The organism is Collinsella sp. AM41-2BH (assembly GCF_003468085.1).
In the GTDB taxonomy this organism is placed as follows: domain Bacteria; phylum Actinomycetota; class Coriobacteriia; order Coriobacteriales; family Coriobacteriaceae; genus Collinsella.
Map to the genome: position 1 here is coordinate 1 of NZ_QSGH01000009.1, position 49,646 is coordinate 49,646.

The window sequence follows — 49,646 nt, forward strand, 5'->3', positions numbered from 1 at the left end:
CCATCAGCTCAATGTGTTCGGTTGAGATCGGAAATCAACCACCGACATACGCCAGCGCTGCGAGGTCGGTTGATAGCAACAAATAGGCACCGAAATCGGTGCTATCAATCAGGCGTCGCAGCAAAAGAGCACCGAAGTCCACGTTAGCTCCGGTGCTCAAACGCGTCATCGGCGGTGCCGCATCGCGATATTAAGCAATGCTCGAACAGGCAGCTGCTCAGGAAGGCAGCCTCCGTCTAGTCATTCGCAACATGCCAGCGAACAAACCAGTTGGAATCACTCGAGAGCTCACCAAGTAACTTCTGCTCGAGAGTAGCATCATCGAATTTCCCCTCCTTGCATAAGCGCACAAGCTTAAATGCAACATTAGGGGAAACATCGTGTAACGATTGAAACGCCAAATCGCTAAAAGAGCTCGCTTCCCATCTACGATAGCCTGCAGCAACGCTATCAAGCAATAGTTCACGCACAGCAGAGTCCTCACTAAGCATAACGCTCGAACAGATTGCAGAAACGACGCCACGGTATTGATCGCAGATAGCATTACAAACAATCAGCTGCTCAAGTACTTCTAAAAACGCACGCTGACCGGGGGCTGTAAGGGCATCAAATTTAATACCAAATGTCAGGAACTCTATGTCTGTTGCAAAGCCGGTAGCAACTTTTAGAGCTAAGCATCTTACAGACCATGCACATGAGTCCATTGATATAGGCTCTCTAAATACCGGGTCTTCGGGCCACTCATCCGGAAGTTCAGAAATTAAATCCGTCCAACCGACGGGAAGTGCCTTTCCATCGCGCACGCAACAACATACAAACTTATTTAATACGGACATAGCCTCTCCTGCAGAGCAGGGTGATCCTTGATATGTCGGAAGCCCTTTAAGACAATGCTCCAGCACGCCAGCCAAGGATGCGTTAAATGACTCAGAAGGGACATCATCGAGTGAGCGACATAGCAAAGAAGAGGGACGAATGGAAAACCCTGCGTGAAAATCAGAACGATTATTCGAGTCGAATTGCCTGCGCAATTCATCGATACAAGCCGTTTCCGCATTGCATGCTGGAGATTTGTTGTCTAAATAACAACCCCGCTCAACAGTGGAAAGATGCCCCACTTGTTCTTCGCTCAAAATAGAAAAGCCACAACGCTTCTCAACGCATCCGAAAACGCCAGCAGAGAAATTGTATTTAAGCAGTTCATCAGAATTCGATTTAAGGCTACTGCCCAGTTGATCAACGAGCTCTTTGTCGATTTTGTCTAAATCCATTCCGCCAATAACGTTCGAAACATCAGAAGCGACTGTATATAAATGTTGATCGACAACCTGACAAAGTAGGCTTACAAGCGACTTCTCATCAACCCGCATCTTGATCATGCCGATCGCCTTAATCCATTTTGATTCACATTGCCGAAAATCATCTGCAACGTTTAACGTGTTCCAAGCATCGCAAATAGTATCATCCGAAAAATAAGGCGCACACTCCTTAATGACGACGGAAATCATACTCGGACGATATGCCTGGGCCGTTAAAGTAGTCAGATGCCACAGTTCCTCGGCACACGAGGGGAGATATGACCTTAAACCATCGCTCTTATAAGCAAACCTATTCTCGAAGCCCTTAGCATCCCCCTGAAGAACAAGCAGCTTAATTCCCTCGAGCTCGAGTTCGGGCCGATTGTAAATAGAGGAGTAGTCGATAAGCGAATTAGCAAGCAGGCTGCGAGAATATAAGGCGCTCGATATGCTCCCGCATAATATTGAACTAAATAACAAACACGATATATTCGACATGACGGAAGCAAGGCTAGCGTCATGTCGAATCGTTGTGTAAGGATTAACCGCCCTCGCCTCTCTCGAAGCGTTTAAGACAGCAGTCCCCACCTCCTCTTCGAACTTAAGCGCAAGGGGAATATAGGCTGGAGCGGAGAGCGAATCAATTTGTTTCTGAATTGACCACTAGGTGCCGAATCCATATTCGGAAAGCATGCCAGCGACAGTCCGCTTGTCAATTAAACAATTACCATAAGCCCAACAATCTTTCGATTCTATTGAATCACAAGCAAGTTGAAGTAATTCATAGCACCTGGAATAGCGACCTTCAATAGAAGCATCGAGGGCGTCAAGCCTTAGTGAAAGAGTGTCTCTGGGAATGCCGCTGTCTTTCATAATCTCTAGAATGCCAGCCTTGAATGCACCGACCGAAAAGGGGGTGCCATAAAGTAGCCACTCAACCGCCTTCTCACCAAGAAAGAACAGGTGAGGATTGTCAGACTTTCTCTCAAGCCATTCAGCATGGTAGTTAAATTTTTTTGAAATCAAGGCGACAGAAGCGCCAAAAGCATCAAGAACATCTTCGGGAATAGAGATCGGAGCAATGTCTGCAAAAACTGCCGGCTTACCATCTTCAATTTCAAATCGTCGATTGTGAAACAAATCTACCATCACATTATTAAGCTGATCCATCAGATAAGAAACGAGACCTGAATCACTCGGCAATTCGACATATGTGCACGCATCCATTTCCCTAACATAACGAAACAGAGACTCGATATCCGACGATGTCTCGCCTTCAAGCTTAACGAGAATGAGTGGCTTTCTGAGCTGGATAGCCCGATATAGCTCTTTACTAGTTCCTGGCCTCAATTCTGACCGTATGATTCCAATCACTATATCGCTCTGTACTAAGCGATTAAGATAATAAGACGATGATGGCTCAATGCTCGCATGGGACTCGATTGCGAAGGGTTTAAAGATATCCGATTTCAACAAAGCGCGATTAAGCTCATCCCTCAGCTGCTGCCAGCTAAAATCGCCTTCATCGCTCATCGAAGAGCTAACAAACACCTCAATACGGTCACGATCAATGACCTCGGCGTCCATCTCATTTGCATCCATAGAACCTCCTAATGATTGAGTAGATCCATAGAATAACAAGCGGCGCGGACCAATTGTGCGGACGAGAAATCGGTCGCTACAGCGCTCGATTCAATAGTTTATATCGCCAACGTCTTACAACTGAACTGGCCTGGACCGTTCGATGCGCGCGAAACAGCAAGTCGCCCATTCTCGACCTATTCTCAGTCGCTACTCGCGGAGGGTTGCACCTCATCGCCACTCCCCTTCTTCTTGCGCAGCACCTGCATCGCGTGTTCGCCCAAGATTGCTGTGCACAGCTTCAGCGCCGCAGCCTTAACGGTGTTGAAGAAGTTCTCAAGAAACGGTGCGTTCATGTCGTAGTAGTTCATGTTCCTAAACAGTGCATAAATCGCGAGGAACGTTTGGGCAATGACCGCTACGACAGTCATTGCAAGAGCGTTATACGGAGACTGGGAAATCCAGATCAAGGGCCTTAAGCATAGTTGAGCAAACCATTCTCCGACGAACAGCGATCCATCTTGGGCAGTCTCGATAAACCCATAGGGCAAATAGTTGCGCATGAGGAATTCGATAACAGATAGGTAAAAATCAGAACAGACAAGCGAGGCGACCAATGCAACGCACTCAAGAATAATCAAAACAATTGAAACAGTGAAAACCATGCTAAGAACACCCTTGTTGGGCACACAATCAGCCAAAGCAAACAATACAACACTTAATCCCAAGGAGAAAAATGAATAATAGCAGGGAAGAAGCCAAATGGAGAACCAGTGCAAAAGAAGGACCGCAAGCAATGCTGTCCAGTTCCAAGGCTCAATCAAGCTCCACCGCACCCGCAGCGGGTAAAGGTCACACGCTCTCAAACCTAGCCGATAGCCCAGATACGCGATATGGGGCTTTTTGAATTCAACTACATGAGGTTGCTTGATAGATGGCGAAATAACCCCCTTAGCATCTTTCTTTAATTGCAGCCAGCTCATAGCAGAAGCCCTCTTGGCCGCAGACGCCTCATAGCTCCAGGTAATATAAACAAAGGCACAACCATACAAGACGCAGGCAACAATCAAGAGAAGCAGCATGCCTACCCTATAAGGAAACTCCGAAATTCCACCGGACACGAGTCCGAATAAATACGGATCAAAAGCAAGAAGACCGACACAAAAACGTAGCGGATATCCATAAAGAACAATCCTAAGAGTCTCAAAACACATCTTAAAGACGTCATGCGAGCGCGACTCCTCTCTAGAATCAATGTATCCGAAGTATTTCGCAGATTTGAATAGGTTCATCCCACGCAAAACCGGCGACCCATCATGGCGCCGGACATACTCACTCCAATGTCGCTCAGCTTTAGCCCTAGCGCTCTCATAAAAGCAGGCAATAATGAAGACCAAAACGTATGCAAAGCCCAGAATAAAGGCAAGGTAATGGTCACCGAGAACCGGCTCGCCATTTAACGTGGCACCGTCTGCCCATATAGTCGCACAAACCAAGAAAGCGGCAATTGCCTTGGCAACGACAACAAGCATTGCAACAATTATTGTATGTCGCTCATTACCGCCGCCAAGCAATGGAAGCCTATTTCTGCCTGCACTCTGCGGGTTTGTCTTATCCTCCGCAATGCCCCTAATATCATTGATGAGATAACGCGCTTGGTAGCCACAGATGTCAACGACAAACACAAGCAAGAAGAACCGGAAGAACCACTCTCCAAGAGAATAGCCTCCTCCCAGGGAAGTACCCAACAAAGCCCCACCTAAATAAAAGAAGCTTTTCATTGAATCGCGAGGACGCGTGTACAACAGACGAAGGAATTTACCTCTAAATTGCGAGAAATAGTGACCCGGCCTATTATCCTCAGACACCCCACCACTACTCGCTCGATATTCCTTAGGGACACCATTTACATTAAGGCTTAATATCTCATTAAACGTCAGCCGACTAAAGTCAGTAGCTATGAAATAGCAGTACAAAAGATATATAAGAGCGGACATAACAACCAGCGGCAGTAGAAGCCTGACCCATTTATTATGCACGGTAAGCAGCAATAGCAAAGAAAGCAAAACGCACCCGATGACAAGCGATACAAGCGCAAGTGCAAAATGCACATAGTGCCTACGCGCACCCCTATTAGTTAGGTGATGAATGTTGGCAGTGATTAAGCGAGAGGAAAACCGGTTCCAGCCCAGCGCAATAGTCCTATTGCCTGTTGGCACTATCTCAGAAATCCTCTCTTCAATCATTTCCATATAGTGATAGCGAAACATGCGTTCCTGGCCAATGCTAGAGCCGTAAAATCCCGCTACAAGAATCACACAGGCCGCAATCGTAGCGATTCCCTCATTCTTCCAGGGAATCGTATTTTCATTACCGCCAAATCCGGCCGCAACAGAATACAAAATGGCAAGTGCAGCAATACAGGCAACAAGGACCTGAACAATATGATCCAAAGATACTCTTTGGTCTTCGCGGGCTTCATCAAGCTCAAATAGAAGCCATTCGAGCTCTTCCTGATTGCTGTCTTCTATGGAATCACTCATTATTAACATCCTTATAAGAGAAGAACAACCCATTCGTACTAATACGGTGTGCTAAAGCAAAAAGAGCCCAAATGCTCGGCCCCTACAGGTGAATAATACTGGGGACATTGGTCCTTCACTCAGCAACAATTTAAGAACGTTATTTATCGTTTGCACCCAAAGATCGGTTAACCGGCATGGCAACCCCCAATAAACAATCGACCAAATTGAAAGGTCAACAAGCGGATGTTAACGTCATGCACCAGGCAGTGAACGCCCGAGGTAATAGTACTCCCTGACACTTTTGAGGAGCGCAGAAGTCTAATAATTTTCGTCAAACGGAAGCCTAGTGAGCATGCAGTCAGAGCACACAACTTGTGGTCTATCTAAGTAGTGCTCAAGCTCTGGGAGCGAGTGCGTTGAGCCGGAACAGGACGAACAACGGGATCGAGCGAATCAGGCGCGAGATCAGGAAGAGGACGAGGGTCGTCGGGACCTTCCCGGACGGCAACTGTGCCCTCATACTGGTGACGGCGATGCTGAAGTACATAACGGGGCACGAATGGGGCAAGAGGAGGTGCCTGGACATGTCCAAACTAGAGGAGATGGACGAGCTGAGGGGAAAGGCAGAGGGCTAGAAGAGGTCGGCGCTGAGGCCGGTTAAATCAATTTGCGAAAGATTCTTGACGGTACCGACCTCGCCGCCGAACCTTGGGTGGCATCCATTCTTCTAGAACGAAAGCTATTATCTCGATAAGCGGACGCCAGGGGGCCGTCCTTACTCAACATTTTCGACGTGAACGCGCAAATCATCTAAGCGTCTCTTCGAGACAATCAATAAAGTCTTCATAAGAATCGAATTCAGGTTCAAGTTGCATGAACCTCGAAAAGCTAAGCTCGCGCGTACCACGCAATTCCATTACGGACTCGAACGAAGAGTCGCTCAAATTGCCCTCTGTCCGTGACTCGAAAAGCCAAAAGAATTCGGAGAAAATCTCCTTCGGAGGTACCCCCCCCCGTTTGCCATCTGGTGAGTTCCTTTTCCAACAACCATAAAGGTCCGCAGCCTCAGTGACCTGTGCCGCACGCCGTTTTTCAAGGTAAGAATCAATATCACAAACGATACGTTGAGGATTGCCTACGACAACAGAATTGTCAGGAACATTCTTATTAATAAGAGAGTTCGCGCCGATCACAACGTTGTTGCCAATGGTTACACCCTTTAGGATAGTCGAGTTCATGCCGATAAAAACATTGTTTCCAATCTTTACGCGACCAGCGCTACCAAGAACATCCCCATATATCCCTTTGAAAACGCTCCAGTCGTAGCCATGCGTCAGAATGGTTACTCCGGTAGTAATAGAAACATTGTCCCCAATCTCAATCATCCAAGGTCGGGTCTGATCAATAACACAATTATTCGGTGAGTAAATAACGGTGTTGTTGCCGATGACCATACCATTAGATCGGAGATAATTGACATAATCCTGAGATGAAGCCTTTGGTCCCATCACAATTTTTTTTATCGCTTGTTTAATCCCCATTGTTGGAACTCCTTCCACCTCTATTGCCCCTATGGATTACTTACAATTCGAAGTATTCCTCAGCCTCTTCTTGAACCTGCAAACACTAAGGCATTTACCACAGCGCACACAAGCATCTTCTTCGATCTTGGGATACAGAAACCCGTAACGGTTCGGAACCATGCTAATGGCCCCTTTTGGGCACACGGCAACGCAAGCGCCACAACCACAGCATTCGGAGTCGTCCGCGAACAAAACAGGAATACTCTTTTCCATCATCTGCCGAGCACTCCTTTCAAGAATTTCTTAACAGATCTCTTTGCGAGCCACTTTTTAGATGAAAATTTAACTGAGCGTTGATACTCGCTCTCAAGTACGTCGACACCCTCCTCTAGCCAACGATCCAGTATGATGTCGCGCGCCTTCGGTCGCGACGTAGGGTGCATAAGCTGATCGTTGCCTAGAATAGCCTCCTCGAGTGGGCGTTCCGCCCAAGCAGTCTCTTCCTTTATATAAGGAATGAGCATTTCGGCCTTTTCAGTATTGGCGATAATGACGGAAATCCCGTGCCTAGGATCAAGGCCCGAGGCGTCAACGTCAATCCCCCAGAAGTCACCGATAGTAAAGTCTCCGGGACGTTCTCCACCGGCATAAGGACACCGGTAGCAGCTCTCGCGATAAACGTCGCCAGAAAGAAAACGTCTGTAATAGAACGAAATCTCGGGAGAAAACGGCCTATCCCTCGTAACAAGCCTATGAAAAACAGGGGTAGTAGTAGTAGTAGTACCGCCTCCGCAACCCCAACCTTCTCGCTTGTCGCGAAATCTGACACTATCCAACCGACTGCCAGCGAACTCCCACTTCAGACAATCGCTAAAAAACGATTGGCTCGGAACTCCATGGCAGACGATGTCTACCGTAAGTAGCCCATCCTGTGTCCCGCCTAAAAACGCAAGCAACCCATCCACCTGGCAGGGCGTTCCGCTAAAGAGAACCTCGCGCCCAGCCTTCAGATCATCTCTAACGAGCGACATAGAATCGCCCATGTCGCTCTGAACGTATTTTGATCCTCGAAGGGCTGCGAGACCGTCGAGGCTGTCGACGCGCACGCAGCCAACATGCATACCCTCGTCGAAAGCATGTCCGTACACGGTGCCCCCGTGGGAAAGCGTCATTCTCGCCAGAACGGAAAAAGCCCCACCAGATGAAGAGAGCATGAGTTCGTCCTTGTCCGCATCAACCGCAGCAAGACAGGTCTTATCTAGATTCGTCATACATCAGCCCTCTTGGAAACTCCGAAAACACCGTCAAGGAAAGCCTTGGCCTCGCCGGAGAATTCTTCCTTTTTAGTCCTGACAGAATCCCAATTAATCGGCTCTGCGGCTAAATGCATAGGATCGCAGTCCTCGGAAACGCGCCTGTCGGCAAGGCCGAAGTCAGCTAGCACATCTTTAAGGCGGACCGAGAATTTTGGCGGGTCGAACACAATCATAGGATGCTCAAATAGGAGTGAGAAACAAGTACCATGGAAAGAGTCTGTCACCACATACGACGCATCGCGGAATAAAGCTACCCATTCCTCCGGCTTAGGAAGACAGACACCCTCCAAGCCCTCTGGAGCACGCTTCAAAGGATTGAATGTCACAATACGGGCCCGCATCCCCTCACGTTCAGCAAGCTTACGAGCGAAAGAGCACATCTCCGAATTCTGGTTAAGCATATAGACGAGCACATAGCTCTCAGTCGAGGCTGGGACATGGGTAGCAAGCTCATGCCACAGTTCCGGTCGACAAAGCAACACAGGGTCCTTTAGGGCAATTCCGCGAAGTCCCATATTCTCAAGAATAGAAACACTTGAGCTTTCGCGAACAGAAATTGCACTAAATGGCTCAAGCAGGGACTTGGTGAGAGCGCTCTCCGCTTCATCTAAAGCGGGGCGCCCAAAACTTGCTGAAAAGGATATTTTTTTGCAATCGTCCGGAACGTTCTGAAGGAAATATACTGGATCAATGCCGTTATTACATTCAATATTCCAAGTCTGATCACTACCGACGCAATACACCGCCTTTTTATCAAAGTGTCCACCATTAATAAACGGTGCAGAATCAATCAATCTCAAGTGCTTTTCCACGAAAGAGCGAAAAACCCCTTCAGACTTAATCCATACTGGATATTTAGCAACCAGCATGCAAAGACCTTTAAGAAAGTTCGGATTTCGAAGCTGGCCCCTCCTCCATCCTTTTCTCGTCCACTGGGGACGGCAGTAATCTACAAAGCAAGGGTCACCATAAGGCATCAAAGCATCATTTGTTGCCACCGCTTGTAAAACCGTTCCATAATTGTGAGAATCAATAATTGTCGAAACGATAATCTTAGGACGCATCAGAAAAACTCCTTCAACCTTACCAAGATGAGATCACGATATTTAACAGCGATTATCAGAAGCGCCAGAACCACTGCATATCTCAGAAACGCCAAGTGGTAAAAATAAGAAATCAGAAGTGATGAGACGCAAAAGATAGCGGCGATCGACCAAATCTGAACTCCGTTGAAAACACATGTGTCGTTATTCTTTTTCACTACTCTCTGCGCAAAGAAATAATGGAATAGTGCCAAAGAAATGTAGCAAATCAACGTTGTGTATCCGGCAGCACGATATCCAAATACCGGTATCAATAGATAATTCAAAATTAGATTTAGACCAGCCGCAGAGACAGAGGCAATCGTTGCAAGCCTGGTTTGTTCATAAAAGAACTCAATATTTGAGCAATAACTGTAAATAAACATAAAGAAGACACTTGCAGCAATAACTGGGACTAGACCCATGGCATCAGAATACTCTTTTGGGGCCAAAATGGTGACAATATCAGGAGCCAGAATATCGATTCCTAAGATTACCGCAGCAATAATCAACAGCAGCTTGTAACTCATCGAAGAGATCCGTTTAAAATCGCTTTCATTCAATCTGCGATATAGCCAGGGAACCACGGTTGCAATCAGAGAGTTAGTAAATATGGTCATCAACATTCCTGCTGAGTAAGCAATGCTGTAGATACCCGCATCCCCCGCGCTGCACATTTGTCCAATCATCATCCGATCAGAAGCGCTTAATACCACTTGTGATAAATAATGCGGAAGTAGCGGAATATTGAAGATGAGCGTGAATTTCCAATAAGCCTTGTTAAAGAAGACTTTACCTTTTTTAAGAAGCGAAATTCCAAGTACTACTGCATACAATAGCTCAACAAGAATAAAGCCGCCGATACGCCCCACAACTTTGTTAGGCACCAGAATAAGCAGTGAGACAGCAGCAATCGGACATAACAACCCCATTAAAAGAGAAGCTTTGACCATCTTCCTGTACTCGTAATCAAATTTCATTCGAGATACCCAGATGTCATAAACTGATCTCGAAATAACTTCGATAAAAAGGAAAGCAATCAGATAGACTGGCAAGCCAACCAAGTTTACAACTGATGTTGAAAATGTGACACAAACAAGCAGCCAAATCAAACCAATGACCAAAATAAGACCAAGCAGAGATGAGGTATAGCCCTCCTTATCATCACGAAACTTGATCATTGCATTATTAAAACCACCGTATGTAACGCCGAACGTTACAAGATACGTCGCAACGGACTCCCAGCCCGAATAAATGCTGACAGTGCCATAGTCAGCAACAGACAGAAGGCGTGTAAAGATAGGTAACGTTATGAAGGAAATACCTTTCTGCAGAAAGCTGCAGAAAGTAATCCAAAAAGTTGCGCGTTTAGCCTTTGAAAGGGTTGAATATGACTTACGGAATTGGTCTATTTGCTTAAAACCAATACATCCATTAAATGCCATAAAGAATTCCACCTCCATTTACTTCACCCGGATTTCCATCACGTTCGTTATCGACTGTTAGCGAATTTAAGAAGGCGAGAAATGCAAAAAAATACATATTAATTGTTATTTCAGCAGATCCAAGTATCAAAAAAACATAAATCGCTATTATAAAAGGAAAGCTCCCATAGCGGCACGAATCAGACGATCGCTTGGCTGACGAAAATACTAAGGCAATCAATGTCAGAAGAAACAATAGGCCCACAATGCCAAAATACAGCAGATATTCGAGTAATGCATCCTGCGCATCAGCGGCAAACCAATCAGAACTAATCGCAATAGACTGGCCCAATAAAGCGTAAACGGAATTGTAGCCGTAGCCGAATAAGAAACCCCCTCTAACATATCGAAGAACACGACTATAGACCAACGTGCGTCCGCTTAAAGAAGGGTCCCTATTAAGTGCGTCGGTAATAAAAGATCGAACTGCTTCATTCGAAGTAATAATTTCCGAAAATAGAAGAAGCGAAAGCGCTGAAACCAACGCGACAGTAAGAACCACCGAAGGCTTGTAGACAATCCTGGAAATAGAAGCCCTGAGACAGCAAAACAATCCAAACAGCGTCAATCCGATTGAACCAGTATTGCAGTGAACAAAGCTAGTCATAAAGAGGGAGAACGCGAATCCAGCAAGCATTATTAGCTTGGAAAGGAAGCTCGTGCTTAAACACTCTTGTCGGCAAATAAACATGAGCATTCCGCATGCAAAAATCGATAAATAGCTGACAGAAAACTTCGATCCAACAAGATAATTTAGGCCGTTTTTATAAGCAATCAGGCTGTCTTGGCAGACAGATAGGTACACTAAAATCAAATACAAATAAGAGAGTGCGCAAAAAATCAGGGCCGTCTCAAAGAGACGGTTCTTTGAGCACTGACATTCTAAAAATAAAAACAGAAGTAGCACCTTTAATGCGAACAAAAATGCACCACGAAAGTTATAACCAGAGTTAACCAACGAAGAGAACAGCATCAAGCAGCACATACCCACTACGAACAAGTTAAATCGAAAGAATCGATTGGGAATTGATCGATAGTTAATCAATAGATAAGCGATAACAGGAAGACACATTGCTAACGCGTACGAATTATAGTTAGCGATATACACAACCCTGAGGATGCACGCATGGAATACAATGACAGCAATCACGGGCTCTAACGTTAATTTACGATTTAGAAAACTCACTTCGCTTTCCTCCGAAATACAAACGAATAAGCACTTGGAAACATCGAAGCGATGGCGAACTGCAGCCTTTTGATCGTTGGAATGGACTTGCAATGCTGAATGGATGAATTGAATTTTCTTAATTCTGAACACACTTTTTTAATTTCATTGCAATCAGCATCATATTTAATTAGACAATTCAACTTAGTAAGATATGCAAAACCACAGTAGCCAAAAGCAACATCAACAAGCTCTGGATGATGACGTTTAAAGTAATCAAGTTGAATTAGAGCTGCCTCAATAAATTCCTCATGAAAAGGCACAGCATGAGTGATGCTTCCATCTCTCATGCGATAGTGATAAAAGGAATGTGGCAATGTAACTATGGAACTAGCTAAATCAATAATGCGAAAGGTTGTGTAGCAGTCTTCACAATACTTGCCCACTGGATAGACAATATCGTTAAAGAGGGTTTTCCTATATATTTTATTGCACGCACTAACATCTATACCTCCAAAGCAATTCAACTGCTCTAATGCTTGAGCATTTGAAAGAGAGGCGGTAGTTCTCGGCTTGAGTTCTTTAACGACCACGCCACCGATCTCTTTCACAATTCCAAACACGACGATGTCAGAATCATTCAAATAAGGAACACAACATGCAAATGCATTCAAACTCAGCCAATCATCGCTATCAATGAACGACAAGTACTCGCCTGTCGCGAATCGAATGCCCGTGTTACGGGCATCAGAAAGACCGCCGTTTTCCTTATGAATGACTCGAATTCTCTCATCGGATTTTTCAAGGTCATCACACATCGTAGAAGAGCCATCGGTTGACCCATCATCGACAAGAATGATTTCAATGTCTCCAAATGATTGGTTCGTTAGGCTGCTAACGCATTCTTCTAGATATTCAACAACGTTATAAACTGGGACAACAACACTAATTAAGGGCCTAGAATCCATATAGAGCTCCGTTCAATTATCCAACAGAGAAAATGATGTGCAGACGCAAACAGCTGGCAACAAACGCAGAAACATCACGATGTCGCGCGATTGAGCGATTGTTAAATAAGAGCGAAAAATCACCGTAAATCAACTGCTCGAATAGTTAACGCAATTAGCGCCCAGGGTCGAGCACTATTAGCGATACTTCAAAAGAAGATTTGATAAGCTAGGTCATAGTCCGCACAGAAGCCCCTCGTAAAACTCCATTAAATTTTCTGCATTGGTTTCTGCAGAGTACCCAGCCAAAGCCAATTTATTAGCCGCCCGGTCATCACGCCCCTGGGCAAGAGTGTCGACAAGAGCGGATACCCATTCAGCAGAAGGCCTATCAAGTCCAACGAACCTGCCACTGCCCGTAATATCGCTTTCCTCAGGAACGCCAGTCGATAATACGCACCGAAGCCCTGAAGCCTGCGCCTCAACAGCAGAGACAGGAAGCCCCTCGTACAGCGAAGGCATAAAGAAAGCATCGAACAGTGAGTAGAAACGAGCGACATCAACGCGTACACCCGGCATGATGATGGAATCCCCTACGCCGAGTTCATCCGCGAGGGCCCTGACTCTACCTGTGCCGTCACCAGTCCCCAAAATCACCCACTTTGCAGATGGCAAACAACGCTTCAGCTCGGCAAAAACCCTGACGCCGAACTCAAAGTTCTTTTGCTTAACAAAACGACCGACACTTCCAATAACGGGGTCACTATTGCCAATGCAGAACTCAGCACGCAATGAAGCATTGGATCTATCGTCATATGCAAAATTGCTGAGTACGATTCCATTTTTCATTACAGTAAACGGCTTGTTTCCAAACAGGTATTTACCAGCTTCATCAGAGCACGCCACCCCATCAGTTGCATACCTTTTGCCCCACGCAATCAACGGAGCATTTCGAACACGATGAAGAACGTTGTCAGATGAACTATTCAGATGACTATGTAGGACACGATGTTCGATACCGGCACGCTTAGCCTCCCTGAGAACGCAAAAAGCCGAGTTGGGCATATGACAATGCACGATGTCGTACTCGCGTCCATGCTTAACGAAAAACTCTTCGACTTCTTTAATGAACCGGCCAAGCCCCGCAGAAGCATAAGACACCGTATAGACACGAGAACCGTGTGCAATAAGTTCCTGATCATAAGTGCAGTCACGCAAGGGTTTACCATTCAATGTTGCATGGTGTAGATAATCAAAAACAACACGATGTTCATCAATGCCCAAAGACATGTTATGAACAAATTGAGAAACACCGGCAGAACGGCTTAATGAGGGAACCACTTGGAGAACATGAATTGGAGATGAGGTAATCAAGCTAGTCAACCACCGTAACAATTGCGTCGGCATGAAAACGAGTAGAAACGCATGATTGGGCATTCTTTGAATAATTCCCTATGGAAATCAGCATGATCAATTCCTCCCAATAGGGTAGTTTCAATAGACCTCGAATCGCTTTTTCAGGACCTTGCCTTAGCATTGTATTGAGCGGACAAGAAGCCAAACCTTGCTCTTCAAGAGCCAGCAATAACGCCATTGCAAAAATGCCGCCATCAACAAAACCCTCGTTGCGTTCTTGTGGTCCAAAGTAAACCCGATTATCAACCGTCAACACGACGAGCATTGGAGGCATCGCGTAGCCTCTGAATCCACTTGTAATTCCTAATGTCTTATTGATGAGTTCCTGGTTATTGATAATCCGAACTCTTGTTGGTTGTCGATTGCATGCAGACGGAGCTTTGGTGGCCGTCTCGATAGCATTAATGACCTTTGTCAACGAAACAGGTGTATCAGAATACTCCCTAACAGAATGACGGTTACTTAATAGCTCGTCAACAGAACCTGGAATAATGCCTGCCCCAGCAAAATCATGAGCGATTTTGCAGCTTCCACCGGGATATAAAGGTTTTGAATCCAGTTTAGAAAACAGCTGGTCGCCAATTGCTTGCTTAAACATATGCGTGTATTCAGAACTATACTTATGTCTGTCACGATATTCGATTAGTGCACCCAAGGCGGATTGATAGACCAGGCTATCCGTACTTCCACCCATATCTTCAAAGACATGCATGTAGCGAGAGAGTTCGGCGAGGACCTTCACTCCAAATCCCGCACGAAAGCCCTCGTGGCTCAAACCTTTTTCAAGCTGATGGGTGCAATAAATTATATGAGCTTCTGCTTGCTCTACATATTTGATCTTGTTTCGAGAATAAGACTTCCCGAACCGTACCGCCTGCCGCATTGAAGCAGCGAGCAAACTTGGATAGCCATTAAAAATGGCCCTCGCAACCCCCATGACAGGATCAGGCAAATGATCCTTTAAAGCAGAAACCGATATATTTCCCATCATATTTCCTAAATATCCAAGGCCTTTTCAATAAAAGAAAAGGCTTCATTTCGTTTGAAATTAAGCTGTGCCTGAACCGAATTGGAGTCGTAATCAAGTTCAGAAATCGTCAAATTTCCAAAGTCATCCAACAAATGATTGTCAAGATTAGTCATATTTAATAGGTTTGATATTCTTCCGTTAAAACGACCAGGGCTGATGGCGACAAACTTCTTTCCAAGATTTACGGAATAGGCAGTTCCATGGAACGAGTCCGTAATGACAATTTCGGCGCCAAGGAACAGCGAAAGGAACCTTCCCACGGAAGGACATATAACAGCATTCTCGCCAGAACGCTTCTCATGCACACCGTATGCAATTCGCATAACCTTGAGACCAGTCTTCTTGGCGACCTTTTGCACATAAGAATCGAACTCAGCATTACGGTTCAGCTGATAAACCAGAATATAGGGTTCCGGAGAAAACCAACCATCCGCAATTGCTTCCCAATCATCACGATTCAACATGAGCGTGGGATCGATAACAGGCACGGCTCCATGGACACCGATAGAATCAAGAAGGTCAGCCGCCTCTTGCTCACGAACAGAGATACAAGAGTAAGAGGAGAGGGCCTTTCTCATCAGCTCAGCTTCCCAATCCTCGAGCACGGCCTTGCCGATGCTCGCAGCATAGGCAATCTTCTTTTTCCCCTCGGGAGCAAAGGAAAGATAAAAAGCACGGTCAAAACCATTATTCCAAATGCTATTCCAGACTTGGTCACTACCAGTGCAGTAGATATCTGCTGCCGGAGGATTCGCGTCCAACTCATCTGCGGAATAGTATGAACACTTAGTCAACGCAAGCTTAGAATGCCTAAACTCATCAAGGGGGGCGCGCCTCCTTGCAACCATGCGAGAAACAGGTATTTTTGCAATCTGCTTGACGCCAGGGACCTTAAATATAGGCATCTTCTTTACGAGCTGACCGTTAAGCGCACGATCCACTTCGTTTTCGGGAATTGCATCCTTACGGTAGTAATCAATTATTTCGGCATCCGCTCCCACACGAGCCAAAACAACCTGAGTTGCATAGGTCTGCAGGCAGGAACCATAGTTCGGCGAGTTATGGAGTGTTATAACTCCGACTTTTCGAGACATGCACAAACCTACTTTCTGAGTAATTTCTTATAAACAAATGAGCGAAGTCCGTTAGGCATGGCGCAAACAACGGCATGCGGAACAAATGAGGCAATAAAATCAACAGGGCTAAACCAGCCAGTACGCAATTGGGCAAACTTGAACTTCCAAATATGCGGTAGATACGAAGGGCCGCCTCTGCGAGCATAGAAATCGGAGCTCACGCGCATCGCCACAAGTGGTTCAGGTAAGTTATCTGCACGGCAGCCACTGGCTAGCATCCTGTTAAATAAATCCCAATCTTCGAAATAAAGATATTCAGAGCTGTAATTCCCAGCCTCCAGCACCTTAGATTTTTTAAACGTCATAGGTGGGTGGCGGAAAGGATTTCGACGCTTGGAGCAAGCGAGAATATTGTCTAGTCCCTTGGGCAAATTCGTTGAAGCGATTGGCGTCTCAGGAGAGTCAATAAACTCGACGACATCGCTACCAACCATATCGAGCCCACTTTCAATAGCGGCAAGCTGCTTCTCCATACGGTCATGACGCGCCACGTCATCGGTGTCCATACGCGCAACAATTTCATTAGAACAGGAGAGCACGCCCTTATGGAGAGCATATCCTAGTCCATGGTTCTCGCTGTAGGAGACAAATTTGAACAGATCGGGCCACTGCGAGTTATATTCGAAAAGTACCGACTCGAGTTCAGTGGTCAAGGGACCGTCCTTAACCATCACAATCTCGGTCGGAGGCACGGTCTGGGCGAGCATACTGTCGAGGGCCTGACGTAGAAACGTAGGGTTTTCTTTTTTGTAAATACTCATTAATACGCTATAAGCGGTCGTGGCGACTGAAGTGGTCATCTATCGCCCCGTCCTCTTCTTGCCGAACATGGCGCCAAAGGTGCCAGTAAAGCACTTCCAATCCATGCGAAAGCAGCGGTTGCGCACGTAATGAAGTTCAATTTTTTGACGCAGACCGCTCTCGAACGTCGCAGCATTGCGGTCGGTTGCCTGCCATAAACCCGTGATGCCGGGCTGGACAGAAAGCAACTCAGCCTTTTCCTCGTCCGAAAAGTGCTGCTCAAGTTCGTCTCTTGTAATGGGACGCGGTCCGATGACGGAAAGGTCACCGTTCAGCACGTTCAGGAACTGCGGCATCTCGTCAATTGAGCACTTACGGATGAATTGACCGACCTTGGTAATACGGGGATCATCGTCGACCTTACGCTCGACTTCCCACTGATGCAGCTGCTCGGGGCTCAAGTACTTATGAACATCGCCAGCATCTGTAACCATACTGCGAAGCTTGAAGATCTTGATTGTCTTTCCACCCTTGCCAATGCGCTCTTGTGCATACATAGGGCTACCGGACGATTCAAGCCTAATGAGTGCACACACCGCAGCAACAGGAATTAGCAGCAGAACACTCATCAAAAGACTGAACACAAGGTCAAACAGCCTCTTAACAATGCGATACCCAAGCGTGCCGCTCGGCTTTATCTGATCGAAAAGCAGTGCGTCCCCCATAGATGCACGGCTCTCTGTCATTTCTTTATTAGCAGTCACGATAAAACTTACGTCCCTGTCCCCAGGAACCCCCCCCCATCCACGAATTCAAAAAACGAATGAATTGCCGGTGCAACGTCTCCCTTACGTTTTGATGGGAACGTCGAGCGGAAGCACTTCCCTAAAGCTGGAATCGCCTTCGCCTACGTCCACCAAGCACCAGCGTTTACGACGGTCGATCTTGTGCACACGGGCCTCTTGCCCCACCAAGGGCCCCTGTTCTATGTGCAGCACACCGTCTTCTATGCGCGCCACGCTGTTGCGCACCACGTCGTCGTCGTCGAGCACGCTGCGGTACCAGTCCTGTGCATCGTCCGGCATGGGCGCATAGGCCCGCTCCCTGCTGCCAGCAATGCGGCAGCCAAAACTCAACTGGGCCAAAGCCCTATCGAGCGCAGCGGCATCGTGCGTGGCGACGAAGAAGTATTCCTTGTACATGGGTTTGGTTTGGAGCGACCATGCGCCGTCCCGCTTAAACCAGAACTCCTTTTGCATCACAAAAGCGTTCTGCATCAGCTCGTGTGGGATAATACGGCGCACCTTTTCGCAGGTCTCGCGCTCTTTGCCGTTGGGGGTGTGGACCAGATACCAGCGGACGCGGCCGTGCTGGCTGTTGGTGGTGGCGCCGTTAAATGCGCCCGGCAGCTTCTCTTGGCGCCGTGCCGTCTGTTCCATGTTCTCGCCCCCTCTTTTGGATTTGCGATGCACGCAAATGCAAGGGCGTTTAGAACAGGCTTCTCGCTCGCAGCTAGGCGCAGTCGCAAAAGTACAGGTTTTTGTATCTTTCGGCATTGCTCATTATACGAGCAAACTGCTCACGTTTTCCCAGATTACACAAATTGCAGCGCGAACGGACACATCTCCATGCGCCTCTACAAAAACCTGTACCTTTTTGCACAACAAAAAAAGCCGCCCTAACCAGCGGCTTTTCTTCTATAGATAACAAAAAAGGCGACCGCCCGCGAGGACGATCGCCTTTGTTAATTCTTGTATGGTTTGTGCTAGGCGCGAGTCTTGATCTCCTCGGTCACCTTGGCAACAAACTCGTCGACGCTCATCTGAACGGTCTCGTTGGAGCGATCGCGAACGGAGATGTTGCCGGCCTCGACCTCCTTCTCGCCCAGGATGAGCATGTAGGGCACGCGGTCGATGCTGCGGGCCTCGCGGATCTTGTAGCCGATCTTCTCGTCGCGGTCGTCGCAGACCACGCGAATACCGGCCTCCTCCAGCTTGGCGCACACCTCGTGAGCGTAGTCGCGGCTCTTCTCGGAGACAGGAAGTGCCTTGACCTGCACGGGAGCCAGCCAAGTGGGGAACTTGCCCGCAAAGTGCTCGATCAGAATACCAATGAAGCGCTCGATGGAGCCAAAGCACACGCGGTGCAGCATGATGGGGCGCTTCTTGGTGCCGTCGGCGTCCACGTACTCAAGATCAAAGTTGAGCGGCATCTGGAAGTCGAGCTGCACGGTACCGCACTGCCAGGTACGTCCGAGCGAGTCCTCCAGGTGGAAGTCGATCTTGGGGCCGTAGAAGGCGCCGTCGCCCTCGTTGACCTCGTAGTCCATACCCAGCTTCTCCAGAGCGGTGCGCAGGCCCTCCTCAGCGCGCGCCCAGTCCTCGTCCGAACCCATGGAGTCCTCGGGGCGGGTGGAAAGCTCGACATGATACTTAAAGCCAAACTTCTGGTACACGGAGTCGATGAGGTTGACAACGCCCACGATCTCGTCGGTCAGCTGGTCGGGACGCACAAACAAGTGGGCGTCGTCCTGGTTAAAGCAGCGCACGCGGAACAGGCCGTGCAGGGCGCCGCGAAGCTCGTGACGGTGCACCAGGCCAATCTCGCCGGCGCGAATGGGCAGCTCGCGATAGGAGTGCGGCTTGGAGGCGTACACCAGCACGCCGCCCGGGCAGTTCATGGGCTTAATGCAATACTCTTCGTCGTCGATGACGGTGGAGTACATGTTGTCCTTGTAGTGGTCCCAGTGGCCCGAGGTCTTCCACAGCTGTTTGTTCATGATGAGCGGCGTGGAGATCTCCACGTAGCCGGCCTTGTGGTGGATCTCGCGCCAGTAGTCCAGCAGCGTGTTCTTAAGGATCATGCCGTTGGGCAGGAAGAACGGGAAGCCGGGGGCCTCGTCGCGCATCATAAAGAGGTCCATCTCGCGACCGATCTTGCGGTGGTCGCGCTTCTTGGCCTCCTCCAGCATGTGCATGTGCTCGTCGAGCTCTTCCTTGGTGGCAAAGGCGACACCGTTGATGCGGGTGAGCATCTTGTTGTCCTTGTCGCCCTTCCAGTAAGCGCCCGAGACGCCGGTGAGCTTAAAGGCCTTCAGCGCCTTGGTGTAGCAGATGTGGGGGCCGACGCACATGTCGATGTAGTCGCCCTGCTGGTAGAAGGTGATACGGGCGTCATCGTCCAGGTCGCCGATGTGCTCGACCTTGTACTTCTCGCCGCGCTCCTCCATAAGGGCGATGGCCTCGGCGCGGGGCTTCTCGTACACGGAGAACTTGAGGTTCTCCTTGACGATCTTCTTCATCTCGGCCTCGATCGCGGGGAAGTCGTCCTCGCTGATCTTGACGCCCTCGGGCAGGTCGACGTCGTAGTAGAAGCCGTTGTCGGTCGCGGGACCGTAGGCAAAGTCGGCCTCGGGGTACAGGCGCTTGATGGCCTGCGCCATGATGTGCGCGGCGGAGTGGCGGATGACGTGCGTGACCTCGTCCTGCGGGAGCTCGGCCACCGAACCGTCATTGTAGAGTGCCTTCATGGGTATGTTTTCTCCTCTCGGATGCCTGATGCAAGTGCGTGCGATGCGCTCGGCGTTTTAACTTGCATCATTATAGGCAGGTTGCCTTGGTATACAAGCGCCCGCCGCACCTTAATGGCACGGCGGGCGATTTTCTACGCATGCTTCATCGTGTGGGGGCGGAGTGTGGGGCGCGCGTGGCTTGCGGCGCCCGTGGCTTGCGGCCGACCCGACGATGGATGCGTTACTGGATGCGAGTTCGGCAGTAGGGGCAGACCTTCCAGTGCGCATCGAGCGGGCGATGGCAGCTGGGGCATACGTTGCGAACCTGGGTGTCGCACACCGGGCAGACGACGAAGTCCTTCTCGATGGGCGCGCCGCACTGCGGGCAGGTGCCATACTGGGCAAGCTGGCGCTCACGCAGGGCCATGTCCAGCTCCTGCTCCTCGCGGTCGGACGCGTAGGAGTGCGGGCGCAGGACCAGGTAGGCAATGAGGCCCACAAACGGGATGAGGGCGATGATGCCCCATGCCACGTAGGCGCTGGCGCCGCGGCGGCGAGCGTCGATGAACACATAGACGACCGACAGCACATACAGGGCGATGATAAAGCCAACGAAGGCATAGACGACACCCATAAGCTGCGGCGACATGAGCTCGGAGATGTACTTGGACATTACGGATACCTTTCGGAATATTAACCGTCCGGTCAAGTTTACCACGAGGTTTGTTTATATGGGACCACGGCTAGGGGCGGGGCTGGCGCGGACACAAACATCTCAATCTGTAACAGGTGGGAGCGGAATCCGGGTCTAGGTGTTACAGATCGAGACACAGGGGTCCCTCCCCGACTTCAATCTCGATCTGTAACATCTTGGGCCCCAAAACCCCTCTTACTGTTACAGATCAAGACAAATGAAAACGTCCTGGCCGAATGTCTCAATCTGTAACAGATACTCGGCAAAAACAGGTCTAACTGTTACAGATTAAGACATTCGAAATCGACTGATAGGTTCATCTAAATCTGTAACATCTAGACCCCAAAACAGTCCCCAGATATTACAGATCGAGACAGAAGAATCTCTCCCTGACTTTGAATCTCAATCTGTAACACATAGGACCGATTTCCCCCTTTTACTGTTACAAATCAAGACGAACGGAGGGTCCGTCTGGCAAACGTCTCGATCTGTAACATCTGGAACCCAAATCCTCGTCTAACTGTTACAGATCGAGACGAACGGTTGCCGTAGTTGTCGGCGGACGAGATTGTCGACGTTGCCGAGTCTCCCCTCGCCTACCGTTGGCGGGTATTGCGGGGCTGTTCGCCGCATTGCCGCCGCACTGGGAGTGTGCAGACCGTAGGATAGTCCTATTGACAGCCTGTCAACTTGTCTGGGAGGCACTGTGACGGAAACGTTTGATATCGCGATTGTGGGCGCGGGCATCACCGGATGCGCCATCGCGCGGCAGCTCGCGCGCTATGACCTGTCCATCTGCGTGGTCGAGGCGGCTAACGATATTGCGCTGGGCGCGTCGAAGGCCAACGGCGGCCTGGTGCACGCCGGCTACGATCCGGCGCCGGGCACAGTTAAGGCGCAGGTCAACACCCGTGGCTGCGAGTTGTACGGTACGTGGGCGCAGGAGCTGGGCTTCCTGTTCCGACGCACCGGGTCGATGGTGTTGGGCTTTAACGACGAGGACCGCGCGCATCTGGAGCAGCTGCGCAGCAACGGCCTTGTCAACGGTGTTCCCGAGCTGTCGATCGTCGGACCCGACCGCATCCACGAATTAGAGCCGCGTGCCAGTGCCGATGCAACGTGCGCGTTGTGGTGCCCCTCGACTGGGTTTGTCGACCCGTTTGAGGTTGCCATCGCCGCGCTGGAGAACGCCGTGGCCAACGGGGTAACATTTATGCGGTCTGCGCCGGTGGAAGCGATTGAGGTTGCTGGCGGCGAGGCTACCGACGGGACTGTGCGCTTTACGCTGGCAACGCCCGCTGGAGACGTGCACTGCCGTTACCTGATCAACGCCGCAGGCAACGGAGCCGCGGACATCTCGCATATGGCCGGTGCCGAGGAGTTTCAGATGGTCTGGCGCCAGGGCAACATCGTGGTGCTGGACAAGGAACCGCGTGCACTCATGCCGCTCTACCCCGTTCCCACGCCGGTGTCCAAGGGCGTTATCGTCACGGGTACCGTACACGGCAACACCGTGATTACCGCGACGGCTGCCGTGCGCGAGCCAGGCGACACGCAGACCTACGCGACCGATGTCAACGCGCTCCTGACCGGTGCGCACAAGCTGGTGCCCGATCTGGACACGCGTCGCGTGGTGCGCGCGTTTGCCGGCGGTCGACCGGTCATTAAGGGAACGAACGACTTCTTTATTGGGCAGTCGGCCGTGGTGCCGGGGCTGTTCCAGGCGGCAGGTATTCAGTCGCCGGGCGTGGCGAGCGCGCCGGCCATTGCCGAGCGCATGGAGCGCGTGATGCGCGAGGCGGGCGTTGCTTTGCGCGAAAGGGCCGATTGGGACCCGATTCGCCGCGCGCCGGACGACTTTGACCGCGTGCCGCTTGCGCGCAAGGAAGAGCTCATTGAATCCGACCCCGCTTGGGGGCAAATCGTCTGCCGCTGCGAAACGGTGCCCGAGGCCGAGATTGTTGCCGCGATCCGACGCCACCCGGGCGCGGTTTCGGTCGAGGGCGTCAAGCGCCGCTGCCGCGCCGGCATGGGTCGGTGCCAGAGCGGCTTTTGCCAGAGCCGCGTGGTAGCGATCCTGGCGCGCGAACTGGGCTGCGACCCCAGCGAGGTGTTGTTGGAGGATGCCGGATCTTGGCTGGTCCAGGGACCGCTGAAGGGGGTACGCTAGGATGGCGACGTTTGATATGCGCGACGAACGCGCGGAGGCTCGAACCGCAGAGGTCGGAGCCTCAGCGCCCGTGCAAACGCAGGCCTTCGACGTGGTCGTCATCGGTGGCGGCCCCGCCGGCATGGCGGCCGCGCTTGCCGCACATAAGGCCGGAGCGCGCGTGGCCATCGTGGAGCGCGAGCAGCATCTGGGCGGCATCCTGCGCCAGTGCATCCACCCCGGCTTTGGCCTGTCGCACTTTAAACAGGAACTCACCGGTCCCGAGTACGCGCAGCGCTTTATCGACCAGGTGCGGGCAACCGATATTGCGCTGTTCCTGAACAGCATGGTGATTGGGATTGATTCAGGCGAGGGCGCGGGCGCAGCCGTGAGCGCGTCGGGCGTGGACGAGGCCCCGGGAGCCACCGCAGTCCATGCCGTCACGCTCATGAGCCGCGCCGGCATGCTGCAGCTCACCGGACGCGCGGTCGTCCTTGCCATGGGGTGCCGTGAGCGCACTCGCAGCGAGATCAAGATCCCCGGCAGCCGTCCCGCCGGCGTGTTTACGGCCGGCCTGGCGCAGCGATACATCAATATCGAAAACCTCAAACCCGGCTCGCGCGCCGTCATTTTGGGTTCGGGCGATATCGGGCTGATCATGGCACGTCGCTGCACGCTCGAGGGGATTTCGGTCGAGGGCGTGTACGAGCTCATGCCGTACGCCAACGGTCTGCGCCGCAACGTCAAGAACTGCCTGGACGACTTTGGCGTTCCGCTACATCTGTCCACCACGGTAACGCGCGTGATCGGGCACGACCGTGTGGAAGCTGTCGAGGTGAGCCAGGTCGATGAGCACTTGGCGCCCATTCCGGGGACCGAGCGCGTTGTTCCGTGTGACACACTGCTGCTTTCGGTGGGCTTAATTCCCGAGAACGAGCTTTCGGTTGCCGCAGGCGTAGAGCTTGACCCGCGCACGCGCGGTGCCGTAGTTGACCAGAGCCTCCAGACAGGCGTGCCGGGCATCTTTGCCTGTGGAAACGTGTTGCACGTGCACGACCTGGCCGACAACGTGACGTGTGAGTCCGAGAGGGCTGGCGCAGCTGCAGCGGCATGGGCATTGGGCGGCGACGCCGGGGCGAGCGCTGCGGGCCCGGGTTGCGAGCTCACCGTCTCCCCTGCCGGCATTGCGGGATACGCACTGCCGGGACGCATTACGGCTGTGGCGCTCACCAAGCTGAACTTCCGCGTGCGCCGGCCGGTCGATGCCGCCCGCGTGCGCATCTTAGCCAACGGCGAAGAACTGTTTGCGGGCAAAGTCCGCCCGTTTAAACCGAGCGTCATGGAAAGCTTCCCGCTGCCGGCAAAGGTCATCAAGCAGGCGTTCGACCTGGGTGCCAGCGAGATTGTCCTATCCGTCGACCCCATCGAGGAGGCATAAACTATGAGCGATAACGTGATCGAAACGCTGCAGTTCAACTGCACCACCTGCCCATCCGAGTGCCTCCTGACCGTAGAGGTGGAGCGCGATGCCAACGGCGCCGTGGCAGAGGTGCGCTCCGTGACCGGCAACAGCTGCCCACGCGGTGATAAATTCGCGCATCAGGAACTCACCTGCCCCATGCGCGTGCTCACCACCACCGTGGCGGTATCCGGCGGCGATGAGGCGCTGCTGCCCGTGCGCACGGCCGAAGCCATCCCGCTGGCACTCCACGCCCAAGCCATGGACCTCATCCGAGGTCTAGTCGTCAACGCCCCCATCCGCATGGGCGACGTCGTGCTGGAGAACCTCCTCAACACCAACATCGACCTCATCGCCAGCATGGACATCGACCCCGCCTAAGCAGCTAATTTGGGACGGGGCTCTTTTTAGCTACCCCGTTCCCTTCCTTTCGGTTGCAAAAGCGCTCTCTTGGCTGCTATCGGATTTGCACCATTTCAAAACTATGCCGGATTACGGGGCTGATTCGGAGACCCCCATCCATACCGGCATTTTTCGATTTTTGATAAGCCGTCTACCTGCGGTTTTAATTTCGCGATTTTTCCCATGGTCAAGTAATACAGGTCCAGCCCCGTAATCCGCCATAGTTTTGAAAGCATCTAATTCGGGACGGGCCTCTAATGACTACTTTTACCTATCATTCCGCATGTTTGATGCAGCTAAAATAGCCCCGTCCCAAATTGACTACGCCGGCATTGGGGATACCATGGTGGCAACCTAGCGAAAGGACGATGTATGGCACATGTCGATGACCAGCGTGTGGCGCGCGTGCTCGATGCGCTCGAGGCTCAGCACCCCGGTGCGCAGCTGCTCGTAAACGACCCGTGGTCGATTTACTATCTGACCGGCTTTTATGCCGATATGTTCGAGCGTTTTTGCGGTGTGCTGCTCGCGCGCGATGACGAGCCCGTGATCTTGGTCAACGCGCTGCATCAGTTGCCGGAGTACGACAATGCCCGCGTCGCCTATCACACCGACACCGAAGTCGTGACAGACGCTATCGCTCGCGAGGTCGATCCGACCAAGCCGCTTGGCATCGACACCGTCATGCGTTCCGGCTTTTTGATGCCCCTTATGGAGCGCCATACCGCGAGCGAGTTTTTCCTAGGCGATTTTGCCGTCACCGCTTCACGCACCCACAAGGATGCCGCCGAGCAGGAGCTCATGCGCATGTCCTCGGCCGCCAACGACGCCGTGATGGTCGACGCCATCAAGCTCGTTCACGAGGGCGTAACGGGGCGCGAAATTGCCGACCAGATGCTCGGCCTGTACCGCAAGCACGACTGCGAGGGCTTTAGCTTTCCGCCCATCGTGAGCTTTGGCGCCAACGCCGGCGATCCGCATCACGAGCCCGACGACACCGTACTCAAGCGTGGCGACGTGGTGCTGTTCGACATTGGCGGACGCCGCTGCAACTACTGCTCGGACATGACGCGTACATTCTTTTGGGGCGAGCCGGACGAGGAGACGGAGCGCATCTACGATATCGTGCGCCGCGCCAACGAGGCCGCCGAGGCGCTCATCGCGCCGGGCGTGCGCATGTGCGATCTGGACCGTGCCGCGCGCGACGTGATTGAGGACGCTGGCTACGGCAAGTACTTCACGCATCGCCTGGGCCACTCGATCGGCCTGCAGGACCACGAGCCGGGCGACGTTTCCCTTGTCAACGAGCAGGTCGTAGAGCCGGGCATGACGTTCTCTATCGAGCCGGGCATCTACCTCCCCGGCCGCACCGGCGTCCGCATCGAGGACCTGTGCCTGGTTACCGAGTCCGGCGTCGAGATCCTCAACGCCTACCCCCACGACCCAGTCAGCCTAGACTAGCCTGGTCCCCAAGCCCCCAAACTAAGTTGCGGTGGAATAGTTCCTGGATGGGCTGCTAGAACCCAAAAACAGGAACTATTTCACCGCAACTGATGAGGGGATGGGTTAACGGAGCAGCCCCGCTACTTCGCCGGCTAGGGTGATGGTACCGGCTGCTACGAAAGGCTCGCCCGCGGCATCGAAAGCCGCGAGGGCCTCGGATACGCTGGGGTACACGCCCGCGAGCTTGTCGGCGTCCACCAGGGAGGCAAGCTCCTGTGCGGGCAAGGCGCGATCGGAATCGGTCTGGGTTACGACCACGCGGGGGAACGCCGGAACCAGAACGTCAACGATACCCGCCACGTCCTTATCGGCCAGCGCGGCGCACAGCAGCGTGGGGCGATTCTCTACGCACGAATCGATCTCGTCCAGTGCGCTCACAAAGTTCTCGCAGCTCTGAGGGTTATGACAGGCGTCGATCAGCTTGAGCGGATTGGTTCCCAGCACATCAAAGCGACCCGGCGTGGGGCAGCCCATAAGCGACGCATCGAGCTTGTCATGATCGAGCTCGCGACCCAGATACCCCTCGCACAGCATAATCGCGCACGCGGCATTCTGCGGCTGATAGGCCGGCTTGACCATGCTCGACGTATAAATCGCGCGCGGCGTGGTGCAGCTAAACTCAACCGTATCGCCCACATGCGCCGGCACCTTGGTCGTGGCGTGGCACACCACGAGCGGCACGACGCCGCACTCGCGACAACGGGCATCCATCACGCGCTGAACGCTCGACTCGTGCGTACCCTCACCCAGCACAACCAAACGTCCGGGCTTGATGACCGCAGCCTTCTCCCCCGCAATGGCCTCGAGCGTGTCACCCAGGATGCGGGTGTGGTCGAGCCCGATGCCGGTGATGGCAACGGCGACGGGATCGGTCGCACTCGTGGCGTCCCAACGGCCGCCCATGCCAACCTCGAGCACGGCAACGTCCACCGCGGCCTCGGCAAACACGACCAGCGCGGCAGCCGTCAGCAGGTCAAACGGCGTGATGGTATAGGCGCGCTCCCCCGCCGCCACACGGCGCGCATTCACGCGATGTCCCGCCTCGACGGCGGCGGAAACACCACGGGCAAACGCCTCATCACTCACGACGCGCCCATCGACCTCCATGCGCTCGGGATAGCGCACCAGCTGCGGCGACGTATACAGCGCGGTCTTGAGCCCCTCGCCCCGAAGGATGGCAGCCGAAAAACGCGTGGTCGAAGTCTTGCCATTGGTACCGGCAACCTGAATGCAATCGAAATACTCGTCCGGACGTCCCAGCTCATCGAGCATATCGACAACGGTCTCAAGCAGAGGCCCAGCATCCCCAGAAATCCGCCCCGTATCAGCAGCAAGCCCCACAGCCTCACCAAACGAAAGCAAATCAAACTCAAAAGGAACGGTATACAAGCCGGAACGCTTAGGCATTTTTAGAACCGCCATTCATAGAAAAATAAAACAGTATAGGTTGAGGATAGTCAGCGAAAACGCCTCTGATGAGCCAAGGTGCCGTGAAACAAGGGCGCATAGGGCTTATGCCCATGCGCCCGAAGTTGAACGGCACCTTGGCCATCAGAGGCGTTTGCAGCGTCGAGTCAGCCGCCGTTCGTAGAACGGCGGAATAGGTGTCCGCAGTAGCGAGCAAAGCGTCGGGACGCGCCCCCGAGTAAACCTTACGAGAAGTCAGCAACCTGAGCAGTCAGCGCCGCCAGGATCTCCTTGAGCTCAGCTGCACGGTCCCTCTTCTTCTGGACCACCGCGGGCGCGGCCTTGGCCACAAAGCCCTCGTTGGCGAGCGTCTTCTCGCAGCCAGCGAGCTCCTTCTGAGCCGCGGCGATCTCCTTCTCCAGGCGCGCCTTCTCGGCCGAAAGGTCAACCTTGCCTTCGAGCACCACAAAGACCTCAACGCCGCTGTCGACCACGGCAATGCTCGCAGCCGGCTTCTCAACGTCGGTACCCATAACCAGCGAAGCAGTGTTCGCCAGCGGTTCAATGGTCGAGCGCAGGCTCTCGAGCTTCTCGATGTCCTCGGCGCCGGCGCGCACGACAACGTCGAGCTCCGCCTTGGGGCTCAAGCGATAGCGCGAACGGGTGGCACGGGCGGCAGACACGACGGCACGGCACAGCTCAAACGCGCGCTCGGCGGGCTCGTCGACGTACTTGGCGTAGTCGGCGGGCTCGGGCCACTTGGCGATCATGAGCGCCTCGGCGCGGTTCACGTTGCCCTCGGCGTCCAGATCGAGCACGCTCGCCGGCATGTTGTCCCAAATCTCCTCGGTGACAAACGGCATGAGCGGGTGCATCAGGCGAATGGACGTGTCGAGCACAAAGATCAGGTTGCGCTGAGCCTGCAGACGGCCCTCGCCCTTCAGGCGGGCCTTGGTGACCTCGACGTACCAGTCGCAGACCTCGTTCCAGAAGAACTGCTGCACGCCGCGGGCCATGTCGCCAAAGGTGTAATTCTCAATACCCTCGGTGACCATCTTCACGGCCTTGGCCAGGCGGCTGAACATCCAGGCGTCGGCCGGCGTCTCCACGACGGGCTCGCCGGGCGTGTAGCCCTCCATGTTCATGAGGAGGAAGCGGCTGGCGTTCCAGATCTTGGTCACAAAGCTCTTGGCCTGGTCGGTACGCGGGCTGTCGATGAGCTTCTTGGTCTTCTTGTCGATGTTCGCGTCAAACTTGACGTCCTGGTTGTTGGTGCACAGCGTGAGCAGGTTGAAGCGCATGGCGTCGGCGCCGTACATGCCAATGAGGTCCATGGGATCGACACCGTTGCCCTTGGACTTGGACATGCGGCTGCCGTCCTTGGCCAGAATCGTCGGGTAGATGACGACGTCCTTAAACGGCACCTCGTCCAAGAAATACAGCGAACTCATGACCATGCGGGCGACCCACAGCGCGATGATGTCGCGTGCGGTGACGAGCGCCGTCGTGGGGTGATGGCCCTCGAGCAGCTCCGGCTTTTGCGGCCAGCCCTGCGTGGCGAAGGTCCACAGCTGCGAGCTGAACCAAGTGTCCAGCACGTTCTCGTCCTGATGCACGTGATGGCCGCCACACTTGGGGCACACGTCGGTGTCCTCGGTGAGGGCGTCCTCCCAGCCACAGTCCTCGCAGTAGAACACGGGGATGCGGTGGCCCCACCACAGCTGACGGCTGATGCACCAGTCCTTAAGGTTCTCCATCCAGGTGGTGTAGGTCTGCGTCCAGCGCGCGGGGTGGAAGGTGACCTTGCCGGAGTTGACGGCGTCGAGCGCCGGCCCCTTGAGCTTGTCGACGGCCACAAACCACTGCTCGGACAGCCACGGCTCCAGGGCGGAGTCGCAACGGTAGCAGTGCATGACGGAGTGGTCGAGCTCTTCGACGTGGTCGAGCAGACCGTGCTCGTCGAACCACTTGACGACAGCCTCGCGGCACTCATCGCGGTTCATGCCGGTAAACTCGCCGTAGCCCTCGACGACCACCGCGTGCTCGTCGAAGATGTTGATCTGCGGCAGGTCGTGAGCCTGACCCATGGCGTAGTCGTTGGGGTCGTGGGCAGGGGTGACCTTGACGAAGCCGGAGCCAAAGTTGGCGTCGACATGCCAATCCTCAAAGATGGGAATCTCGCGGTCGACGATGGGGAGCTTGACGGTCTTACCCACGAAGGCGGCCTTCTCGGGATCCTTCGGGGAGACGGCGACGCCCGTGTCGCCGAGCATGGTCTCGGGGCGCGTGGTGGCGACGACGATGTAGTCCTGGCCGTTGACCGGCTCGGTCAGCGGGTAGCGCAGGTGCCACAGGTGGCCCTTCTCGTCCTTGTACTCGGCCTCGTCGTCCGAGATAGCAGTGGTGCAGTTGGGGCACCAGTTGACGATGCGCTTGCCGCGGTAGATCAGGCCGTCGTGGTACCAGTCGCAGAACACCTTGCGCACGGCCTGGGCGTAGTCCTCGTCCATGGTAAAGCGCTCGTTGTCAAAGTCGACGGAGCAGCCCATACGCTTGATCTGCTCGACAATGATGCCGCCGTACTCGTGGGTCCAGTCCCAGCAGGCGTCGACAAACTTGTCGCGACCGATCTCCAGGCGGCTGATGCCCTCGCTCTTGAGCTTTTTGTCGACCTTGGTCTGCGTGGCGATACCGGCGTGATCGGTACCGAGCACCCAGCGCGTAGACTTGCCGCGCATGCGAGCCATACGGATGATGGCGTCCTGGATGGAGTCGTCGGTGGCGTGACCCATGTGGAGCTTGCCGGTCACGTTGGGAGGCGGAATGGTGACGGTGCAGTCGCCCACGCCCTCACGGCGCTTATAGTAGCCGCCGTCGAGCCACTTCTGCAGGATCGCCGGCTCGTTGGTCGACGGATCGTAGTTCTTGGGCATTTCTTCCATATATCTCTCCCTGTCCCACCGGGGAGGAATGTAGGCCCGATTTTTGCTCGGTCAGGTCCTGGGCTCGCTCGAAGACCACATTACGTGGTCTTCGGCTCGTGCGGAATCTACGAAAATCGGGCCTACATTCCTCCCCTTAGGTATCGATTACTTCAGTCTGAATGACTTCGCTGAGGCTTAAACAAACACACAGAATAACACAGGTAGTTGGGGTTATTGCGTATATATAAAATAGCCTCCGACCGTGGATGGTCGGAGGCTATTTAGAAACACGTTTTAGGCTGGTTTACCCGTAGATGCGTTGGGGCTGTTCGGTGCCTTTTACGGAGGCTTCGGTTACGACGACCTTGGTGACGCCTTCCTCACTGGGCAGGTCGAACATCGTCTGCTGCAGCACGTCCTCGCAGATGGCGCGCAGGCCGCGGGCGCCGGTCTTGCGGGCGAGCGCCATGCGGGCGATCTCGTGCAGGGCCGCGTCCTCAAACTCAAGATCGACATCCTCGAGCTGGAACATCTTGCGGTACTGGCGCACCACGGCGTTCTTGGGCTCGGTCAGGATCGACACCAGGTCGTCCTCATCGAGCGCCTGCGTCTGGGTGACGACGGGCGTACGGCCCACGAACTCGGGGATCATGCCAAAGGCGTTGAGGTCCTGCGGGAGCACCTGGCGCAGCAGGTCGTTCTCGTCGACCGAGGTGGGGCCGGCGATCTCGGAGTTAAAGCCCACGCCCTTGTTGCCCACGCGATCGGCAATGATCTTGTCCAGACCCACAAAGGCACCGCCGCAGATGAACAGGATGTTCGTCGTGTCGATCTGCAGCAGCTCCTGCTGGGGATGCTTGCGGCCGCCGGTGGGCGGAACGCTTGCCACCGTGCCCTCAAGAATCTTCAGCAGTGCCTGCTGAACGCCCTCGCCCGAAACATCGCGGGTGATGGAGAGGTTCTCTGCCTTGCGAGCGATCTTGTCGATCTCGTCCACATAGATAATACCGACCTGCGCACGCTCAATGTCGCCATCAGCGGCGTTGATGAGCTTGAGCAGGATGTTCTCCACGTCCTCGCCCACGTAACCAGCCTCGGTAAGCGCGGTGGCGTCGGCGATAGCAAACGGCACCTCGAGGATACGCGCGAGCGTCTGGGCCAGCAGCGTCTTACCGGTACCGGTGGGACCGAGCAGCAAAATGTTGGACTTGGCGAGCTCCACCTCGTCCATATCATCGTCGAGCTGCGAGTCCAAGCCATCGTCAAAGGCCGAAAGCGCAGCGCCGCCCTCGATCACGCGACGGTAGTGGTTGTACACGGCCACCGACATGGCGCGCTTGGCGTCCTCCTGGCCCATAACATAGGCCGAAAGCTCGTCATAGATCTCGTGCGGCGTCGGCACGTGCGTGATGACCTGACGGTCGTCCTCGAGCTCAAAGCCCTCGGCCTCGGGGTCAACGGCAGGCTGGGACGCAGCCTGGCCGTGATCGTTGAGGAAACCCGGCAGCTTGCCGTTGCGGGCGGCGTCCATAAAGTCCGAAGCCAGCGACTCCTCAAGGATTTCGGAGCAGGCGGCGACGCACTCGTCACAGATAAAGATGTTGGTCGGGCCCTTAACAAGGCGGCGAACCTGACCCTGCTCTTTTCCGCAGAAGGAACAGCGGATGGGGTTGCCGTTCTCGTCAAAGTTGTCCTGCATATTACCGGCCATCCTAGGCGTCCTTCGCGGCAAGATCGCGCGAGGTGACGATACGGTCGATCAGACCGTAGTCGAGGGCCTCGGCAGCGGTCAGGTAGTTGTCACGCTCGGTATCGGCCTGGACCTTCTCGATAGGCTGGCCCGAGGCGTCGGACAGAATCTGGTTGAGCTCGCGGCGGGTCTTCTTGATCTCCTCGGCCACGATCTCGATCTCGGTCTGCTGACCCTGGGCACCGCCGCTGGGCTGGTGAATCATGACCTTGGAGTGCGGCAGGCAGAAGCGCTTGCCCTTGGCGCCGGCCGAAAGCAGCACGGCGGCCATAGACGCGGCCATACCGACGCAAATGGTGGAGACCTGCGGCTTGATAAAGTTCATGGTGTCCAGAATCGCCAGGCCGGAGTAGACCTCGCCACCGGGCGAATTGATATAGAGCGAGATATCCTTCTCGGCATCCTGGCTCTCAAGATGCAGCAGCTGGGCAACGACCAGGTTGGCGCTGACGGAGTTGATTTCCTCGCCCAAGAAGATAATGCGGTCGTTGAGCAGGCGCGAATAGATATCGTAGCTGCGCTCGCCGCGCGGCGTCTGCTCGATAACGTATGGCACGAGGGCGGAATCGAACTTAGCGATCATACGCATCTCCATTTCTCTTACGGACCAATAGTGGTTCTAGACAAACGTACGGTGCCCGCATGCTATGCATTGGCTGGCACCGTACGAAGCAACCGGATAACCGGCTTATAACTTTACCCCATCACGGGCGCACGCAAGCGCTCGTGGGCAAGGTGGCGAGAATTACTCGGCGTCCTTGGCGGTCTCGTCAACCTCGGTCACCTTGGCGTTCTCGACCAGGTGATCGACGGCCTTGGAGCGACGGATGGACTCACGGACGGCAGGCATGCGGCCATCGGCGATGAACTCGGCCTTGGAAGCCTCGACGTCCTTGACGCCGGCCTTCTCGAACTCGGCGTTGATGTCGTCCTCGGTGACCTCGATCTTGAGCTCACGGGCGAGGGCGTCGAGAGCCAGGGACTCACGGGCAACGTCGTTAGCCTGCTTGTGCAGGTCGCCGATGAACTGCTCCATGGTCAGGCCGGAAGCGGGCAGCCAGGTGTCGAGCGTCATGCCGCGGGCGGCGAGGTTGGACAGGAAGTTCTGGCCAAGCTCCTCAAAGACGGACTGCTCGTAATCGGCGTCCATCTCGTCGAGCTGCAGGCGCTCGGCGAGAGCGGAGACGCAACGGTTCTCCTTCTCGGCCGGCAGGCGGGAAGCCTTGTCCTGCTCGATCTCGATCTTGATGGCGTCGCGCATGGCCTCGATGCTGTCGAAGCCAAAGTCGGACTTGACGAGCTCATCGGTGAGCTCGGGGGTGTTGCGGACCTTGATGCCCTTGACGGTGACCTCGACGGTGTGGGTCTCGGCCTCCTCGCCCTCCTCGACCTCGTCGGTCCAGGTGACGGTCTTGACGTCGTCGACGTTAGCGCCGATCAGGGCCTCGTTGAACTCGGCGGGGTTGCTGTCGCTACCGGCGATGAGCATGCGGCCCTCAGCAGCGAAGTTGTCGGCGTTCTCGACGGCCTTGAGGTCGACGGTGACGTAGTCCTCGGCCTCGACGGCGCGACCCTCAACGTCCTCGAAGGTGGCACGGTAGTTGAGGAGCATCTCGACCTGGTTGTTGATCTCGGACTCGGTGACCTCCGCAGGGGGCATCTCGATCTCGACAGCGTCGAAGGAGGAGAGCTCAGCGGCGGGACGCAGGGAGAACTCGACGGTGTAGGTGTAGTCCTCGTGATCCTTGGCGAGGTCGAGGTCCTTGTAGTCACCGTTCTTGGTGGGGACGATGTCCAGCTCGTTGAGGACGGCGGGCTCGTTGGCGGCGATCAGGTCGTTGGTGGCCTGAGCGAGGGTAGCCTCGGCGCCAAGAGCAGAGTCGATAACCGGACGGGGAGCCTTACCGGCGCGGAAGCCCGGGAAGCGGTACTTCTTGGCGGTGTCCTTGTAAGCCTTCTTGATCGCGGCGTCGACGTCGGCGGCCGGGATGGTGACCGTAGCGGTGAGCTTGGCGTCCTTGACGTCAGAAGCGGTGATGTTCAACACGTTCCTCCTCATACTGCCCAGCTTATCTGAGGTGCTGGTACCTTTATGCAACAAAGAGTCGCGACGGCCAGGGCCGACGCAGATGCGTTGGTGCGGGCGAAAGGACTCGAACCTTCACGGGAATCCCACCAGAACCTAAATCTGGCGCGTCTACCAATTCCGCCACGCCCGCATGAGCGCACAGACTAGGAATGATAGCAGATACGAACGACAAGCGCACGCACACGTTTTACAGGCTCACGACCTCACCACGAGTGCAAAAGGCGGGTCGAGTTGCCCCGCCCCGCCAATTACGACTTGTTCGCCGACCCGCTACTCCCCCAGCAGGGCCTTCTCGGGCGTGATCGGCAGCGAGCGGACCTGGTGGCCGGTGGCGTGCGCCACGGCCGAGGCCACGGCGGCGAGCGGCGTGTTGATGACGACCTCGCCGATCGACTTGGCGCCAAACGGGCCCGTCGGCTCGTAGCTCGGCTCAAAGGCCACGCGAATGCTGCCGATATCCAGGCGCGTAGGCAGCTTGTAGCTCATAAAGTTGCCGGTGCGCAGGCGACCGCGGTCGTCATGCTCGACGATCTCGTAGAGCGCGTGACCGATGCCCTGGGCAATGCCGCCCTCGGCCTGGACACGCGCGAGCGCCTCGTTGATCACGGTGCCGCAATCGACGGCAGCGGCGTAATCCACCACGGTCACCTTGCCGGTGGCCTTGTCAACCTCGACCTCGGCAATGCCGGCCATAAACGGCGGGGGCGAAACGGGCAGGCAGGCAGAGGCATGCGAGGTCAGCGCGTCGCCGCCCGCGATGTTCTTGACGCACAGGTTGGCAAAGTCGCGCAGCGTGAGGTAGCGGTTCTGCTCGCGCGCGGCACGCTCGTCGGACAGGCGCACGTACTGGCCGTCGAAGACCACGTCGGCGGCGTCCACGTCCCACATCTGGGCGGCCTTGGCGCAAATCTTCTGGCGCAGCTCGGTCGCGGCGTTCTTGGCTGCCAGGCCCGTCACGTACGTACCCGAGCTCGCGTACGAGCCGGCGTCGAACGGCGACACGTCGGTGTCCACGCCGCGCACCACAATGAGCGAGCTCTCCACGCCCAGCTCCTCGGCGGCAATCTGCGCCAAGATCGTGTCGACGCCCATACCGTTATCGGTGGCGCCGGTGCCGATGGTAATGAAGCCGTCCTCTTCCAGGCGCATGTCGATGCCGGCGATGTCCACGTTGGAGATGCCCGAGCCCTGCATGGTGAGCGCGCAGCCCAGGGCGCGCACGCGGTCGCCCAGGTCGACGGCCAGCGGCTTGTCGCGCCAGCCGATCATGTCCATCGCGCGCAGCAGGCAGCGGTCGAGCGCACAGGCGTTGAGCTTTTCGTTGTAGTACTGCGGCATGACCTCGCCCTCGTGCACCATGTTCTTAAGGCGCAGGTCGGCGGGGTCCATGTGCAGCATGTCGGCGAGCTCGTTGACGGCGCTCTCCACGGCAAATTGGCCCTGGGTGGCACCGTAGCCGCGATACGCGCCGCCGCGGTTGGTGTTGGTGTAGACGGCATCCCAGCTAAAGCGGCTCGCCTTCACGTGGTTGTAGATGGGCAGGCTCTTGTGACCCGAGAGGCCGATCGTCGTGGTGGCGTGCTCGCCGTAAGCGCCGGCGTTGGACAGCGTGTGCAGATCGATTGCCGTGATGGTGCCGTCGTTCATGGCGCCCAGCTTAACGGTCATCTGCATCTGGTGGCGCGAGTTGCCCGCAGTGATGGTCTCCTCGCGGGTGTAGCAGCAGTAGCTCGGACGGCCGGTCTGCTGGGTGACGAACGCCACGAAGATCTCGCAGCAGCCCGTCTGCTTGGAGCCAAAGCCGCCGCCGATGCGCGGCTTAATGACCTGCACCTGCGACTGCGGAATGTCGAGCGACTGCGCGACCATGCGGCGCACGTGGAAGGGCACCTGCGTGGAGGTGGTCACCGAGATGCGCCCGAACGCGTCGGTCGTCGCAAAGGCGCGGAAGGTCTCCATGGGCGCGGTCTGCGTGGCCTGGCTGGTGTAGGTGCGCTCAAAGACGATGTCGCTCTGGGCGAAGGCCTCGTCCAGATCGCCATAATCGCTGGTACCGCTGCACACCAGGTTGCGCGGAACATCACCGCCCTGCGGGAACATAAAGGTCACGTCGCTCTCGGGGTGGACCACGATGTCGTTATCGAGTGCCTGGGTAAAGTCGAGCAGGGGCTCGAGCACCTCGTAGTCGACCTTGATGAGCTTGAGCGCCTTGTCGGCGGCCTCCTCGGTCTCGGCGGCGACGATCGCCACCTCTTCGTTTTGATAACGGACGAGGTTCTCGAGAATCAGACGGTCGTAGGGACTCGGCTGCGGATAGCTCTGGCCGGCAATGGTAAAACGGCGCTTGGGAACGTCCTCGTAGGTGTAGACGCCCACCACGCCGGGCACCTTCAGGGCGCGCGACGTATCGATGGAGCGGATCTTGGCGCGGGCATACGGGCTGCGCTTGAGTTTGACGATGAGCGCACCGGCGGGCACCATATCGCCCGTGTAGACGGGACGGCCCTCGAGCAGGGCCTTCGAGTCCTTCTTGGGCTGCTTGTGGGTAATCTGCTTGTAGGTGACGCCGTCAGAGCTCGTGTCGTTGACCGGCAGCTCGGGCATCTCGAAGCCCACCTGCACGCCGGACTCGTTAAGGAAGCGGACGATGGCGCGCAGCTGGCTCTCGTAGCCGCTGCAGCGGCAGAGGTTGCCGGCGAGCTGGCGCGAGAGCTCCTCGCGCGTGGCGACGAGGCTCGGGTCCTCCTTGGCGGCGCGGGCAAGCGCCAGCACGTTCATGATGAGGCCGGGGGCGCAAAAACCGCACTGCTCGGCACCTTCGGCAGCCATCGCGCGGGCAAGCGCCTCGGACTCAGCCTTGAGGCCCTCGAGCGTGGTGATGGTATGGCCCTCGACGCGCGCGGCGGGAACCGAGCAGCTCAGCACCGGGTCGCCGTCGAGCCACACCGTGCACAGGCCGCAGTTGGTGGTCTCGCAGGCGCAGCGCACCGACGCACAGCCCTGCTCGCGCAGCAGCGCAAAGAGCATGGTGTCGGGGGCAATCTGAACCTTGACCTTACGGCCGTTGAGCGTAAAGGAAAGATCGATGAGTTTGGCAGCCATTAGCGCACCTCGCTAGAATCGACGCCGGGCACGCGGCGGCAGGAATACTCGTCCGTAGCATATCTGGGGACCTGAACGGTCTCGAGCTCGCGGGCAAGCGCGGCCGAAAGCTCAATGCCGGCGGCGCGGCGCACGGCCTGAATCGCCAACGGTGCCGAGATGCGGCGGCGATACTCGGCCGAGCCCCACATGTTGGTGCCATAGCTGAGCGCGCGCACGGACGCGGCCAGGGCGCGCAGCTCGTCCTCGGAAGGCTGCTCGTTCACCAGGCCGCACGCCTCGCCCTGCAGCAGGGTCGCACGCAGCGGGCGAGCGCCCACGGTGACATGCCAGCTGTTATCCCACCAGGCGGCGGTAACGTTTAGGGAGGGGAAGTCGGTCGCGGCCTTGCGTACGGCCTCGTAGCTCGCGCGGTAGTCGTGCTTAACGACCACGACGTGCTCGATCACGTCGCGCACATAGCCCATGTTCACAAACTCGGCAAGCGGCACGCGGCCGGCACCCGTCAGCTCAACGTACGAGTCGAGCGCCAAAAAGGCCGAGAGCACGTCCGAAAAACCAAAGCGGCCGTAGATGCTGCCGCCCACCGTGGCGGTATTGCGCAGCTGCACGCCCACGATATCGTGGACGGCAAACTCGAATACGTTGTTGACAAGCGCGTTGAGCTCGGCATGGCGCTCGAGCTGGCGCAGGGTGCACATGGCACCGATGCGAAACTCGGTCTCGGTCTCCTCGATCTGATCGAGTCCGCAGGCCGAAAGGTCAATCGCCGTCGCCACACGACGCGAACCCAGGCGCATCCAGATACCGCCGCCCACAATCTTGTTGTTGCGGTTCTTCTGCAAGAGCTCATAGGCTTCGGCCGCGTTTCCAACACGGACGTAGGTACCGAACTTGAGCACGTTCTCCCCCATCTCTTTACTTGTCCAGTACCTCTAAGTGTACCAAACGAGGGCGCACGACCCTCACCACCATAGAAAAAGGCTCCCGGCCAATATGGTCGGGAGCCTTAAGCTCATCAGCTGATGCTGTATGGAGCTATGTTGAGCTGGATTTAGCAGACGCCCTGGGCGAGCATGGCGTCGGCGACCTTCAGGAAGCCGGCGATGTTGGCGCCCATGACAAAGTTGCCCTCCTGGCCGTACTCCTTGGCGGTGTCGTCCACGTTGTGGAACATGCCGCGCATGAGCTGCTCGAGCTTGCCGTCGACCTCCTCGAAGGTCCAGGACAGGTGCTCGGCGTTCTGGCTCATCTCCAGGCCGGACACGAGTACGCCGCCGGCGTTGGCAGCCTTACCGGGCATAAAGGCGACGCCGTTCTCCTGGAAGTAGGTCGTGGCCTCGATGGTCGTAGGCATGTTCGCGCCCTCGCCGACCACCTTGCAGCCGTTGGCGACGAGCGCCTGGGCGTCCTCGAGCAGCAGCGTGTTCTCGCGAGCGCAGGGCAGCGCGATGTCGCAGGGCAGCTGCCAAACGCCACGGCCGTCGCCCTCGTGCCACACGGCGTTGGGCTTCTCGTCAACGTACATAGCGAGCGTAACGCCCTTGTCGTGGCCGGAGCGCTTCTTGTTGTAGACATGCTCGAGCACGGTGTAGTCGATGCCGTCGGGATCCTCGACCCAGCCGTGGGTATCGGAGCAGGCCAGCACCTTGCCGCCGAGCTGAGCGACCTTCTGGACGGCGTAGATAGCGACGTTGCCGGAGCCGTGAACGACGACGTTCTTGCCTTCGAAGGAGTCGCCGCGGCTCTTGAGGTACTCGTCCACAAAGTAGACCAAACCGTAACCGGTGGCCTCGGTACGGGCGAGCGAGCCGCCAAAGGAGAGGCCCTTGCCGGTGAGGACGCCGGTCCACTCGTTGGTCAGGCGCTTGTACTGACCGAACAGGTAGGCAACCTCGCGGCCGCCAACGCCCAGGTCGCCGGCGGGAACGTCGGTGTTGGGGCCAATGTGGCGATAGAGCTCGGTCATGAAGGACTGGCAGAAGTGCATGATCTCGTTGTTGGACTTGCCCTTGGGGTCAAAGTCGGAGCCGCCCTTGCCGCCGCCCATGGGAAGGGTGGTCAGGCTGTTCTTGAGGATCTGCTCCAGGCCCAGGAACTTGAGCATGCCCAGGGTGACCGTCGGGTTAAAGCGCAGGCCGCCCTTGTAGGGTCCAATGGCAGAATTGAACTCGACGCGGTAACCGCGGTTGACCTGAACCTTGCCCTGGTCGTCGACCCAGGGAACACGGAACATGACGATGCGCTCGGGCTCGACGAGGCGCTCCAGCAGGGCTGCCTCCTCGTACTCGGGGTGGGCGTCGAGCGCCGGCTGGATGGTGCCGAGGATCTCGGTCGCGGCCTGGATGAACTCAGGCTGCTCGGGATAGCGGGCCTTGAGCTCTTCGAGAACTTTCTGCGTGTAGCTCATGCTTCCTCCAATGATGGGAAACGAAAAGTGTCGGTCGCGGCACCCCATGCGCCGCGAGCTTTATCGTGTATGGATAATATCGCACTGTTGCGGCAAAGTTACGGATAAGATCGCGGGCGGATGTTTCATTTTGATTACGATGCAGGTAGATGCGTTTTTGAGCGCCTGACGTGCAAGTTGCGTGTTTCGAAGCTGTTTCGTCCACATGGTCCATACCACCACAAAGAGGACAGGCACCTTTGTGGTGGTTGGCAGGATGCGTTGGCGGGAACGTATGTGAATCGAACACATCCAAGACGTTTTGCACGCCTCACAACGGTTTTGAGGACCGCGGGGCCCACCGGAGCCCATCCGTTCCCAAACGTGGCGGTATTTTACCAAACGCGCAGTGTCGCGCCACGAAAACGGCCCATCTACTACGTTTAACCAGCAAGGGTTAGCCATACCCACTTTTTCGTAACATCGGCAAGTCATCTACCTGCGGTTTTGTTTTTGCGGTTTTTGAAATGGTCGAGGGTAGTCACTTAAACGTAGTAGATAGGCAGGTTTTGTGGCGAGCGGCGATTCGGAGCCCTAGCGAAGCGATCTGAGGCCGCCGGCCTCTTTGTCGAGCACCGTAAAACGCACCGCATCCAGATGCTCCAGGATGCTGATGGCACGCTTGCGCGACACGCCCAGGGCCTCACGCAGCACGCTCGTGGTGGCAGCACCGCCGGCAGCCTCGATAGCGGCGGCAACAAGCTCGTGCGCATGAGCATCCGCGGCGGCGGACAGGGCAACGTCGCGTTCGATCTTAACGATCGCGCGGTTGAGCGAAAGCTCGCGCAGGGCACGCGTCATGGTGTCGCGATCGAGCTGCAGACGCTCACCCACCTCGGGCAGCGTCGCCGCACCGAGACCCGCCTCGTCGAGGGCGGCCACGATGCGCTGGCTCGCCTCGCGCACCACACGTATCGCCGCAGCGGCAGAGTGCGGGTCGAACACCTCGGCACCGTCGACGGTGCACACGCCGCGCGCACAGCCCTCGAGAACGAGCGCGGACGCGACGTCTTCGCCCGCTGTCGGCCAGGCGGCATGCGCGACCTCGCCCGGCGTGAAACCCGTCTGCTTGGGCGCGGCCCCGTGCATGGCGGCCAGCGTGACGGAGAGCGTGGCGAGGGCGGCATCGAGCACAGCGGGGGCGGCATAGAGCTCCTCGGTCGAGCGCTCGGCACGAAGCGCCACGGCGTCACCCGAGGAAACCGCCCCGTGCAGGAGCGCAGCCGCCTCGGCACCCGAAAGATCGAGAGCACGGGCTGCGGCCGCGGCAGACACGGGCAGGCGCTGCAGCCCCAACCATGCGGCAACGGCGGTGGCGCGGTCGTCGGCATCCAGGGACCCGAGCAGCGCGCACTCGCCCGCGGAGAGGACGCGCGAGCGGCGACACCGCGAAAGAAGAACACGACCGCCGCCGATAAGCACCACCGGCGAGAACGCGAGCACAATGAGGCCGTCGCCCGATCGCACGGGAAGGCGCTCCTCCAGACGGACCTGCACGATGCGGGTCTCGCCAGCCTCAATAGGACCCTCACCCTCCATGAGCATGATACGGCCGAGGACCTCTGCCGTGCCCACCATCACGTGGACGCGCGTGCCGGACTCGAAGGGCACGGGCTTGGCGCCCTCGCGCCCCAGATAGGTGAAGCGCGCGATAAGCCTGAGCGTCGAGCCCTCGGCACCAGACCCGCAGAGGACCTCGCCGCGCGGAAGGTCGCCCGCGCCGTCGCCCACGATGTTGAGCGCCACGCGCTGTCCGGGCAACGCCCGAGGAGTATCGCCATGCACCTGAATCGCGCGAACGCGGCAGCGCACGCCCGCGGGACTCGAAACGAGCTCATCGCCCACCGCCACGGGGGCATCGTGAAGCGTGCCCGTGACGACCGTCCCGGATCCCTTGATGGTGAAGCAGCGGTCGATGGGCAGGCGCGGGGCCAGACAGGGGCGCACCGGGCGGGATGCGGCATCGGCCAGGAAAGAGTCGATAGCGGTATCGAGGGCAAGGCGAATGTCCTCGATACCCGCACCCGTGCGAGAGGAAACGGGCACCACGGGCGCATTGGCAAAGACGGTATCGCCGAGGAAATCCATCACGTCGAGCTCGGCGAGCTCCGCCGTCTCGTCATCGGCCAGATCGCGCATCGTGAGCGCCACCACGAGGTGCCTCACGCCCAACAGCTCCAACACGTACACGTGCTCTCGCGTCTGCGGCATCACGCCCTCAACGGCAGAAACCACCAGCAACGCAACGCCCACGCCGGTGGCACCCTGTACCATCGCGCGCAGGTAGTGCGCATGCCCGGGCACGTCGACCAAGCCGACAAGCTTGCCGCTCGGCAGCGCCAGCTCGCCAAAACCGAGCTCCGTGGTCATGCCGCGGCGCCGCTCGACCTCCAGGCGGTCGGGATTTTTGCCGGTCAGCGCCTCGATAAGGACCGACTTTCCGTGGTCGACGTGTCCTGCCGTTCCAACGACAACGGGACACTCGACAAGCTCGCGCGCACTCATCGATGCAAACCCGCCCGCACGGCATCGGCCAACGCGGACGCGCACAGATCAAGGTCGGTATCGTGCAATAGCGTGCGAACGTCAAACAGTACCTGACCATGCTGCACGCGCGTCACGACCGGCGTATCGGACTCCTGTACCATAGCGCGCTTTAGGCCATCGGCGGACAGGCGCCCATCGACGGGGCAAACGGCAACGCAAAAAGTTGGGAGCTCGACGGTCGGCAGCGACCCGCCGCCCGGGGCAGAGGCGCCCTCGACAACCTGCAGCTCCACCGCCTCCTCGAACTGAGAGTCGCGAAGCTTGCGCAGCATGCGGTCGTGCAGGCGCTTGGCCTGACGATCAAGCGGAACCGGCGCGCCGGAAAGCATGTTGAGCACCGGGATCTCACGATGTGCCGTATCGGGACCGGCCACATACAGACGCAGGGTGGCCTCGAGCGCCGCGAGTGTGAGCTTGCCGGGACGAAGCGCGCGCATGAGCGGATGCGAAGCGCAGGCGGCGATTACTTGGGCGCTACCGAGAATAATGCCCGCCTGCGAGGCGCCGAGCAGCTTGTCGCCCGAGCACGAGACGACGTCAACGCCGGCGCCAAGAGACACGGACGTGGGCCTCTCCCCCGCATCGGCGAGTACCCCATCTGCAAGCAAAGCGCCTGAGCCTTGGTCCTCGTAAAGCAACAGGCCATGTTCATGCGCCAGCGCAGAAAGCTCCGCCACGGAAACCTCCTCGTGGAAGCCCTCGATACGGTAGTTGGAAGGATGGACTTTGAGGATCATCGCCGTGTTGGGCGTGATGGCGTTTCGATAATCATCCAGATGTGTGCGGTTGGTAGAGCCAACCTCGACAAGCTTGGCACCCGAAGCCGCCATGATGTCGGGGATGCGGAAGCTGCCGCCCACCTCGACAAGCTCGCCGCGGCTCACGATGACCTCTTTGCCGAAGGCATGCGCGGCAAGCACCAACAGCACCGCGGCGGCATTGTTGTTGACAACTAAGGCGTCCTGCGCCCCCGTGAGCGTGCGCAGCAGACGCGCGGCATGCTCTTTGCGGCCCCCGCGAGCGCAGGTTGAGACGTCATACTCAAGCGTGCTGTAGCCTCGGGCGACATCGGTCACCGCCTGCACCGCCGCGGGAGCGAGCGGAGCGCGGCCCAGATTGGTGTGAATCACAACGCCCGTCGCGTTGACGGCAGGGCGCAGGGTCGGCAGCGACAGGCGATGGGTCCGCTGCTCAATTGCCAAGGCGAGCTCGCGCTTGTTCCTTGCAGGGGCGCCGGAGCGAATCGCCGCGCGCTCGGCATCGAGCTCGGCGTCAATCGCCTCGCGTACCATCGTGTCGCCTGCATCGCCAGCAGCCTTCATGACCGGCCACTCGGCAAGCAGCTCGTGAACGGCGGGAATGGAACGCAGGCGGCCGCGCACCTCGGCAGACATGGATTCGCAGTCGCTCATGAAAAGCCTTTCGACATGTTCAATAAAAAGCTGGTCCCCCGCGATCGTCATCGGGCAAATAAATACCGGCGCGCACGCAAAAGGGACAGGTCCATTATGGCAGCTCGTGACAAGACGTCGAAGCGCCTCGTCTAAAACCTGCCAAAATAAACCTGTCCCTTTTTGGTCGGTTATGGCTTGGTGGCTTTAGGCCTCCTTATTGGCGTAGATAAACCAGTAGCCCAGCGCCACGATCAGGGCGCCACCCACGATATTGCCCAGCGTGGCGACCGTAAGGTTGAGCGCCAACCCGGCAGCGTTGAGGGCATCGGCGCCAGCGACATCGGCTCCATAGCCGCAGGAGTGCATCAAAATGCCCATGGGCAAAAAGTACATGTTGGCAACGCAGTGCTCAAAACCGCAGGCTACAAAGGCAGCGATGGGCAGCAAAATGCCCACGACCTTGTCGACCACGGTCTTGCCGGCAGTGCCGATCCATACGGCCAGACACACAAAGATGTTGCACAGAATGCCGCGGAAGAAGATGGTAACGGCGCCGATCGTAACCTTACCGGCGGCGACACTCACCATGGTGTTGGCGACGGCCTCGCCGTTGAGTTTGTAAATGGCTGCCATGTAAATCAAAAAGACAACGAACAGGGCGCCGGCAAAGTTGCCGATCCACACAATAGCCCAAGCCTTGAGCATCTGGACGAGCGTGATCTTTTTGCTCTTAAGCGCGCAGACCATAAGCGAGTTGCCGGTAAACAGTTCCGCGCCGCAAATGAGCACGAGCACCAGTCCCAGGCAAAAAGCAAGACCGCCCACGAAGCGCTGGGCGCCCCAGCCAAGCGTGGGATCGCTCAGAAAGACCGTGAAGAACAGGCCGCCGAAGGCGATGAACGCGCCGGCGAACATGGCGAGCAAAAAGGCCTTCGAGACCGGCAGGTTGGCCTTGGTAACGCCTGCGGCCTCGGTCTTCGCCTCGATCGCGGCGGGCGCCAGGCAATCGGAGGTGGGGTATTCTGCCTTGCTCTGTGCCATGGAAATCACTTCTTTCTTACGATTCGGGACAAACGCTCCTGGTTCATTTGCCCCGCGAGGTCGGACGGTATAAAAATAAACGCGAGCCAAATTAGCATATTGGCCTGCGATTATATAGCTTGGAGCGGGCGACGGGAAGTCCAAGGATTTGCTTCGCTGCGGGCCTTCGGCCCTTGCGTGCTGCGCTGGAAAATGCTCACGCATTTTCTCAGCTCCGCACCCTGGCGGATTCGATTCCCGTCGCCCGGCGCGTAAACGAAAACAGCTCTGATCCCCAAAGGAAACCAAAGCCGTTAAAACAATTCTTATGGAGCGGGCGACGGGAATCGAACCCGCGTCATCAGCTTGGAAGGCTGGGGTTCTACCATTGAACTACGCCCGCAAGATATGGTCGGGACGACAGGATTTGAACCTGCGACATCCTGCTCCCAAAGCAGGCGCGCTACCAAACTGCGCCACGTCCCGAAGGTGTTGAGCAGCTAAGGTCTAAACCTTGCGTGTCCCAAAGCGAAGGAAATTATAGGGGAGACTCCCCGCCTGTGCAAGCGACGATACCCTAGCTCCTCGAATGTACGACAAACCAGCTGTGGAGCAGGCCGATCACAAACGCCACCACGGCAACCGGCGCCCACGCGGCTCCAATGTCTGCCAGCGGCAGCGCATCGAACGGCAGCCACGCGCCCGTAAAGAACGCATCGCGGACCGAGGTAATCACGCTCTGCACTGCGACAACGCCGCCGACCCAGACCCACACCTGCGGATGCGCGTCGCAAAAACCGTGCACCAGACCCATAAGCACCAGCACGATGGCGACGGGGTACAGGGCGTTGAGCATGGGCACCGAGAACATAAGAATCACGTCGAGGCCCACGTTGGAAAGCACGCACGAAAACGCCGCGAACACAAAGGCGAGAACAGCAAAGGGACGACGCATGGCCTCCTCGGAAGCCTCCGCTCCCCCTTTGACCACATACGTCTCGCAGAAATAGCGCGAACAGCAGCTGATAAGGCCAATGCACACGTTCATGCAAGCGAGGAAGAAGATCGCAAAGACCACGACCGTGCCGGCGAGGCCAAAGTGCATAGAGGCGGAACGGGCGAGGATGGCGGCACCGTTGGTGGCATCGGGCATCACGGTGCTGAGCTGCGCGCCGGCAAGGCCCAAGCCGCAGTAGATGATGGCCATGAGCACACCGGCGATCACGCCGGAGCGCGAAATCTCGAAGGCAACGCGCTTGTCATCGGTAACACCCAGCTCGTGGATGGTCTCGGCGATGATGATGCCAAAGGCGAGCGACGCGAGCAGGTCCATGGTCTGATAGCCGGTCAAAAAGCCCTGTACGGCAGCGCCAGCATTATAGGGAGCCTGCGGCGCGGCAGCGGAGCCCAGCGGCGAGACCACAGCGGCACCCACGACCAATACGATAAGGGCAATGAGCGCGGGGCCCGTAATGCGGCCGAGCACGCGCGTGATGACGCCGGGGCGCAGCGTGAGCGCAAACGCGATGATAAAGAATCCAACGGCAAACACCAGGCGTGCCGTGCTGAGCGAGACGCCCTCGGGCAGCAGCGGCACCAGCATCTCGAAGGCCGTGGAGCTCGTGCGCGGAATGGCCAGGCACGGGCCAATGGCCAGATACACCGCCGCAACAAAGAACTCGCCAAACTTGGGGTGCACGCGGCCGGCAAGCTCGCGCGCCGTTCCGGCAAGCGCAACGGCGATAAAGCCCATGACGGGCAGGCCGATGGCGGCAATGAGAAAGCCAAGCATGGCAACCGGCGTGGCAGAGCCTGCCTGCAGCGCCAGCAGCGGCGGGATAATAAGGTTGCCGGCGCCAAAGAGCATCGAGAACAGGGCGATGCCGACGGTGAGGACATGGTCGGAGCGCAGACCGCGCGGGGCGGATGAAGCCATGGGACCACCTTTCGGGTCGAATCAAAAACGGGACGGGCACAAGACCCGTCCCGCAAGTATATACGCTTTAGCAGGCTAAATCGCGCACAGCTTCAATCTAGCCACCCCTTTTGAGCCGTTACGCGTCCGAGCGACGACGACGCAGCAGCTCGAGCGCTATTGCGATAAGCGCAACGGCGCCCGCAGCCACGGCGACGGCCAATGGCGCGTGATCGCCCGTATCGGCGAGCTGCTGAGCGCTCGACTTGGAAGATTCCTTCTTGCCGGAGTTTTCCGCGCCCGATGCCTTTGCCTTATCAGCTGCGGAGTCATCCGAACTACCGGGTTTTGTCGGATCCTTTGAATCCGGCTGGTCCGAATCGGGCGTTCCGGGCTTTTCCGGCTCCGGCTTACTCGGGTTGTCGGGCTCAGGCTTATCCGGGTTATCCGGGTCCGGCTTGTCCGGCTGATCAGGCTCCGGTTTGCCGGGCTCGGGCCTGCCCGGGTCAGGCTGGTCGGGCTCGGGCTTGTCCGGCTGGTCCGGGTCAGGCTGGTCCGGGTCCGGCTTGTCCGGATCGGGTCCATCGGGCTTGTCCGGATCGGGAACCACCGGGTCCGGGTCGACAGACTCTTGCTTCTTCTTCACCGTCAGCGTACCGGGCTCAACCGTGACATCAAAGTTCGGGTCGGTGACCGTCGCCTCGATCTGGTACTCGCCCGCCGGAGAACTCTCATCGGCGACGCAGGAGTACTCGACCTTCACGCCCGAGGTATCGGCCGAGCTCTTTAGGCTCGAGGTAAAGGCGGGATTCATCTCTCCCTCGAAGCGTTCAACATCGTCGACTTTTACCTTAAGCTTCGTCGGCGCAATCCTGAACTTGCGCGAGGCGGCGCCGATATACCCGTTGCTTCGCAGCGTGGCAACGGCGCGATACGTGCCGGCATCGGTCGGGGCCTCACTCGACGAATAGTGCGTGCCGCCCGTCCCGTAATACCTGACCCTCAGGTCACCTTCGCAGGCCTTGGGAACCCCCGTGACCTCGGGCGCCTGGGCGTCACCGCTATAGACGAAGTTGCCGCTCTCAAATGCAAGCTTGACCCGCTTCGCCTGAACGACCAGAACAAAGTGCGCGGTCCCGGTCTCACCCCGAGCGTCCTTGCACGTGATGTCAAAGCTAGACACTCCGGCCTTGGACGGGGTGCCCGAGAGCGTCAGGCCGCCCGCTGTGCGGGTGAGCTTAAACCCGTCGGGGAGCTTAGCGTCGTCCCATGTGTACTCATATGGAGCTTCGCCACCCGCGGCACCCGCAATCGTCGCTCGATACGTGCTATGCGCACGTGCGACCGGCAGCAGACCGCCGTTGAACACGAGGGCATCCCGGAGCACAACGGAAACGACGGCACGATCGCTTTCCACCTGCGCCTCGGTACCAAGGTAGCGCTGAGTGACGCGGCAGAAATACTCGCCGGCGCAATCCTCATCAAGGCCCTCGATGAGGAGCGTCTCCCCCGTCTCGCCCTCGAGCGCCACGGTCTCGCCGCCCACCATGTGGAACCACTGATAGGAAAGTTCGACATCGGCGGCGGAACCCGTGGACGAGGACGTGTGGTCGAGGACGCCCTTGCCCGCCTCGGCAGCAACCGAGAGCACAACAGCATCGCCCTCGTGGGCACTCGCGTCCTGTGGCTGCGCAATCACCTTCGGAGCGTCCGCTTTCGCGAACTCGAACGTAATCTCGTGCGACGCGGTGACGCCACTCAGCGTGACCTCGTACGCTCCGCCCTCATAGCCGGAAATATCGAGATCGATGGCCTTGTCCGGGCCGGCTTCCGTGACCGTCACCCGCTCGAGGTAGCAGCCCTCGTCGGGCGTCGCCGAGAGCGTCACGTCGCCGCCCGCATCAACGGTGACGGAAGCGTTGTCGACCGAACCGTTGACCGCCTTTGCCGTCACCTCAAAGCGCTCGGGCTTGTCCGGGTTATCGGGCTCGGGGTTATCAGGGTCGGGATTATCGGGATCAGGCTTGGGATCTGGATCAGGCTTGGGATCTGGATCAGGCTTGGGATCTGGATCAGGCTTGGGATCC

At 56.6% G+C, this 49,646-nt stretch carries 35 protein-coding genes, 4 tRNA genes and 1 pseudogene; 5 read left to right on the forward strand and 35 right to left on the reverse strand.

Annotated elements, in window-relative coordinates; genetic code table 11:
* Nucleotides 1-236 precede the first annotated feature (236 nt).
* The 3 genes from DW899_RS10465 to DW899_RS05865 form a co-directional block, all read right to left on the reverse strand.
* Nucleotides 237-1,508 carry a hypothetical protein gene (locus DW899_RS10465; RefSeq protein WP_147349728.1) on the reverse strand — a complete coding sequence of 424 codons (1,272 nt, stop codon included), beginning with the start codon at nucleotides 1,506-1,508 and terminating at the stop codon, nucleotides 237-239.
* A gap of 453 nt (nucleotides 1,509-1,961) precedes the next feature.
* On the reverse strand, nucleotides 1,962-2,900 hold the full coding sequence (locus DW899_RS05860) for a hypothetical protein (protein WP_117800300.1): 939 nt from the start codon (nucleotides 2,898-2,900) through the stop codon (nucleotides 1,962-1,964).
* 182 nt (nucleotides 2,901-3,082) lie between these two features.
* The gene (locus DW899_RS05865; protein WP_117800301.1) at nucleotides 3,083-5,422 is read right to left on the reverse strand and encodes a hypothetical protein; all 2,340 of its coding nucleotides are present in this window, start codon (nucleotides 5,420-5,422) and stop codon (nucleotides 3,083-3,085) included.
* Between the two features lie 404 nt (nucleotides 5,423-5,826).
* On the opposite strand from DW899_RS05865, the pseudogene DW899_RS05870 reads away from it, so the two are divergent.
* Nucleotides 5,827-6,039, forward strand: a pseudogene (locus DW899_RS05870) (transposase); the annotation flags it as partial.
* 171 nt (nucleotides 6,040-6,210) lie between these two features.
* On the opposite strand, the gene DW899_RS05875 reads toward DW899_RS05870, so the two are convergent.
* From DW899_RS05875 to DW899_RS05940, 15 genes are all read right to left on the reverse strand, one after another.
* Nucleotides 6,211-6,945 carry a DapH/DapD/GlmU-related protein gene (locus tag DW899_RS05875; protein ID WP_117800303.1) on the reverse strand — a complete coding sequence of 245 codons (735 nt, stop codon included), beginning with the start codon at nucleotides 6,943-6,945 and terminating at the stop codon, nucleotides 6,211-6,213.
* Between the two features lie 36 nt (nucleotides 6,946-6,981).
* Nucleotides 6,982-7,203: a 4Fe-4S binding protein gene (locus tag DW899_RS10885; protein WP_117800304.1), complete on the reverse strand. Its 222-nt coding sequence runs from the start codon at nucleotides 7,201-7,203 to the stop codon at nucleotides 6,982-6,984.
* The gene (locus DW899_RS05885; protein ID WP_117800305.1) at nucleotides 7,200-8,198 is read right to left on the reverse strand and encodes a Coenzyme F420 hydrogenase/dehydrogenase, beta subunit C-terminal domain; all 999 of its coding nucleotides are present in this window, start codon (nucleotides 8,196-8,198) and stop codon (nucleotides 7,200-7,202) included. Before DW899_RS05885 ends, DW899_RS10885 begins: the two co-directional genes overlap by 4 nt.
* On the reverse strand, nucleotides 8,195-9,307 hold the full coding sequence (locus tag DW899_RS05890) for a polysaccharide pyruvyl transferase family protein (RefSeq protein ID WP_117800306.1): 1,113 nt from the start codon (nucleotides 9,305-9,307) through the stop codon (nucleotides 8,195-8,197). Before DW899_RS05890 ends, DW899_RS05885 begins: the two co-directional genes overlap by 4 nt.
* Nucleotides 9,307-10,770, reverse strand: a complete 1,464-nt coding sequence (locus DW899_RS05895) for a lipopolysaccharide biosynthesis protein (RefSeq protein WP_158556518.1) — start codon at nucleotides 10,768-10,770, stop codon at nucleotides 9,307-9,309. Before DW899_RS05895 ends, DW899_RS05890 begins: the two co-directional genes overlap by 1 nt.
* Nucleotides 10,760-11,782 carry an O-antigen ligase family protein gene (locus DW899_RS10470; protein WP_369832243.1) on the reverse strand — a complete coding sequence of 341 codons (1,023 nt, stop codon included), beginning with the start codon at nucleotides 11,780-11,782 and terminating at the stop codon, nucleotides 10,760-10,762. The genes DW899_RS05895 and DW899_RS10470 overlap by 11 nt, the downstream gene beginning before the upstream one ends.
* Before the next feature lie 209 nt (nucleotides 11,783-11,991).
* On the reverse strand, nucleotides 11,992-12,942 hold the full coding sequence (locus DW899_RS05900; protein WP_117800307.1) for a glycosyltransferase family 2 protein: 951 nt from the start codon (nucleotides 12,940-12,942) through the stop codon (nucleotides 11,992-11,994).
* Nucleotides 12,943-13,155: 213 nt separating this feature from the next.
* Entirely contained in the window at nucleotides 13,156-14,295 is a 1,140-nt protein-coding gene (locus DW899_RS05905; protein WP_199570277.1) for a glycosyltransferase, read from the reverse strand.
* Between the two features lies 1 nt (nucleotide 14,296).
* Nucleotides 14,297-15,289 carry a nitroreductase family protein gene (locus DW899_RS05910; RefSeq protein WP_158566580.1) on the reverse strand — a complete coding sequence of 331 codons (993 nt, stop codon included), beginning with the start codon at nucleotides 15,287-15,289 and terminating at the stop codon, nucleotides 14,297-14,299.
* 44 nt (nucleotides 15,290-15,333) lie between these two features.
* Nucleotides 15,334-16,461 carry a polysaccharide pyruvyl transferase family protein gene (locus DW899_RS05915; RefSeq protein WP_117800310.1) on the reverse strand — a complete coding sequence of 376 codons (1,128 nt, stop codon included), beginning with the start codon at nucleotides 16,459-16,461 and terminating at the stop codon, nucleotides 15,334-15,336.
* 8 nt (nucleotides 16,462-16,469) lie between these two features.
* A complete protein-coding gene (locus DW899_RS05920; protein ID WP_117800311.1) occupies nucleotides 16,470-17,303 on the reverse strand; it encodes a glycosyltransferase in 834 nt (277 codons plus the stop codon).
* Nucleotides 17,304-17,969, reverse strand: coding sequence for a sugar transferase (locus DW899_RS05925; protein WP_233539921.1), 666 nt, complete (start codon nucleotides 17,967-17,969; stop codon nucleotides 17,304-17,306).
* A gap of 123 nt (nucleotides 17,970-18,092) precedes the next feature.
* Nucleotides 18,093-18,683: a hypothetical protein gene (locus DW899_RS05930; RefSeq protein ID WP_117758989.1), complete on the reverse strand. Its 591-nt coding sequence runs from the start codon at nucleotides 18,681-18,683 to the stop codon at nucleotides 18,093-18,095.
* 326 nt (nucleotides 18,684-19,009) lie between these two features.
* A complete protein-coding gene (gene thrS, locus DW899_RS05935) occupies nucleotides 19,010-20,773 on the reverse strand; it encodes a threonine--tRNA ligase (RefSeq protein ID WP_055251577.1) in 1,764 nt (587 codons plus the stop codon).
* Nucleotides 20,774-20,996: 223 nt separating this feature from the next.
* Nucleotides 20,997-21,428, reverse strand: coding sequence for a zinc ribbon domain-containing protein (locus DW899_RS05940; RefSeq protein WP_055251579.1), 432 nt, complete (start codon nucleotides 21,426-21,428; stop codon nucleotides 20,997-20,999).
* Between the two features lie 727 nt (nucleotides 21,429-22,155).
* Here DW899_RS05940 and DW899_RS05945 point away from each other — a divergent pair.
* The 4 genes from DW899_RS05945 to DW899_RS05960 all read left to right on the forward strand — a co-directional run bounded on the left by DW899_RS05945 (nucleotide 22,156) and on the right by DW899_RS05960 (nucleotide 26,920).
* A complete protein-coding gene (locus tag DW899_RS05945) occupies nucleotides 22,156-23,619 on the forward strand; it encodes an NAD(P)/FAD-dependent oxidoreductase (RefSeq protein WP_117800313.1) in 1,464 nt (487 codons plus the stop codon).
* A 1-nt stretch (nucleotide 23,620) separates the two neighbouring features.
* Nucleotides 23,621-25,036 (forward strand): NAD(P)/FAD-dependent oxidoreductase, encoded by a 1,416-nt coding sequence (locus tag DW899_RS05950; protein ID WP_233539922.1) that lies wholly within the window; start codon nucleotides 23,621-23,623, stop codon nucleotides 25,034-25,036.
* A 3-nt stretch (nucleotides 25,037-25,039) separates the two neighbouring features.
* Nucleotides 25,040-25,438, forward strand: coding sequence for a DUF1667 domain-containing protein (locus DW899_RS05955; RefSeq protein ID WP_117800314.1), 399 nt, complete (start codon nucleotides 25,040-25,042; stop codon nucleotides 25,436-25,438).
* A gap of 393 nt (nucleotides 25,439-25,831) precedes the next feature.
* Nucleotides 25,832-26,920, forward strand: coding sequence for a Xaa-Pro peptidase family protein (locus DW899_RS05960; RefSeq protein WP_117800315.1), 1,089 nt, complete (start codon nucleotides 25,832-25,834; stop codon nucleotides 26,918-26,920).
* Nucleotides 26,921-27,025: 105 nt separating this feature from the next.
* Here the strand turns inward: DW899_RS05960 and DW899_RS05965 are convergent, their stop codons facing one another.
* The 17 genes from DW899_RS05965 to DW899_RS10660 all read right to left on the reverse strand — a co-directional run.
* The gene (locus DW899_RS05965; protein WP_117800316.1) at nucleotides 27,026-28,369 is read right to left on the reverse strand and encodes a folylpolyglutamate synthase/dihydrofolate synthase family protein; all 1,344 of its coding nucleotides are present in this window, start codon (nucleotides 28,367-28,369) and stop codon (nucleotides 27,026-27,028) included.
* 245 nt (nucleotides 28,370-28,614) lie between these two features.
* Nucleotides 28,615-31,311 carry a valine--tRNA ligase gene (locus tag DW899_RS05970; protein ID WP_117736426.1) on the reverse strand — a complete coding sequence of 899 codons (2,697 nt, stop codon included), beginning with the start codon at nucleotides 31,309-31,311 and terminating at the stop codon, nucleotides 28,615-28,617.
* A 286-nt stretch (nucleotides 31,312-31,597) separates the two neighbouring features.
* Nucleotides 31,598-33,004, reverse strand: coding sequence for an ATP-dependent Clp protease ATP-binding subunit ClpX (clpX, locus tag DW899_RS05975; protein ID WP_117800317.1), 1,407 nt, complete (start codon nucleotides 33,002-33,004; stop codon nucleotides 31,598-31,600).
* Nucleotide 33,005: 1 nt separating this feature from the next.
* The gene (locus DW899_RS05980; protein ID WP_022095182.1) at nucleotides 33,006-33,626 is read right to left on the reverse strand and encodes an ATP-dependent Clp protease proteolytic subunit; all 621 of its coding nucleotides are present in this window, start codon (nucleotides 33,624-33,626) and stop codon (nucleotides 33,006-33,008) included.
* A gap of 162 nt (nucleotides 33,627-33,788) precedes the next feature.
* Complete coding sequence (tig, locus tag DW899_RS05985) at nucleotides 33,789-35,090, reverse strand: trigger factor (protein WP_233502592.1); 1,302 nt, start codon at nucleotides 35,088-35,090, stop codon at nucleotides 33,789-33,791.
* 88 nt (nucleotides 35,091-35,178) lie between these two features.
* Nucleotides 35,179-35,262 (reverse strand) — tRNA-Leu (locus tag DW899_RS05990).
* Between the two features lie 140 nt (nucleotides 35,263-35,402).
* Nucleotides 35,403-38,234 carry a molybdopterin cofactor-binding domain-containing protein gene (locus DW899_RS05995; protein WP_117800318.1) on the reverse strand — a complete coding sequence of 944 codons (2,832 nt, stop codon included), beginning with the start codon at nucleotides 38,232-38,234 and terminating at the stop codon, nucleotides 35,403-35,405.
* Complete coding sequence (locus DW899_RS06000; RefSeq protein WP_117800319.1) at nucleotides 38,234-39,148, reverse strand: xanthine dehydrogenase family protein subunit M; 915 nt, start codon at nucleotides 39,146-39,148, stop codon at nucleotides 38,234-38,236. Before DW899_RS06000 ends, DW899_RS05995 begins: the two co-directional genes overlap by 1 nt.
* A 140-nt stretch (nucleotides 39,149-39,288) precedes the next feature.
* The gene (gdhA, locus tag DW899_RS06005) at nucleotides 39,289-40,644 is read right to left on the reverse strand and encodes an NADP-specific glutamate dehydrogenase (protein ID WP_117790751.1); all 1,356 of its coding nucleotides are present in this window, start codon (nucleotides 40,642-40,644) and stop codon (nucleotides 39,289-39,291) included.
* A gap of 262 nt (nucleotides 40,645-40,906) precedes the next feature.
* Nucleotides 40,907-41,003 (reverse strand) — tRNA-Sec (locus DW899_RS10535).
* 214 nt (nucleotides 41,004-41,217) lie between these two features.
* Nucleotides 41,218-43,188, reverse strand: coding sequence for a selenocysteine-specific translation elongation factor (selB, locus tag DW899_RS06010; RefSeq protein WP_117800320.1), 1,971 nt, complete (start codon nucleotides 43,186-43,188; stop codon nucleotides 41,218-41,220).
* Nucleotides 43,185-44,642, reverse strand: a complete 1,458-nt coding sequence (selA, locus tag DW899_RS06015; RefSeq protein WP_158566581.1) for an L-seryl-tRNA(Sec) selenium transferase — start codon at nucleotides 44,640-44,642, stop codon at nucleotides 43,185-43,187. Before selA ends, selB begins: the two co-directional genes overlap by 4 nt.
* A gap of 186 nt (nucleotides 44,643-44,828) precedes the next feature.
* Entirely contained in the window at nucleotides 44,829-45,665 is an 837-nt protein-coding gene (locus DW899_RS06020) for a formate/nitrite transporter family protein (protein WP_117800322.1), read from the reverse strand.
* Nucleotides 45,666-45,973: 308 nt separating this feature from the next.
* Nucleotides 45,974-46,047: transfer RNA gene (locus tag DW899_RS06025), tRNA-Gly, on the reverse strand.
* 6 nt (nucleotides 46,048-46,053) lie between these two features.
* Nucleotides 46,054-46,130 (reverse strand) — tRNA-Pro (locus tag DW899_RS06030).
* Between the two features lie 91 nt (nucleotides 46,131-46,221).
* Nucleotides 46,222-47,580, reverse strand: a complete 1,359-nt coding sequence (brnQ, locus tag DW899_RS06035) for a branched-chain amino acid transport system II carrier protein (RefSeq protein WP_117757039.1) — start codon at nucleotides 47,578-47,580, stop codon at nucleotides 46,222-46,224.
* 118 nt (nucleotides 47,581-47,698) lie between these two features.
* Nucleotides 47,699-49,646, reverse strand: a 1,948-nt coding sequence (locus DW899_RS10660) for an MBG domain-containing protein (protein ID WP_233539923.1), incomplete at its 5' end; no start/stop codon positions are given.

Coding starts and splice junctions, on each gene's coding strand:
- DW899_RS10465 (WP_147349728.1), bottom strand. CDS start 1,508: ATGATTTCCGTCGTCATTAAGGAGTGTGCGCCTTATTTTTCGGATGAT.
- DW899_RS05860 (WP_117800300.1), bottom strand. CDS start 2,900: ATGGATGCAAATGAGATGGACGCCGAGGTCATTGATCGTGACCGTATT.
- DW899_RS05865 (WP_117800301.1), bottom strand. CDS start 5,422: ATGAGTGATTCCATAGAAGACAGCAATCAGGAAGAGCTCGAATGGCTT.
- DW899_RS05875 (WP_117800303.1), bottom strand. CDS start 6,945: ATGGGGATTAAACAAGCGATAAAAAAAATTGTGATGGGACCAAAGGCT.
- DW899_RS10885 (WP_117800304.1), bottom strand. CDS start 7,203: ATGATGGAAAAGAGTATTCCTGTTTTGTTCGCGGACGACTCCGAATGC.
- DW899_RS05885 (WP_117800305.1), bottom strand. CDS start 8,198: ATGACGAATCTAGATAAGACCTGTCTTGCTGCGGTTGATGCGGACAAG.
- DW899_RS05890 (WP_117800306.1), bottom strand. CDS start 9,307: ATGCGTCCTAAGATTATCGTTTCGACAATTATTGATTCTCACAATTAT.
- DW899_RS05895 (WP_158556518.1), bottom strand. CDS start 10,770: ATGGCATTTAATGGATGTATTGGTTTTAAGCAAATAGACCAATTCCGT.
- DW899_RS10470 (WP_369832243.1), bottom strand. CDS start 11,782: ATGCTGTTCTCTTCGTTGGTTAACTCTGGTTATAACTTTCGTGGTGCA.
- DW899_RS05900 (WP_117800307.1), bottom strand. CDS start 12,942: ATGGATTCTAGGCCCTTAATTAGTGTTGTTGTCCCAGTTTATAACGTT.
- DW899_RS05915 (WP_117800310.1), bottom strand. CDS start 16,461: ATGTCTCGAAAAGTCGGAGTTATAACACTCCATAACTCGCCGAACTAT.
- DW899_RS05920 (WP_117800311.1), bottom strand. CDS start 17,303: ATGACCACTTCAGTCGCCACGACCGCTTATAGCGTATTAATGAGTATT.
- DW899_RS05925 (WP_233539921.1), bottom strand. CDS start 17,969: ATGGGGGACGCACTGCTTTTCGATCAGATAAAGCCGAGCGGCACGCTT.
- DW899_RS05930 (WP_117758989.1), bottom strand. CDS start 18,683: ATGGAACAGACGGCACGGCGCCAAGAGAAGCTGCCGGGCGCATTTAAC.
- thrS (WP_055251577.1), bottom strand. CDS start 20,773: ATGAAGGCACTCTACAATGACGGTTCGGTGGCCGAGCTCCCGCAGGAC.
- DW899_RS05940 (WP_055251579.1), bottom strand. CDS start 21,428: ATGTCCAAGTACATCTCCGAGCTCATGTCGCCGCAGCTTATGGGTGTC.
- DW899_RS05950 (WP_233539922.1), top strand. CDS start 23,621: ATGGCGACGTTTGATATGCGCGACGAACGCGCGGAGGCTCGAACCGCA.
- DW899_RS05955 (WP_117800314.1), top strand. CDS start 25,040: ATGAGCGATAACGTGATCGAAACGCTGCAGTTCAACTGCACCACCTGC.
- DW899_RS05960 (WP_117800315.1), top strand. CDS start 25,832: ATGGCACATGTCGATGACCAGCGTGTGGCGCGCGTGCTCGATGCGCTC.
- DW899_RS05965 (WP_117800316.1), bottom strand. CDS start 28,369: ATGCCTAAGCGTTCCGGCTTGTATACCGTTCCTTTTGAGTTTGATTTG.
- DW899_RS05970 (WP_117736426.1), bottom strand. CDS start 31,311: ATGGAAGAAATGCCCAAGAACTACGATCCGTCGACCAACGAGCCGGCG.
- clpX (WP_117800317.1), bottom strand. CDS start 33,004: ATGGCCGGTAATATGCAGGACAACTTTGACGAGAACGGCAACCCCATC.
- DW899_RS05980 (WP_022095182.1), bottom strand. CDS start 33,626: ATGATCGCTAAGTTCGATTCCGCCCTCGTGCCATACGTTATCGAGCAG.
- DW899_RS05995 (WP_117800318.1), bottom strand. CDS start 38,234: ATGGCTGCCAAACTCATCGATCTTTCCTTTACGCTCAACGGCCGTAAG.
- DW899_RS06000 (WP_117800319.1), bottom strand. CDS start 39,148: ATGGGGGAGAACGTGCTCAAGTTCGGTACCTACGTCCGTGTTGGAAAC.
- gdhA (WP_117790751.1), bottom strand. CDS start 40,644: ATGAGCTACACGCAGAAAGTTCTCGAAGAGCTCAAGGCCCGCTATCCC.
- selB (WP_117800320.1), bottom strand. CDS start 43,188: ATGAGTGCGCGCGAGCTTGTCGAGTGTCCCGTTGTCGTTGGAACGGCA.
- selA (WP_158566581.1), bottom strand. CDS start 44,642: ATGAGCGACTGCGAATCCATGTCTGCCGAGGTGCGCGGCCGCCTGCGT.
- DW899_RS06020 (WP_117800322.1), bottom strand. CDS start 45,665: ATGGCACAGAGCAAGGCAGAATACCCCACCTCCGATTGCCTGGCGCCC.
- brnQ (WP_117757039.1), bottom strand. CDS start 47,580: ATGGCTTCATCCGCCCCGCGCGGTCTGCGCTCCGACCATGTCCTCACC.